Origin of the sequence: Sphingobium fuliginis (assembly GCF_015074805.1) — a bacterium.
Taxonomy (GTDB): domain Bacteria; phylum Pseudomonadota; class Alphaproteobacteria; order Sphingomonadales; family Sphingomonadaceae; genus Sphingobium; species Sphingobium fuliginis.
In genome coordinates, this window is record NZ_CP060037.1 from 283895 (window position 1) to 339856 (window position 55962).

The window sequence follows — 55962 nt, forward strand, 5'->3', positions numbered from 1 at the left end:
CGTTTCGATGGCTCCTTCCAATGCCGCCGACATCGGTCGGGCGGCCGCGGATATTGTTTATCTCGGCCAGGATCTCGATGCGGTTCCGCGCGCTGTGCAGATCGCGCGCGCGGCCCGGCAACGTGTCCGCCAGAACCTGGCGCTTTCCGTCGGTTATAACCTTTTGGTGATTCCTGTGGCCATGGCGGGCTATGTCACCCCACTGCTTGCTGCCGTCGCCATGTCGCTTTCGTCGATTTCGGTCGTTGCGAACTCTCTGCGAATTCCCGCAGCACGCGGATCACGGCTTAGCAGGCGAGCGCCGGCACCGACCCTCGTTCCCCTGGCCGCTACCCGATGAGCGGGATCCTGTGGCTGGTGCCGGTCGCGCTGCTGATGGGCCTTGCTGGGCTGGGCGCCTTTCTTTGGTCGATGCGCACCGGGCAGTATGATGATCTGGATGGAGCGGCCGAGCGAGTCGTGACCGACGCCAAGTCAGACCAGCCTCTTGTCGAACCTGATGATTGGCGACCCGAAACCGAGGGCGAGGCAAATCGTTTGCGATAAGGATGGTGGTGTGGACACCATTGGGCAAAGGACGAAGTGATGATGCAGGCACCGAGTTGGAATTGGGTGGGCGTCCTTGCCTTCATCTGCGGGGCGGCGGTCATCATTCCCAGCCTTGTCGCGCTTGCACTCAGTCTTGCCGCTGTTGCCCGAAACCTCCTGTGAGGCTGGCATCGGTCTGACGGAGGGATAGTGGTCTACCTTGGAAAAACTGGTCCAATTCTGAAGAGAGCCCATTTGGGCATGAGAATTGGAGAAATGTATGGGACGTCAGAGGTTTACGCCGGAGCAGATCATAGCGAAGCTGCGTGAAGTAGAGGTGATTGTGGGGCGAGGCGGCACAGCGGTGGAGGCTTGCCGCCAGATCGGGATCGCGGAGCAGACGCTATATCGGTGGCGCAAGGAATATGGCGGGCTGAAGGTCGACCAGGCGCGGCGAATGAAGGATCTGGAGCGCCAGAATGCGCGGCTGAAGAAGCTGGTGGCCGACCTCGCGCTCGACAAGGCGATCCTGCAAGAGGCGTCGAAGCTGACTTTTTGAGTCCCTCCCGTCGCCGTGAGGCGATCGAGCAGATCCGTCGCGCGTTGCCGGTATCGGAGCGACGGACCTGCCGTGTTCTGGGCCAGCATCGTTCGACACAGCGCCATCCACCGAAGGATGATGCCGACGAGCGTAAGCTTCCGGTGAGGGCCGCGGCTCAGGCTGCTTCGCGTTGATCTTCGGCGGCGCGCCAATTCCATGGCAGCAGTTCATGGAGACGGTTCTGGGGAATGTCGGCGATGCGCGCGAGAACGTCGGCAAGCCAGGCCTGCGGATCGATGTCATTGAGCTTCGCCGTACCGATGAGGCTGAGCATGAAGGCCGTGCGTTGGCCACCGCGGTCTGAACCGGCGAAAAGCCACGATTTTCTGCCCAATGCTATACCCCTGAGCGCGCGTTCCGCCGCGTTGTTCGAGAGGCATATGCGGCCGTCGTCGAGAAACGCGGCGAAGGCAGGCCATGCCTTGAGCATGTAATCCATGGCCTCGGCCACATCGCTGTTCTTCGATAGCTTCGACCGGCTGTCGCGCATCCATTCTTCCAGATCGGCGACCAGCGGTGCGCTGAGTTCCTGCCGATGGGCGAGACGCTCCTGGGCCGGTCTGCCGTTGATGGCGCGCTCGATGTCGAAGATCGCGTCGATGCGGCGGACGGCCTCCACCGCCAGCGGCGAGATGACAGCCTTTTTGCGGCGCTTCTTGAGCTGCGCGGCGACATCGGCCAGCTCGAAGAAATAGCGGCGCGCATGGCTCCAGCACAGGGCGCGGGTCAGCGGCGCCGGCAGGCGGTCGGCATGGAACAGCGCGTTGTAGCCGGCATAGGCATCGGCCTGAAGAATGCCTCTCCAACTGCGCAGATGGCCCACAGGATGCTCGCCCCGCCGGTCGCGGGAGTAATGGAAGATCGCTGCCGGCGGCGCGGGCCCGCCAAAAGGTCGATCATCCCGGACATAGGTCCAGATCCGGCCCGTATCGGTCTTGGTCTTTGCCAGCACCGGCACCGTCGTATCATCGCCATGCAGCCGCTCCGCGGCCAGGACATGGGCTTCAATCAGCAGATAGAGCGGCATGAGCGCGGCGGTGCAGGCGCCGACCTGATCGGCCAGGGTGGAAAGGCTCAGCTCCACGCCCTCGCGGGCATAGCGGTCACGCTGGCGGTTGAGCGGCTGATGCGCCCCGAACTTCTCGAACAGCAGCATCGCCAGGAAGCTGGGGCCAAAGAGCCCGCGGGGCGTGACGTGGAAAGGCGCCGGTGGTTGGGTGATCTTCTCACAATCCCGGCAGGAGAACTTCTCCCGCACGGTCTGGACCACCTTCCACTGGCGCGGCACGACCTCAAGCGTCTCGGTAATATCCTCGCCCAGCTTGCACAGCCGTTCCGAGCCGCAGCAGGGGCAGGCCTCTGGCGCGGCGATGACAACGCGCTCGCGCGGCAGGTGCTCGGGCAAGGGCTTGCGGGCGGGCCGCTTGCGCTCGAACGGAGCAACGTTGGTCTTCGCCGCTGCCAGGGCAGCAAGGAGCTCATCTTCGCTGGCAGCGGTCTCGCACTCCTCGAAGGTCAGTTCCATCTGGTCGAGCAGATGGCGCGTACGTTCGGATCGCTGGCCAAAAAGGGTGCGGCGCATCTTCTCGTTCTGCAGTTCGAGAAGGGCGTTGCGGGCTTCCAGGTCGGCGTTGATCGCCTTGATGCGGGCGACTTCAGCGGCGACAGCCTCGGCAGCCGCGAGCCGCTCGCGAAGGCTGTCGATCTGTGCTTGCGCCTCGTCCCCCATGCCGGCGCGTATAGCAGAAAGGCGCCGGAATCCCTAGCTTTTTAGGCAATATCGACCTTTTATCCGGCCAATGTCGGGCGCCATGTGGCCTGCGGATTACGCCAATCGATCGCCTCCAACATGCAGGCCATCTGCGAGGGGGAAATAGCAATCACGCCGTCCACGGCCGAGGGCCAGATGTACTTCCCGCGCTCCAAGCGCTTGGCATAAAGAGACATGCCCACGCCATCATGCCAGATCACCTTGCATAGGTCGCCGCGGCGTCCCCTGAAAATGTAGAGATCGCCCGCGAACGGATCGCGGCCGAAACTCTGTTGCACCTGCAGGGCCAGGCTGCGCATGCCGCGCCGCATGTCCGTATGCCCCGTTGCGATCCATATCCGAACGCCGGAGGGAACTGGGATCACGACTTGACCGACCGCAGCACTGCCGACACCAGCCCGGGCGAGGCGCCAGCAGGAATGCGCACAATCGCCCGCTCGAACTCCACGATGATCGCTGTCCCAACGGCCGGTGCCGGATCAAGGTGCACCTGCACCTCTGCAAAGCCCTGGGCGGCCTGCTCCATCTGCCGCCGCCATCTGTAGATCTGGTTCGGCCGCAGATCAGCACGGCGGGCAATCTCCGCCACGTTCGCGCCGGGCGCCGAAACAGCCGCGACCAACTCCCGCTTCTGTTGATCAGTCCATACCCGCCGCCGCTCCGGCCCCGAAATTACCGTGATCTGACTCATCGCACCGTCCTTAGTACCGGTGCAAACACCAGTGCTTGCACCGGTGCCATCTCGAAATATCAGCCAATCACCGCAAGGTGGCCCTCACCGGAGCGATACCGACGAGCGGCGGCTAACAGCCGACATCATCGCGCTGGCCAAGGACTATGGCCGGTATGGCTATCGCCGCATCCATGTCTTGCTGGGCCAGGCGGGCTGGCAGGTCAGCCTGTCAGTGGTTGAGCGTATCTGGCGGCGGGAGGGTCTTAAAGTGCCGAAGCGGCAACCGAAACGGCGGCGGCTCTGGCTCGGCGACGGATCGTGCATCCGGCTGCGCCCGGAGCATCGCGGCATGTGTGGTCCTACGACTTCGTCGAGGATCAGACGCACAACGGTCGCAAGTTCCGAATGCTCAACATTATCGACGAGTTCAGCCGGGAATGCCTGGCGATGGTGCCGCTGCGGCGCTTCCGGTCGAACGACGTGATTGACGTGCTGACCGATCTGTTCATCGAGCATGGGCCGCCCGAGCATATCAGATCCGATAACGGCCCCGAGTTCGTCGCTAATGCGGTGCGCGAGTGACTCGGCAGGCTTGGCGTCATTACCCTCTATATCGAGCCCGGCAGCCCATGGGAGAACGGCTATATCGAAAGCTTCAATGCCCGTCTGCGAGATGAACTGCTCAACGGCGAAATCTTCTACAGCCTTGAGGAGGTGCGGATCGTCACCGGCTGGTGGCGCGATCATTACAACCGAGCACGGCCCCACAGCAGTCTCGGATATCGACCACCGGCCCCGGAGACGATCAAGATGCCAGCCTGGCCGCTCGGCTCCGCTACGCTCCGCCTCCCGCCCAGGCTGGTATCAGAGGCGCAGATCAACTAACTACACAACCGGACCAGTCATTGCGGGCAGTCCATGTCCTGAGCTCGGCCCATCGCGATGTTGCGACATGGCTCTGCCGTTGCCTGGCGCCGAGGGAAAGCGCCCTCCGCCTGACTGATCCCCTAAGCCCGGACGGTTGCCGTGGGGCAACCCCCGCGGTGCCGGACCGGGTTGTCGCTCGCGCGCCTGCCCGCACCACTCCGGCCCTTGTGGGTCGGGTCGCCGCTTGCGCGTCGATGCCCTCGTCTCCCGCCGGTCTTGGCCGGGTCTCGTCGGAGGGACGGTCCCTCGGACGGAAGCAACGGAGATTTGATCATGCAGAACATCGTCATTCTTGCCGGCAATATCGGCATGGATCCGGAGAGCCGCACCACCCAGGGCGGGACCCGCATCACCCACTTCACCCTGGCGACCTCGCGTCCCCGCTATTCGGAAGGCAAGGTCGTTCGCGATGAGAAAGGCTACCGCGTCCAGGACACCGAATGGCATCGGATCACCGCGTTCAATGGCCTCGGCAAGACCGTGCAGGAGCATTGCACCAAGGGCATGAAGCTGCTGGTGCGCGGCCGCATCCATTACAGCGAATGGACCGATGGCGACGGCGTCGAGCGCTACGGCACCGAGATCATCGCCGAGACGATCGACTTCCTCAGCCGGGCGAAATCGAAGTCCGACGAGGCCGGCGACCCTGATCCTGAGCTCGACGACGACGTGCCCTTCTGACCCCCGGATCCCCGCGCGCTTGTGGCGCGCGGGGGCATCCAGCGGCGAGCCGGATTTGCCATAGCTCGCGAGGGATTTTGCAGGCGGGGGCGTCTGCACTATCCGCTTTCCGTCGCATGGGATCGAAGATCGCATGCCACACCGACCTCAACGAGGCCACGCTCAAAAATACGCCGCGCGGTCCGATATGGGTCCTCAAGGCGCGGGGCGGAAGCGAAAGCTGGTGGAACGCCTACACTGGCGAAAATGTCGATGAGATCAGTCTGGCAGACGCTCGGCGCTATGCTCTGATGTCCTACAAAGGATCCGGCAGGCTGCAGGCGGTCGACTATCAGGAAACGGCGCCCGAGGAAGCGCAGGTCGGCGGGCCGCTGTGGCGCGCCAGCTTCGCCGACAAGGAGCATAGTCGCCTCTATCTGGATCCGTTCACCGGAGAGGTGCTCAGTCGCCGTTCGGACCTGTGGGACTTCTATGATTTCTTTTACAAAATCCATATCATGAACCTTGGCGCCTCGCGCAGTTACAACCATCCACTGATCGTTGTCGCTGCATCGGCGACGTTGCTCATCGTGGTCACCGGGATCGTCATTCTGTTTTATCGCCTTGCGAAGGATCTCAAACGACTGCTGACGAAACGTCGCGCATCAAGGCCTGCGACCTGAGGTCATCGCGCTGCGACGGGCTCACTTGCCGATCCACTCCGGTTCGGCTGTGGCCGCGCAATTCTGATCGTCGCTCGGCCCGCCGTGCCCACGGGCAGCGCGAGCAGATGAGCCGCCGTATCTTAGCGGTCGGGTAATGTCGCGGGGTGCGATGGAGCTTGCTGTGTCCTGATCGGCGCGCGGGCGGGCAACGCGCGCCTCGCACGATCACACGCGCAGCAGTCGCCCCACCGCCCGCATGATCGTCGCCCTGCGCGCCGCATGCTCGGTAGCGTCGCGTGCGGCTCCGGTCATGCACCAGAGCTGGGTGAGGGCGGCGACAAGCCGGACGACGTCCATGGGCGTGAAGTCGGCGACGATCCGCCCCTCGGCCTGCGCCGCTGCGATCCCGTCCAGCTTCTCCCCGAGAAGGACCTCGCCGGCCGGGAGCATCAGAACATCCTGGCCACGCTCCAAATGATGCCAGGTCAGCAGCCTCCACAAGCGCGGGCGCTCGACCAGCAAGTCATAGGTGCGCCCCGCATAACCCTCAAGATCATTGGGATCGAAGCGATCGGCCTGCGCCGCGTCCATCACTTCCTGCGTCAGCGCGGCATCGAAGAGCGCCTCCTTGTCCCCGAAATAGGTGTAGAGCATCGGCTTGCTGATACCCGCCGCCTGCGCAATGCGATCGATCCGCGCGCCCGCCAGCCCATGGGACGCGAACTCCTCGGTCGCTGCAGCCAGGAGCGTCTCGCGGCTCTGTGCGGCATTCCGCCTGGTTCGTTCCTTCATCACACCTCCCGGCATTGACGCATTCCACATATGAAGTTACCTACCAGTTGGTAATATATGGAGCAGCATATGTCCAATCACTGGTTTCTCACGGGCGCGTCCAGCGGCATTGGCCGCCATCTGGCCGAACTGATCCTGGCCGCGGGCGACGACCTTACCGCGACGGCTCGCAGGCCCGAAAGCCTCGACGACCTTGCGGCGAAATATCCGAGCCAGCTGCGCGTCGAAGCGCTCGACGTCACGGTCAAGGACGATATTGCTGCGGTCGTGGCCCGGGCGCAGGCGCGTCGACCCGTCGATATTCTGGTCAACAACGCCGGCGGCGGCGTGATCGGCGCCACCGAAGAGATGTCGGACGCCGAGGTCGAAGGCCAGATCGCGCTCAATCTCATGGCGCCCATCCACATCACCCGCGCCTTTGTCCCCGCGATGCGCCTGCGCGGGAGCGGCCGGATCATCCAGATCTCCAGCGCCAGCGGTCAGGGCTCGCTTCCGACGAGCAGTCTCTATCATGCGGCCAAATGGGGCCTGGAGGGCTTCAGCGAATGCCTCCGCCAGGAGCTTGAACCCTTCAACCTGTTCGTGACGCTGATCGAGCCGGGTGGCGCGCGCACCAGCTTCAGCCACAACCTGCAATTCGCCAGCGAGATCGCCGCCTATCGCGATACGCCCGCCGGCGATATCCGCAAGATGTTCGAGACCGCCGGAAACGAGCTCTACACGCTCGACCCGCAAAAGATCGCGCAAGCGATCGTCGATGTCGCAACCAGCGACCATCCGCCGCTGCGCGTGACTCTGGGGGGTGACGCTTTCGGCGTTGTCCAGGCGGCGCTGCAATCGCGGCTCGCCTTTCTGCAGTCCCAGGAAGCGCTCGCGCGCTCGGTCGCTTTCGACAGTTGAGCTTTCCCGTCTTCCAGCTTTCGTCTCCGCGCGGTGCGATGCGCCTCACCGGGGCCCGGCAACCCCTGTCGTCAGCGCCGCTATCCGATACTTAGGTATAGCCATCCGACACGATTGCCGAAGCGCCAAACGGGCAATCGCTTGGTACCATCGCAAGAGAGGAAAACCTTCGCGGTCGCCAATCAAGGGTGCGCGGACCTTCGCAGTCTGCGTGCCCTTGATGTGGCAGCGCGCCGCCCAGCCACGCGCGTCATGAACGGGAGCGGCCTTCTGCGAAACCCAACGCTCCGCCGCATCTTCTATAAGCTCTCGCTCGAATTGCTGCGCGCCGCCTTCGTCTTCCTGCGACTGGGGTTAAAGGGCGAGGCGCGCCTGCTTGTGCACGCGTCTCAATGGGCGAGGCACACGGCTTCCGGTCGCCGCCGCAGGTGGCGGCACCGGAAAGTGCCATGAGCGTCGTCGCCGCCTTTCTTTATCACGAGGGCAAACGGCTGCGGCCGGTGACCCTGATCGATCCGGCGTGCGAGCATATCGCCAAGGATGACTTTGTGTGGATCGGCCTCTCCCAGCCCAGCGAAACAGAACTTGCCGACATCGCCGGAAATTACGGCCTTCACCCGCTTGCCGTGGAAGATGCCGGCAACGGCCACCAGATTTCCAAGCTCGACGTCTACGGTGACCAGTTGTTCATCGTCGCCAGGACGGCACATCTTGAAGGCGATCATATCGCCTACGGCTCCACCGCGATTTTCCTGGGCAAGAATTTCCTCATCACCGTTCGGCAGGGTTCGGCACGCTCGCACAGCGAGCTTCGCGCGCATCTCGAAATCACGCCGGACCTGCTGCGCGAGGGCCCGGACTATGTGCTCCATGCCATTCTGGACTTCATCGTCGATGGCTATTTCCCGATCGTCGAGGCGATCGAGGAGGACGTCCTCAAGATGGAGCAGCGCATGCTTGCAGCCTTTCTCACCCGCGAGGAGGTGACCCGGATTTTCACGCTGCGGCGTGAGCTCGTCCGCTTCCAACGCGTGCTCGGACCCATGCTCGAGGTCGGTCGCAAGCTGGTGAACCTGCAGCTTCCGCGGCTTGATGAGGCCTCCAAACCCTATTTCCGTGATTTGCTCGATCACATGCTCCGGGTTGAGAGCGCCATCACCGGCATCCGCGACATCCTGATCTCGGTGTTCGAGGCGAGTCACCTGCTCGAACAGCAGCGCCAGGGTGCGATCACGCGTCAGCTCGCCGCCTGGGCCGCGATCCTCGCGGTGCCTACCGCGATTGCCGGGATCTACGGGATGAACTTCGAGAATATGCCCGAACTGAAGACGCAGTGGGGATATTTCGTCATCCTCGGCGTCATCGCTGCGGTCTGCATCGGACTCTACATCCGGTTCAAACGCAACCACTGGCTTTGACGTCGCTGACCGCTGTCCACATCGCGCAGGGCTGAGGCCGCCGGGGGCAGGTTGCCACAGTTCAATGCTTTCGAAGCGTCTCGGCGCGGTGCCGGTCCAACGCATCGAGCAAAGCCCTGCCGATCAACGGCTTTGCGAGAACGTGATCGAAGCCCGCCTCGGCGGCCCGCGAGGCCAGCAGCGTGTCGTGAAAGCCTGAGATCATGATGGCCCGTCCCGACCATCCGATCTCGCGAAGGTGACGCAGCATCGCGAATCCGTCGATGTCGGGCATGCGATAGTCGAGGATGACGCAGTCCGCCTCCTTCGCGCGGGGGTCGGCCAACAGCGCGCGGCCGGTCGTATATCCCCACACGGCATAGCCGCGCGATCTCAGCAGCAGCTGGAGGCCACGCCGCACGCCGGGATCGTCGTCGGAGACGAGGATGGTGTATCTGCCATCATGCTGGGTGGAACGGACCGATGGCATTGCGAGAAGCGGACACCCGTGTGACGATTGCACCATCGATCGCATATCGCGCCTCGTCCCGTCGCTACGTAGAGGTCGCAGTCACTTCGGCTTGCGGCCCATGCCCGCGGCAAAGGCGATCCGCAGGGCTTCGGACAGATTGCGGACCTCGAGCTTGGCCATCAGGCTCGCGCGATGGACCTCGACCGTTCGCGATGAACAGCCCAGGTCATAGGCGATCGTCTTGTTGGGCAGGCCGTTGGCCAGCCTTTCGAGCACTTCCCGCTCCCGGGGCGTCAGTGCAGCGACCCGCACCCCTGCTTCGGACGTTTCCAGGGTACGAAGGTCGACATCGTCGAGACGCGCGAACGCGCGGCTGACGGCGCCGAGCAGGGCGGCTTTCTCGAAGGGTTTCTCGAGAAAGTCGACCGCGCCGCCTTTCATGGCCTGCACCGCAACCGACACGTCGCCATGGCCGGTCAGGACGATGACCGGCATGTTGACCCCGCGTGCTGCCATGGCGGCCTGAACCTCGAGACCGTCCATCTCGGGCATGCGCACGTCGAGGATGACGCAGCCGACGGCCGCCGACTTCGCCTCCTTGAGAAACTCCACGCCCGAGGCATAGGTCACGACGTCGTAGCCCGCGGTCTTGAGCGCAAAGCTCGCCGCCTTGCGGATGCTCTCCTCGTCGTCGACCAGATGGATGACGCGTCTATCCCCCATGTTCCTCCTCCGCCCGCGCATGGATCAAGGTAAAATGAAAGCGCGCGCCGCCGCGGTCGGGGCGCTCCATCCAGATACGGCCCCCATGCGCTTCGATGATGGTCCGGCAGATCGAAAGGCCGAGGCCCATGCCGTCGGCCTTTGTCGACTTGAACGCCGTGAAGAGCTGCTCCCGGACCTCGTCGGCGATGCCGGGGCCGGTATCCGCCACGGTCACCTCGATCAGCCCGTCAGGGCGCAACCTGGTCGCCACCTTGAGGTCGCGAACCGGACACTCCGCCATCGCCTCGATGGCATTGCGCATCAGGTTGACCAGCACCTGCTGGATCTGCACCCTGTCGACGAGGACCGGCGTCGCGGCGTGCTCGACCGCAAAGAAGCTGCGGATGCCGCGCTCGCGTGCGCCGACCAGCGCGAGCTGGCTCGCCTCGGCGATGACCTGCGGCAGCTCGTGGAGGCTCTTGTCGACCTCGCCGCGGGCGACGAAATCGCGAAGGCGCCGGACGATATGGCCGGCCCGCAGCGTTTCCTGGGCGGCATCATCCATCACCGACCGCAGCGACACGAAGGGTTCGTCGTCCCGCTCGTCGAGCATGTCGCGGATCGTCTCGAGATAGAGCGCGACCGCGGCAAGCGGCTGGTTGAGTTCGTGGGCAAGAGTCGAAGCCATCGTGCCCATCGCGCTCAGCCGGGAGACATGGACCAGCTCTGCCTGCAGTTCCTTGAGCCTGAGCTCATCCTGCTCCTTGGCGGTGAGATCCCGGATGAAGCCCGTGAACAACCGCTGCCCGTCTTCACCGGCCTCGCCGACCGACAGCTGCATCGGGAAGGTCGAGCCGTCGCGGCGCTGGCCGACCACGACGCGGCCGAGGCCGATGATCCGGCGCTCGCCGGTCTGGAGATAATGCGCGAGATATTCGTCATGCCGGTCGCGATCGGGCTGGGGCATAAGGCAGGAGACGTTGCGGCCGACGAGCTCGGCTTCGCTGTAGCCGAAAAGGCGTTGTGCCGCTGCGCTGAAGGATGTGATGGCGCCGGTCTCGTCGATGATGATCATCGCATCCGGCACCGTCGCCAGGATCGACTGGAGATGCTGCTCGCGGGTCTCGATCGACGCCCGGACCGCCGCCTCGTCGGTGACATCGCGACTGATGCAGGCAAAGCCTCGATGTGCGTCGCCTTCGAACAGGGCGCTGATCGTCAGGCGCGCGAGATACTCCGCTCCATTCTCGCAGACCCGCCACGCTTCGCGCTCCAGCGTGCCCTCGTGAAGGGCGGCCGCCAGGTCTGCGCACGGCCGGCCGGCCGTAATCTCGTCGGGCGGGTAGAACAGGTCGTGGGGCTGTCCCAGGACGCGGTCGAGCGGCCAGCATTCGGCACGCTCGCCTTCTTCATTATAGCTCAGCACGATCCCGGCAGGATCGAGCAGCGTCAGGACATGGCCGCCAGCCTGTCGCAGGAACAACGGCGCAAGCCGCACCACCTCCCTGGCAATCTCGTCCGGCCCGCGCCTCGTGTCGACCATCGTCCCGGCTCACATGCCTGGCCGGGCGCACGTATCCGGGCGTAGCCCGACCGTGCCACTCAGCGCCGCGCGAGTATGGCCTTCATCTCGTCGATTTCCTGCCGCTGCGAGCGCTTGATCGCTTCGCAAAGCCGGATGACTTCCGGATCGCTGAGCTTTGCTTCCTGGCACATCAGGATCGCCCCGGAATGATGCGGGATCATCGAGCGCAGAAAGGCCGTGTCGCCGATCGTGGTCTGGGTGCGGATGAGTGCAAAGCTGCCGAAGAAGGCGACCAGCGACGCGGCGATCAGCGCGATGTTGGCGGCCTTCGACACGAACATGTGTCGCATGGCGAGGATCATCAGCACCACCATCGGTGCGACCATCATCAGCGTCATGTAGAGCATGTTGAGGTTGTTGTAGAAGCTGTCGAGCCCGTCGATCATGACGAACATCACCAGATACATGATGACGCCGCTGATGACGGTCTGAACGGCAAGGCTCCAATAGGCACCCATCTTCCGGGTGTTCATGTGGGACGAATGGTCCATGGCGTATCTCCTTCGCTCGGCGCCGGCCGACCTGGGTATGAGTGTAACGCCCCGCTCTCTTGTTCGCCCCCGCCATCAGCTGTCCCGATCCTAGAACCAGAAGCGGATGCCGGCGACGAAGCTGGTGGCATGGACGTCCTCGCCCGCAAGCCTCGACAGCCGCGCCGTGTCTCCGGCTTTGCGCAGATAGGAAACGCCGATGTAAGGTGCGAACTGGCGGCTGAATTCGTAGCGCAGGCGCGCGCCGAGCTCTATGTTGACCAGCCCCGAACCGATGTCGTTCTCCGGAATATCCTGCGCGGCGAAATTGACCTCGGCGCGCGGCTGCAAGATCAGGCGCTGGGTGATGCGCTGGTCGTAATAGCCCTCGACCCGGCCCAGAAGGTCGCCCTTGGTCGAGAGGAACAGCGCGCCTTCGACCTCGAACATGCCGGGAGCCAGACCCTCGACGCCAACGGTCGCATAGGTGCGGTTGGGCCCGCGGCCGAAGTCCTGGCGGACGCCGGCCTGAAGGTTGAAATAGGGGTCGATGGCGCGGCTATAGAGGGCCTGGACGTCTGCGCTGTCGATCCCGCGGCCAAACTCGCCTTCCCCCTCGCTCTTGAGCCAGAGGCGGTTGATGTCGCCGCCGTAAAAGCCTTCGCCATCCCAGCGATAGCCATCGCGGCCGCTATGCGCCTGATACTCGAACAGGTTGAGCAGCACCTGCCCGAAATTGTTGCCGCCGCTGTCCTTCATCATGATGTCGCGCGAGCGCGCCATCTCGCCGCCGGGAAAATCCCGATCGGCGAAGTGGTCGCTGGGGGGGGGCGGCGGGGGCGCATTGCCGGCCGGAAGCGCCGTGCCGGTCATTTGCATGCCGGGCATGGCGGAGGTTCCGGGCATGGCGGTCTGGCCATGCTGCGAATGGTCCATCCCGGGCATGTCCGGCATCGCGCCGTCCTGATGCCGGGAGTGGTCCATGCCCGGCATCTCCGCCATCGCGGGAGCAGCGGGTTGCGGTTGACCGGCGGCATCTGCCTGTGGCGCAGGACTGGCCTGGTCCTGCGAATGGTCCATTGCCGGCATGGTGCCCGGCGCTGGTTTCTGAGCGCGCGGCCTGATAGCGGGCTTGGGGCGCGGCGCGGCGGCCTTGTCCTTCTTTTTCTCCTGCGCCGGCCGCGCCCCGCCCGGCGGCGCCATGCCGGGCATGTCGTGCATCGAATGATCCTGGGCAAAGGCGGGCGCGGCGGAGAGAAGGGCGATCGCGCTCACCAGCGGCGTGAGGATGCGGGTCATTGCGCGTCTCCCTTCGGACGGACGCTCACGACCCGCATCATCCCTGCATGCATGTGGTAGAGGAGATGACAGTGGAAGGCCCAGTCGCCGACCGCGTCGGCGGTGAAGTCCCAGGTCACCTTGCCGCCGGGCTGGACGATCACCGTATGCTTGCGCGGCGCATGATCGCCATGCCCCGTCACCAGCTCGAAAAAATGCCCGTGAATATGGATCGGATGCCCCATCATCGTGTCGTTGATGAGATTGACGCGCACCCGCTCGCCTTCGATGAAGGGGATCGGCTCGTGATGGTCCGACATTTTTTCGCCGTCGAACGACCACATGAACCGCTCCATGTTGCCGGTGAGGTGAATGTCGATGCTGCGGCTCGGCGCGCGCACGTCCGGATTGCGATCGAGCGCCATCAGGTCCCTGTAGACAAGCACCTTGTGGCCGACGTCGGCGAGGCCCTGGCCGGGCTCGCCGGTGCGGTCTACGGGCATCGGCGAGATGGTCTGGACGCTCGGGTCGCGCTTCACCTGCGGCGCGTTCGAGAAGTCGCGCATCTTCATCGAGCCCATCGCGTGCCCGCCATGATCCATGCCCGCCATCTGGCCATCGGCGCCCATCGCGCCGTGGTCCATGCCGGCCATCGATCCATGATCCATCCCCGAATGATCCATGCCTGCCATGGCGCTATTGTCCATGGTCGCCATCGCTGCCGCCGCGCCGGTCGCGAGGCGCGCGGACGCGTTCTTCTCGGCCGTCGGATCGACGCCCCGCATAGCGCCGCCCGACATGTCCATGCCTTCCATGCCCGGCATCGAGGACATGTCCATGCCCATGTCCTTCATGTCGGCGAGCGGCCGTTTGCGTAAGGGGGGAACCTCGCCGGCCATGCCGGCCCTCGGCGCGAGCGTGGCACGCGCCATGCCCGAGCGGTCGATCGCCTCGCCGACAAGGGTGTAGGCCTTGTCATCGCCTGGGCTGACAACGACGTCGTAGGTCTCGGCAACACCAATCTGGAACTCGTCGACGGTGACCGGCACCACATTCTGCCCGTCGGCCTGGACGATGGTCAGCGGCAGGCCGGGGATGCGGACGTTGAAGGTGGTCATCGCCGACGCATTGATGACCCGCAGCCGCACCCGTTCGCCCGGGGTGAAGAGCGCGGTCCAGTTGTCCATCGGACCATGGCCGTTGACGAGATAGGTGTAGGTGGATCCGGTCACATCGGAGATGTCGGCCGGGTCCATCCGCATCTGGCCCCAGTCGAGCCGGTCCTTGAGCGGCTGATCCTTGCCCGACAGGAGCCCGGCCAGGGTCTGGCGCTGGAAATTGAAATGGCCGGGGTTGACCTTGAGGCGCCGGAAGATCGCCTGCGGCGAGAGCGCGCTGTGATCGGCGAGCACGATGACATGCTCGCGGTCATAGGCGACCGGATCGGCACCGGCGGGATCGATGATGATCGGGCCGTAATGGCCTTCCTGTTCCTGCAGGCCTGAATGGCTGTGGTACCAGTAGGTGCCGCTTTGCACGACGGAGAACTGGTAGAGGTAGTTCGAGCCCGGCTTGATGCCCGGAAAAGACACGCCCGGCACACCGTCCATATTGGCCGGCAGGATCAGCCCGTGCCAGTGGATCGAGCTGTCCTCCTCCAGCTGATTGATGACGTTGAGCCGCACGCGCTGGCCCTCGCGCAGCCGGATCAGCGGGGCGGGGACCGTGCCGTTGAGGCCGATTGCCCGGAACTTGCGCCCGTCGATGGTCATCGACTGCCGGGCGATGGTGAGCGTGATGTCTTCGCCCGACACGGTCGGCAGCGTCGGTCGCATCCCCGGCGAGATCGTCTGCGCCCAGGCCGGCAGCCAGGCTGACAAGGCGGCGCCGCCGCCGGCGAGGGCCGCGCCGCGGAGGAACTGGCGGCGGTCGAGAGCAGAAATCATTCGGTTGTCTCAGCTTTAAGAAAGAGGGCGGACCTATTGGAAATACGCAGCGTGGCCTCATCCCCCTCAAACTTTCTTCAACATTTCCGCGAGGCGTGCGCGGGCGCGGTAGAGGCGGGTCTCGACTGCCTTCTGGCTGATGCCGAGAATCTCGGCGGTTTCGGCTTCCGATTTCTCGTCGATCGTCCGCAGGATGAGCGTGTCTTTGAGAGAGGCGGGCAGGGCGGCGATCGCTTTCATCGCCTCTGCCAGTTGCTGCTCGGCGCCGATTGCCTGGTCGGGTAGCGGCGCCTCATCGGCGACGTCATCCGCCTCGCCCAGCGGCAGGGCCATGGAGAAGAAGTTCCGGACCGCGCGCCGGCGCCGCCAGTCATGGCATTTGTTGATGACGATCCGGGACATCCAGACCTGGAAGGGTCGCGCAGCGTCATAGCGGTTGAGTGCGGCGAAGGCGGCGACGAAGCTCGCCTGGGTCACGTCGAGCGCTTCGTCGCGGTTCCCGACATGGCTGCGCACGAGGCGGTGCACCCAGCCCTGATGCCGGCGGACCAGCTCGCCATAGGCCGCTTGCCGGCCTCCAAGCGCCAGAGCCGCGAGCTCCCCGTCCGAGCAGTCGGGGAGGCACGCGGTCATTTGGACTTGGCCGTCAGCGCTTTCACCACGGCGTCGTCGAACTTGTCCGTCTGATCCGGGCGCAGCACGGCCCGCATCGCGAAGATATGCTCGAGTGTTTCCTTCTGCAGCGCGCCCATCGCCTGGTGCGAGCGATCCACCGCCCCTGCAACCCGAGGACCATAGCCATGCTCCGCCTCGATCGCCTCGGCGAGCCGCGCGTTATCGGCGCGCAGTTCGGCCTCCAGTGCCTGACGCCGGATCGCATAGTTCTTCTCGATCGTCTCGAGACGGCTATGTTGCGCGGTGTCCAGCTTCAGATCGCGATGGAGCAGGTCGTGCAACTCATTTTCGACCGGGCGCACCGGAACCACATAGACGCGGCCGATGACCACACCGGCGATCGCCGCGGCAAAGGTCAGCAGGACGAGGAGCAGGAGCCGGCGGTCGCGCATCATTGTGAACTCAGCAGCGTCGAAGGAGCGAGCGCGAGCCGCGCGTCAAAGGGCGATATCGGCCCGGCTTCGGTCGACCGCACAGGCACGGCCGAGCCGGCAATTCCCAGGAACAAGGCTGCTGCCGCGGCGATACCGAATGTCGTGGCGCTCAGGCGGGGCATGGCCTGGAGCCGGGCGATCTCGGCCATGACGCGGCTGTCCAGCCCGGCAAGCCGGGGATCGAGCGGCGCTTCCCGCAACCGGCTGAGCATGTCGTCGAGGTGGTCCATGATGTTTCTCCGTCTTCACTTCTCAATACGCAGGATGGTCCGGCAACCCTTGTCCGGGAACAAAAAGAAAATTGCGAGGGGTGCAGGTCGCGGCTGCGTATTCTCTCATGTCACTGACAGGAGAATGTCCAAATGCGCTTCTTTTCGCCGCTCGCAGCCATCGCCGCCGTCGGCCTGAGTGTTTCGGCTCCGGCCTACGCCCATCCCAAGCTCGTGTCCTCGACGCCCGCCGCCAACGCCAGCGTCCCGGCGCCGTCGCGTATAACGCTCACCTTCAGTGAAGGTCTGATGCCGAAGCTGTCGGGCGCCGAGATCGTGATGACCGGCATGCCCGGCATGCCCAACCACCGCATGGCGGTAACCGGCTTCAAGACGTCCGTCGAAGGCGACAAGACGCTCGTGCTGACGCTCGCCAAGCCGCTCATGGCGGGCAGCTATCAGGTCGCCTGGCACGTCGTCTCGACCGACACGCACCGCATCCAGGGCAATCTCGCCTTTACCGTCAAGTGACGCCATGAACGACGTGGCACTCGTCGCCGTCCGCTGGGCGCTCTACGTCGATCTCGGCCTGTTGTTCGGCCTGCCGCTGTTCGCGCTCTATGCGCCCGGCGGCGGCCGGATGGTACAGCGGCATCTGCCGATGGTAGCAATGGTGGCCGGTCTCGCCTGTCTCGCCCTCCTGCTGTCGGCGCTGGGGTTCGCGTTGCAGGCAGCGGCCATGACCGGGCTGCCGCTCACCCAGCCTGATCTTTCCATGGTCGCAGAGCTGTTCAACGGCACGTCCATGGGAACGGCGCTGAAGGCGCGCCTCGTCGCGCTCCTCGTTCTTCTGCTCTCCATCCCCTTCTATCGCCGGCAATCCCGTCCTGCCTTCATCGCCTCCACTCTGGCAGGCGCGGTCGCACTCGCGACCCTCGCCTGGAGTGGGCATGGCGCGGCTGGCGAAGGCGAGGCGGGCTGGCTGCAACTGGGGGCCGATCTCATCCATCTGCTCGCCGCCGGCGCCTGGGTCGGCGCGCTTGCCGCATTCCTCGCGCTGGTACTTCCCAGGCTCGCAACCGACGATCTCGCCGCTCAAGACATGGACCGGGTCACGCTCGCCGAGGAAGCGTTGCGGGGCTTCTCCCTCGTCGGCACGATCATCGTCGCCCTGCTGATCCTGACCGGGACGGTGAACGGCTGGTTCCTCGTCGGTCCGGGCAACATCGCCTCGCTCGGGCAGTCGACCTACGGCCTGCTGCTCATCGCCAAGCTGCTGCTGTTCGCCGGCATGCTGGGCCTGGCCGCGCTCAACCGTTATCGCCTGACCCCGGCACTTGCGCAGGCGATCGAGGAAGAGGACGCGCCACGGGCGCAGGCGCTGCTGCGCGCGAGCCTCGTCGTCGAAGGCGGTCTTGCGATCGTCATTCTCGGGCTCGTCGCCTGGCTGGGGACACTATCGCCGCCCATGTCGATGTAGCTTATCGTTTCGGACGCCTCGCGTTGGGAGAAGCCAATGCAATCCTACACCCCGCCGCTCGGGACCGGATCGACGAAAGACTATGATCGCGCGATCCGCCTGTGGACGCGGGAGAAGCGGTGGCGTGCCGCCATGCTCGCCGCCCTGGCGCCCAAAGCCGGTGAGACGGTCGTCGACGTCGGCTGTGGCACCGGCAGCTTCGCGCTGATGCTCAAGCAAGCCGAGCCCAGGACGCAGGTGATCGGTCTCGATCCCGATGCCGAGGCGCTCGACATCGCGCGGCACAAGGCCGCTGTGCGGCGGGCCGATATCGACTGGCGTCAGGGATTTGCCAGGGACGTGGCCCCGGGTACCGCCGACGCTGTCGTGTCGAGTCTCGTGCTGCATCAGATGCCGGTCAGGGAGAAGGCGGCAACCCTGCGCGCCATGTTCGCCATGCTGCGCCCGGGTGGGCGCCTGGTGATCGCCGATTATGGCCGCCAGCAGGGTTTCATGCGGCTTGCCTTCCGCCTGACCGTGCAGCGGCTCGATGGCATCGATGATACCCGGCCCAATGCCGACGGCGTGCTCCCCGGCCTGATCGCGGCGGCCGGCTTCAGGCATGTGGCCGAGACGTTTCGGCTTTTGACCATCACCGGCGCGATCGACTTGTTTACGGCGCATCGACCGGCGCAGGACCACGGCCTTACGGTTGCCAATGACCTTGGCTGATGGCGGCCAGGCGAACGGGCCCGCCGATTTGTCCGCTTAGGCGATTACGTATTGACCCTGACACGGTGTCAGACCCTAGATCGTCAGGCGTCGAAAGGAGCAAGGCGATGAACGAGACACATGGAGCGGCGCATGGCGGCGGTTGCTGCGGCAGCCACGGCGCTGCGAAACCAGCGGCTGGCGTCAAGGACCCGGTCTGCGGCATGACCGTCGATCCTGCGATCACTGCGCACCATGCCGAGCATGGCGGTGAAAGCTATCATTTCTGCAGCGCGGGCTGCCGGGCAAAATTCATCGCCGATCCCGAGCGCTATCTCGGCCCGCCGGCACCGCCAGTCGCGGTGCCAGAAGGCACGATCTGGACCTGCCCTATGCATCCCGAGATTCGGCAGGACCATCCCGGGTCCTGTCCGATCTGCGGCATGGCGCTCGAGCCCGCGACCGTGACTGCCGACAGCGGCCCCAGCCATGAGCTGGTCGATTTCACACGGCGCTTCCGGGTCGGCCTGATGCTGGCCCTCCCGGTGCTGATCCTCGAGATGGGCGCGCATCTCTTTCCCGCGATCCATCGCCTCGTGCCGATGTCGATCTCGGTATGGATCCAGTTCGTGCTGGCGACACCCGTCGTGCTCTGGGCGGGCTGGCCCTTCTTCGAGCGTGGCTGGGCCTCGCTCAAGACCCGCAACCTCAACATGTTCACCCTGATCGCGATGGGGACCGGGGTCGCCTGGATCTACAGCGTCGTCGCGACGCTCGCGCCCCAGCTGTTCCCGCCCGCCTTCCGCGGAGAGGACGGCATGGTTGCCGTCTATTTCGAGGCGGCCGCGGTGATCACTGTCCTCGTGCTGCTCGGCCAGATGCTCGAACTGCGCGCGCGCGAGCGGACCTCGGGCGCGATCAAGGCGCTGCTTAACCTTGCGCCAAAGACCGCGCGCCGGATCGGTTCCGATGGCAGTGAAGAGGAAATCAGCCTCGATCTCGTTGCGGTCGGCGACCGCCTGCGTGTGCGTCCCGGCGAGAAGGTGCCGGTCGATGGCGTGGTCGAGGACGGCCGTTCCTCGCTCGACGAGTCGATGGTCACCGGTGAGTCCATGCCCGTCACCAAGGCCAAGGCCGACACGGTGATCGGCGGCACGCTCAACCAGACCGGCGCGCTCGTTATCGTCGCCGACAAGGTTGGCCGGGACACCATGCTGGCGCGCATCGTCCAGATGGTCGCCGAGGCGCAGCGCTCGCGCGCGCCGATCCAGCGCATGGCCGATCAGGTGTCGGGCTGGTTCGTGCCCGTGGTCATCGCGGTCGCGGTGGTCGCGTTCATCGCCTGGGGCATCTGGGGCCCCGAGCCGCGCTTCGCCTACGGGCTGGTTGCGGCGGTCGCCGTGCTGATCATCGCCTGTCCCTGCGCACTGGGTCTCGCCACGCCGATGTCGATCATGGTCGGGGTTGGCCGCGGCGCCGGGCTCGGCGTCCTCATCAAGAATGCCGAAGCGCTCGAGCATATGGAAAAAGTCGACACGCTCGTCGTCGACAAGACCGGCACGCTGACCGAAGGCCGGCCTGCCGTCACCCAGATCGTGCCGGCGCCCGGCTTCGACGAAGCCGAACTGCTGCGGCTTGCCGCCTCGGTCGAGCGGGCCTCCGAGCATCCGCTCGCGCTGGCGATCGTCGAGGCCGCCAAGGATCGCGGCATCCCCACGAGCGACGTCACCGACTTCGATTCCCCCACCGGACGCGGCGCGCTCGGCACCGTCGACGGCCGCCGGATCGTGCTCGGTAATGCGCGGTTCCTCTCGGAAGAGGGCATAGCAACCGACGCGCTGGCGGAGCAGGCCGACGCCCTGCGCCGGGATGGCGCCACCGCGATCTTCATCGGCGTCGACGGCACCGTCGGCGGCGCCTTTGCAATCGCCGATCCCGTGAAGCAGACGACGCCGGAGGCCCTGGCCGCACTCAAGGCCGAAGGCATTCGCGTGGTGATGTTGACCGGCGACAACCGCACCACAGCAGAGGCGGTGGCAAGGCGGCTCGGCATTGACGATGTCGAAGCCGAGGTACTGCCCGACCAGAAGAGTGCCGTCGTCGCGCGGTTGAAAAGCGAGGGGCGCGTGGTGGCGATGGCCGGCGACGGGGTCAACGACGCCCCCGCACTGGCTGCCGCCGATGTCGGTATTGCCATGGGCTCGGGCACCGACGTCGCGATCGAGAGCGCGGGCGTGACGCTGCTCAAGGGCGATCTCATGGGCATCGTGCGGGCACGGCGGCTGAGCCAGGCGACCATGTCCAACATTCGCCAGAACCTGGTCTTCGCCTTCATCTACAATGTCGCCGGGGTGCCGGTGGCGGCGGGCGCGCTCTATCCGCTGTTCGGCATCCTGCTCTCGCCGATCATCGCGGCCGCCGCCATGGCGCTCTCCTCGGTCAGCGTGGTCACCAACGCGCTGCGCCTCAACCGGAAAGCGCTGTGAACATCGGGGAGGCGTCGAAGCAAAGCGGGGTCTCGGAGCGGATGATCCGCCATTATGAGAAGATCGGCCTCATCCCGGCGCCGCCGCGCCGGGGAGCGGGTTATCGCGACTATGGCGAGAGTGACCTCCATCGCCTGCGGTTCATCGCCAATGCCCGCGATCTCGGTTTTCCGATCGAGGAGATCCGGACCCTGCTCGGCCTGTGGGCCGACACGGGCCGCAGCAGCGCCGATGTAAAGCGGGTCGCGTTGGCGCGGGCGGAGGAATTGCAGCGCAAGGCCGAAGCGCTGACGACCCTGCGCGAGACCCTCGTCGATCTCGCCGAGCGCTGTCATGGCGACGAGCGGCCAGATTGTCCCATCATCGCCGAACTGAGTCTCGACAGAAAATGTTAGCGCCGGCCGCCTCTCGGACCAGACCCGCTCTGGCGGCCGGGGTGCTGATCGCACTTGGCATTCTCACGACGGGCCTCGCGATATATTTCCTCGCAGTCCGCCCGCCACTGCTGGCGGAGGATCTTCGCCATATCGGCGGCAACCCGCAGACCCTTTCGCCGGTATTGCGGGACTGGTTCGGCGGGATAGCTGGCTCGCCCGTGCGACCGCACTGAGCCTCCTGATCGTATTTGGCCGCTTTTCATACAGCAATGTCGTGCTGAGCTCTGACTTCTGGGGCTGGCATATGCGAGGCAATCCCTCCGTAGGACTACGGAGTGCGCAGAGGCTTCCTGCGCTTCAGGGCTTGTTGCACCGCAGCAGGAGCGAAAATGTGCAGAGTCGAAGCAATATCCCTGACCCGTTGGACGGTCTGGCCACGACGCTGGATCGGTCGAGCTTCGCCGCCATCGCGCAGCTGACTTCAGGCCAGTCGCCCGCCACTTTGGCGCAGTCTTTTTCCGACTGGTGGACGCACATTCTCTGCTCGCCAGGCAGGCAGCTGCAGCTCGCCGCCAAGGGCGGGCGCAAGCTGATGCGGCTCGCCGACTATGCCATGCGCAGCGCATCCGGCAGCGATCCCGAGCCGGCGATCGATCCGCTGCCCCAGGATCGGCGCTTCGCCGACGCAGCCTGGAAGCGCCATCCGTTCGACCTGATCGAGCAGGCCTTCCTGCTCCAGCAGCAATGGTGGCATGCCGCGACGACCGGCGTGAGCGGCGTCACCGGGCACCACGAAGCGATCGTCGAGTTCGCGACCCGCCAGATGCTCGACATGGTGTCCCCGACCAATTTCATCCCGACCAACCCCGTGCTCCAGCAGCGCATCCTCGAAACCGGAGGACAATGCCTTGTCGAGGGTGCGCGATTTTTTTGCGACGACCTGGAACGCCTGGTACGCGGGGAGCCCGCAGCGGGCACGGAGGCCTATCGGGTCGGCGAGAAGGTCGCAGCCACGGCTGGCAAGGTCGTGTTTCGCAACAGGGTCATGGAACTGATCCAATATGCGCCCGCAACCGAGACGGTGCGTCCGGAGCCGATATTGATCGTGCCGGCATGGATCATGAAATATTACATCCTCGACCTGTCGCCGGAAAATTCGCTCATCCGCTGGCTGGTAGGGCAGGGCTACACCGTGTTCTGCATCTCCTGGCACAATCCCGACAGCGCCGACCGCGATCTCGACATGGAGGATTATCGCCTGCTTGGGCCGATGGCCGCCGTTGATGTCATCCAGGCGATTACCGGCACCGAGAAGATCCACGCGGCCGGCTATTGTATCGGCGGCACGCTGCTCGCCATCACCGCGGCCGCGATGGCGCGCGATGAAGATGAGCGTCTGGCGAGCGTCACGCTGTTCGCCGCCCAGACCGAGTTCAGCGAGCCGGGCGAACTTGGTCTGTTCATCGACGAGGCGGAGATCAACCTGATCGATGCGATGATGTGGGCGCGCGGCTTTCTCGACAGCAGCCATATGGGCGGCGCCTTCCAGATGCTGCGGTCCAACGATCTGCTCTGGTCGCGCATCCTCTCGACCTATCTCATGGGCGAGCGCGAGCCGATGACCGACCTCATGGCATGGAACGCCGACGGCACCCGCATGCCCTATGCCATGCACGCGCAATATCTTCGGCGCCTGTTCCTCGACAATGACCTGTCCGAAGGGCGCTACGAGGCCGGCGGCCACCCGGTCTCGCTCTCGGGGCTGCGCATGCCGATCTTCATGGTGGGCACGGAAACCGACCATGTCGCGCCGTGGCGCTCGACCCACAAGCTCCACATGCTGACGGGCGCGGAGATCCGCTTCGTGCTGACGAGCGGTGGCCACAATGCCGGGATCGTCTCCGAGCCCGGGCATCCTCATCGCCATTATCGCATCGCGACACGGATGCAGGATGGCCCGGCGCCAGGTCCCGATGCCTGGCTGGAGCGGGCCGAGGTGCGCGAAGGGTCGTGGTGGCCGGAATGGAGTTCATGGCTTGGATCGCACTCGGGCGAGGCGGCGGCCCCACCGGCGATGGGCGCGCCCGAACGGAACTATCCGCCGCTCGGTGATGCCCCCGGGCGCTACGTGCTGGAGCGCTGAGCCATGGCCGCCGCCAACCTCATCGAGAACCGCACGTTCGACGAGATCGCCGTCGGCGATACGGCCAGCCTCACCCGCACGCTGACCGCCGACGACATCCAGCTCTTCGCGGCGGTGTCAGGCGACGTGAATCCGGCGCATCTCGACCCTGTCTATGCCGAAACGGACATGTTCCACAGGGTCATCGCTCATGGCATGTGGGGCGCGGGGCTCATCTCGGCGATCCTGGGAACCGAGCTGCCAGGGCCCGGTGCGATCTATCTCGGCCAATCGCTTCGCTTCACCCGCCCGGTGGGCGTCGGCGACACCATCACGGCCTGCGTCACCGTCGCGCAGAAGCGCGCCGAGCATCATGTCATCGTTCTCGACTGCACCTGTGTGAACCAGAAGGGCGAGACCGTCATCAGCGGCCAGGCCGAGGTCAAGGCGCCCACCGAGAAAGTCAGCCGGCCCCGCATGCCGCTTCCCGACGTGCGGATCGCCAGCCACGACCGCTTCCGCCAGTTGATGGCGCGCGCCAAGGACGGATCTGCGTGCGTCACGGCCGTGGTCCATCCGTGCAGCGCCGACGCCATGCGCGCAGTGGCTGAGGCCGCCGACGCCGGCATCGTCGTTCCGATTCTCATCGGCCCTGCGGCGCGTATGACGAATGCGGCGAAGGACGCCGGTGTCGATATTGCGGCCTTCCGGGTGATCGACGTCCCGCACAGCCACGCCGCCGCCGCCGAAGCCGTCGCGCGCGTGCGGGCCGGCGAAGCCGCGCTGCTGATGAAGGGCTCGCTTCATACTGACGAGCTCATGGGCGCGGTCGTATCGTCCGACACGGGCCTTCGGACCGAACGCAGGATCAGCCACGCCTATGTGATGGACGTGCCCGGCTATCCGCGCCCGCTCATCATCACCGACGCCGCGATCAACATCGAGCCGACGCTTGAGGACAAGGCCGACATCGCGCGCAACGCGATCGACCTTGCCCATGTGATCGGGATCGAACAGCCCAGGGTCGCGATCCTCGCCGCCGTCGAAACGGTCAATCCGAAAATGCGCACCACATTGGATGCCGCGGCGCTCTGCAAGATGGCGGACCGGGGCCAGATCGAAGGCGCGCTGCTCGATGGCCCGCTCGCCCTCGATAATGCGATCAGCGAGGCGGCCGTGCGCGAGAAAAGTATCGTCTCGCCGGTCGCCGGCCAGGCGGACATCCTGCTGGTGCCCGATCTGGAGGCCGGCAACATGCTCGCAAAGCAGCTGACCTTCCTGGGCGGCGCCGATGCCGCAGGCGTGGTGCTCGGCGCGCGCGCTCCGATCATCCTCACCAGCCGGGCAGACAGCGTGCGCACGCGCCTCGCCTCCTGCGCGCTCGCGGTGCTGCTGGCGCGGGCTGCGACCAAGGCGGCTCCCGGCGTTGCGGGACAGCGCCGCGATGGCTGAAATCCTGTGCCTCAACGCCGGTTCGTCGAGCCTTAAGTTCGCGCTCTACGCCGAGCCGGGCACTGATGAGCCCTCTTTGCTGGCGAGCGGCAAGATCGAGAATATCGGCCTTGAGCCGCACCTGATCGCGCGCGATGCGAAGGGGGATGTCCTTGCCGAGCGGCGCTGGACGAAAGACGGCACGATCACGCACGAGACGCTGCTCGAGGATTTGCTGCGGGAGATCGAAGCCTCGGTCGGCGACGATCTGATCGCGGTCGGCCATCGGATCGTTCATGGCGGCACCGACTATTCAGCGCCGGCGCGGGTCGACGCGCCACTCCTCGCCGCGCTCGAGGCGCTTTGCCCACTGGCGCCATTGCATCAGCCCCATAATCTCGCCGCGGTCCGCGCCGTCTCCAGGCTGCGCCCCGCTGTGCTGCAAGTCGCCTGCTTCGACACCGGCTTCCATCATGGCCAGCCCCCGATCGCGACGCGCCTCGCGCTGCCGCGCGCGCTTGGCGAAGAGGGCATGCGGCGCTACGGTTTTCACGGCATCTCCTACGAATATATCGCGCGGCAGCTGCGTTCGATCGATCCCGATACAGGCGGTGGCCGCACGATCGCCGCGCATCTCGGCAACGGGGCCAGCCTTTGCGCGATGGCCGGGGGGCGCAGCATCGACACGACGATGGGGTTCACCGCGCTCGACGGGCTGGTGATGGGTACGCGCTGCGGCGCGCTCGACCCGGGCGCGGTGCTCTATCTTTTCCAGCAGAGGGGCATGACGGCGCGTGAAGTCGAGCATCTCCTCTACAGTGAGTCCGGCCTTTTGGGCGTGTCCGGCGTCTCCAGCGACATGCGCGCGCTTCTCGGCAGCGAAACGCCCGCCGCTGGGGAAGCGATCGAGCTCTTCGTCTGGCAGATCGCGCGCCAGGCCGGCGCTCTCGCGTCCTCGCTCGGGGGTCTCGACACATTCGTGTTCACTGCCGGGATCGGCGAGAATTCGCCTGAAATTCGCGCCCGCGTCGCCGGTCGGCTCGGCTGGCTCGGCGTGGACCTCGACGCGGACGCGAACCTCCGAGGAGATGCAGTCATCAGCGCGCCGTCCAGCCGTGTCGCCGTCCGCGTCATCCCGACCGATGAGGAAAGGATGATCGCCATCCACACCGCCGATCTGCTGCGTGAGGAGCCGAAAGCATGAAACCTCTCGTCGATCTTACTGGCAAGCGCGGCCTGGTGATCGGTATCGCCAACGCGCATAGCATCGCGGCGGGTTGCGCCCAGGCCTTTCACGACTGTGGCGCGAGACTGGCGGCGACCTATCTCAACGGAAAGGCCGAGCCGTTCGTGGCGCCCGTCGCGGAGACCCTGGGAGTCGAATGGCTCGCCGCGTGCGATGTCCGGGTGCCGGGCGAACTGGAGGCCCTGTTCGAGCGGGTGAAGTCCGAATGGGGCGGCCTCGATTTCCTGCTTCACTCGATCGCTTTCGCGCCGAAGGAGGATTTGCACGGCCGCGTCGTCGACAGCTCGGCCGAAGGCCTCGCGCTGGCGATGGACGTCTCGTGCCACAGCTTCCTGCGCATGGCGCGTCTCGCCGAGCCGCTGATGTCGGATGGCGGCTGCCTGCTGTGCGTCACCTTCTACGGGTCGGAGCGGGTGGTCGAGCACTACAACCTGATGGGGCCGGTCAAAGCGGCCCTCGAAAGCGCGACCCGCTATGTCGCGGCTGAGCTTGGCCCCAAGGGCATTCGCGCCCATGCGATCTCGCCAGGCCCGATCGCGACCCGCGCTGCCAGCGGCATCGACCGCTTCGACGAGCTGCTCGAACGGGCCGCGGCGACGGTCCCGCAGCACCAGCTCGTGACCATCGAGGATGTCGGAGGGCTCGCCGCCTTTCTGGTGAGCGATGCCGGCCGCCATATCACCGGCACGATCATTCCGGTCGATGGCGGTCAGCACCTGCTCGGCTAGGGCGGCTCGCCGCGATCGGGGGCTATCCTATTTGTCGCTGGTGGCCTGCTTCTCGCCGTCGCCCGGGCTTTTCTGCCCGAACCATGGTCCGACAATGGCAGCAAAGGCATCCAGCGCCCCGGGAGCCGTCGGAGCGCTCGCGACGGCCTGCCAGGCCTGCTGCCATTCCTCGAACGCCGATCTTGTGCCGGCAATCATATGCTCGCGGACCGTGGCCATGTCCTCGAACAGTGCCCGCGGTCCGGCCGGGCTGACCGCGCCGGCGTCCGACGTCTTGTCCGTCGCGCCCGCAATCGAGGCACGCGCCTCTTCGGCGAAGCGGCCGGCGGCGCGGTTGCCGACCTCGAGCGACTCTTCGCCACCTTTCCGGGCGACTTCGGCGAGCTTCAGCATCAGGCCGACATTCGCTTTGGCGAGCGCGGCGAGTTGATCAACGGGATAGGGCATGAAACGGTGAACCTTTCTCTTCGCGTTTGAGCTCTGGCATATCGGGCATAGCGCCCTGGCCTGAGGCCCATCGCGTCGCGCCGCCGTTATTCGGCGAGGCTGAATCAGAGAGAATCGGTAACTCTACGTATGCCGAATCTGCGGCTTGCCTGCGACGCTCAGCCAATGCACTTTTGGCTTGTCGTCCATGTCGTGCCCGCGGGCAGCGACTTCTACCCGTCCCGTCATGATCGCGGCACGGTCGGGCATGATTATGGTCTGACCCGGCAACCGGCATGGGCGTGATACCGTCCATAGCCAGGCTCGGCCGGATTGCGGCGCTGCGCGGTCCCGTCCTCGACGTCGAGTTCGACGAAGGGCCGCTGCCCGCGGTCAATGAAGCGCTGCGCGTCGATGCGTCGTCAGGCCCGCTGGTCGCGGAAGTGCAGAGCCATATCGATGACCGCACCGTCCGCGCCGTCGCGCTTCAGCCGACCTCCGGTCTCGCTCGGAATGTCGGCGTGATGGCCTTGGGCGCCCCCATCGCGGTCCCGGTCGGAGACAAGGTTCTGGGGCGGCTCCTTACGCCGACCGGGCAGGTGGGTGACGGCGGCGCGCCGCTTGGGCCGGATGTCCCATTGAGGCCCATTCACCGCGCCCCCCCGCCGCTCGACGAGCAGAGCGCGGCGACGGCGATGTTCGAGACTGGCATCAAGGTCATCGATCTGCTCGCGCCGCTCGCCCAGGGTGGCAAGGCGGCAATGTTCGGGGGCGCGGGGGTGGGGAAGACCGTGCTGGTGATGGAACTCATCAACGCGATGGTCGCGCGCTATGAAGGTGTTTCCGTCTTTGCCGGCATCGGCGAGCGATCGCGCGAGGGCCATGAGCTGCTCACGGACATGCGCGGCTCGGGCGTGATCGACAAGACCGTGCTCGTTTTCGGGCAGATGAACGAGCCGCCGGGCGCGCGCTGGCGGGTAGGGCTGACCGCGCTCACCATCGCCGAACATTTCCGCGACGAGCAGAAGCGCAATGTCCTGCTGCTCATGGATAATGTGTTCCGCTTCGTCCAGGCCGGCAGCGAAGTCTCCGGCCTGCTCGGACGCATGCCTTCGCGCGTCGGCTACCAGCCGACGCTGGCCAGCGAAGTGGCCGCGCTGCAGGAGCGCATCGCCTCGGTGCATGGGGCGGCGGTGACCGCGATCGAGGCGGTCTATGTGCCCGCCGACGATTTCACCGACCCTGCGGTCACCGCCATCTCCGCCCATCTCGACAGTTCCATTCTGCTCTCGCGCGCCATGGCGGCCGAAGGCATCTATCCCGCGGTCGATCCGCTGGGATCGTCGTCGATCCTGCTCGATCCGCAGGTCGTGGGCGATCATCATTACGCGCTCGCCCAGCAGGTCCGGGAGACGATCGCGCATTATCGCGAGCTTCAGGACATCATCTCGCTGCTCGGTATCGAGGAACTGGGCCGCGAGGATCGGCTGATCGTCGGCAGGGCGCGGCGGCTGCAGCGCTTCCTGACCCAGCCCTTCATGGTGACCCAGGCCTTCACCGGGCAAGCCGGCCGTTCTGTGGCGCTGGCCGATACGCTGCAGGGCGTCGCGGCCATCCTGGCCGGCGAGACCGACGACTGGCCCGAGAGCGCCTTCTACATGGTGGGCGATATTGAAGAGGCACGCTCTCGCGTGGGGGAGGGCGCATGAAGCTGCGGATCACCGATCCGACCGCGATCCTCGTCGACACGGACGTCAGGTCGGTTCGCGCCGAGGATGCCAGCGGCAGTTTCGGCATCCTGTCGGGCCACGCCGATTTCCTGACCGCGCTTGGCGTCTCGATCGTCTCCTGGCGGGGCCTCGATGGCGCTCCCGGCTATTGCGCGGTGCGCAACGGCATTCTGACCGTGAGCCACGGCACGGAGGTCGCGGTCGCGACGCGCGAAGGCCATGTCGGCGATGACCTCGGAACGCTCGAGCATGACGTGCTCGCGCGCTACCGCGAGCGCGACGAGGGCGAACGATCCGAACGGACCGCGTCGGCGAAACTCAGGATGCAGGCGATCCGCCATATGGTCGAGGCCCTGCAGGGTGGTGGCCGGGAGCTTGGTCTGTGACCGCGGACAAGCCCGAGCAGCCGATCGTCGAAGCCATCCGGACCCGCGCGGAACGGCGGCGGCTTGCGCAGCGGCTTCCTTCCGTCGCCCGCAATCTCGGCCAGATCGGCGTGCTCGGCTGGCAGATCGTCCTGCCCGCGCTGGTCGGTCTCGCGATCGGCCGCTGGCTCGACCACCGGCTGGATAGCGGCATCTTCTGGACCGCGCCGCTCCTGCTCGTCGGGCTCGCCCTCGGCTGCTGGTCGGGCTGGCGCTGGATGCACCGGCAATGAGCCAGCTCTCCCCCATCCTGTTCCTGGCCCTCGGATTTGCGGTCGGCCTCGCCCATTTCGCGGCCATCGCCAGAGAAGCCGACCTCGTCACCCATGGCGGCCCGGCATCGCGCGCGATCCTGCTCAGGCTCGGGCGTCTCGCCGTCACTATTCTGGTTCTCGTCATCGCCAGCCGGCAAGGGTGGCCGGCGCTTCTTGCCGCTACAACCGGCTTCATGGGCGGGCGCCAGATCATGCTCCACCGGCTCGGAGGCGCCCGATGAAATTCGCGTCACCACTTGAAAGCCATGTGCTGTTCCCGATCGGTCCGGTGCCGATCAGCCAGCCGGTCGCCACGACCTGGGGCATCATGGCCTTCCTTACAATCGGAAGCTGGCTGCTGACCCGCCGCCTTGCGTTACGCCCAACCCGAGCCCAAGCGGCGCTCGAGCTGGTCGTCGAGACCGTCGCCGGCCAGATCCGCGAGACGATGGAGGCGGAACCGCAGCGTTATCTGCCGCTGATCGGCACGCTGTTCCTGTTCCTGCTGGTCGCCAACTGGTCGTCGCTGATCCCCGGCGTCGAGCCGCCGACCGCGACCCTCGAAACCGACGCGGCGCTGGCGCTGATCGTCTTCGGCGCGACGCTCTGGTTCGGCGTCCGCGCGCTCGGGCCCAGGGCCTATCTCGCGACCTTCGCGCGCCCCTCGATCCTGCTCGCCCCGCTCAATATCGTCGAGCTCTTCACCCGCAGCTTCTCGCTGATGGTGCGCCTGTTCGGCAACGTCATGAGCGGCGTCTTCATGATCGGCGTCGTGCTGAGCCTCGCCGGGCTGCTCGTCCCGATCCCGCTCATGGCGCTCGAAATGCTGACCGGCGCGGTCCAGGCCTACATTTTCGGCGCGCTCGCCATGGTCTTTATCGGGAGCGCTATCAGCGAGAACGGCGCCCGCCCGCCATCCAAACAGGAGTCCCCCGCATGAACTGGATCCATCTCGCCAGCATCCTCGGAGCCGCTTTCGCGATCTCGATCGGCGCAATCGCCCCGGCGCTCGGGCAGGGCAGGGCCGTCGCCGCCGCGATGGACGCGATCGCGCGCCAGCCCGAAGCCGCCAACACCGTCTCGCGCACGCTGTTCGTGGGCCTCGCGATGATCGAGACGATGGCGATCTACTGCCTCGTGATCGCGCTGCTGCTGCTCTTCGCCAACCCGTTCGCCTGACATGCGGATCGACTGGTGGACGCTCGCGCTGCAGGCGGTCAATGTCCTCATCCTCGTGTGGCTGCTCGGACGCTTCCTGTTCCGTCCGGTGATGGATGCCATCGCTGCCCGCCAGGCATCGGCCCAGGCGCTGCTCGACGAAGCGCGGGAGGCAAAGGACCGGGCACAGGCCGAAGCGCAGGCGCTCAAAACGCAGAATGACGGCTTCGTCGCGGATGCGGCGGCTCGCCGCGCCGAGATCCGGACCGAGGCCGAAGCGGAGCGCCAGCGCCTCCTCGCGCAGGCCAGGCTCGAGGCGGACGCCGTCGTCGAGCAAGGCCATGCGGCGATCGATGCCGAACGCGGGCGGGTGGCGGCGCAGTGGCGGGAAAAGGCAGCGAACCTCGCCGCCTCGATGGCAGGCACGTTGCTCGCTCGTCTCCCGCCCGAGCAGACGGTGCAGGCCATGGTCGACGCGCTCAAGGCGCGGCTCGGAGACCTTTCCGAGGCGGATCGCCGCAGCCTGGCGGCCGCCGGGCCCGTCACCGTCGCGACGCCCGCGCCGCTGACGGCCGATCTGCAGACGCAGGTAGCGCGCGCGCTTGGCGAAATCCTGCCGGATACCGCGACCCCGATCTTCGCAGTCGATCCAGATCTCATCGCCGGCGCGGAGCTTCGCACGCCCCACGCCGTCGTGCGCAACAGCTGGCGCGCCGATCTCGACGCCATGGTTGAGAGCCTCAATGAAGACGATCATGCCCGGATCGCCTGAAGACTGGCTGACGCAGGCCCAGAGCTGCATCACGCGCGCCAATCTCGGGCCGCGTGTCGATGCAATTGGCCGGGTGGAATCGATCGGCGACGGCGTTGCCATGGTCTCGGGCCTTCCGGACGCGCGCCTCGACGAATTGCTCTATTTCGCCCGGGGCCAGACCGGATTCGTCCACACGCTCGACCGGGACCGGATCGGCTGCGTGCTGCTCGACGATGCCGCCCAGGTGGAGGCAGGAGACACCGTAACCGGCTCGGGCGAGGTGGTGCGCGTGCCGGTTGGCGAGGCATTGCTTGGCCGAGTCGTCGATCCGCTCGGCCGTCCGCTCGATGGGGGCGCGCCGATCCGGGCCAGGCGCTTCGATCCTGTCGAACGGCCGGCGCCGGCGATCATCGAACGCGACCTCGTCGTCCAGCCGGTGCAGACCGGCACGCTCGCAATCGATGCGATGTTCGCCATCGGCCGGGGGCAGCGCGAACTCATTCTCGGCGACCGCGCCACAGGCAAGACGGCGCTCGCGGTCGACACGATCATCAACCAGCGCACCAGCGACATGATCTGCGTCTATGTCGCGATCGGCCAGAAAAGCTCGGCGGTCGCGCGCGTGGTCGACCAGGTGCGGCGGCATGGCGCGCCGGACCGCACCATCTTCGTCGTGGCGAGCCCCGCCGCGGCGCCGGGGCTGCAATGGATCGCGCCGTTCGCGGGCTTCACGATGGCCGAGTATTTTCGGGATGGTGGCGGCCATGCGGTGGTGGTGCTCGACGATCTCACCAAGCATGCCGCGACCCATCGCGAGATCGCCCTGCTGACCGGACAGCCGCCCGGGCGCGAGGCCTATCCCGGCGACGTCTTTTTCCTCCATTCCCGCCTGCTCGAACGTGCGGCGCGTCTCTCGACGGAGAAGGGGGGCGGTTCGCTCACGGCTCTGCCGATCGCGGAGACCGATGCCGGCAACGTCAGCGCCTATATCCCGACCAATCTGATCTCGATCACCGACGGTCAGATTATTCTCGACGCGAAGCTGTTCGCGCAGGGGCACAAGCCCGCCATCGATGTGGGCACGAGCGTGAGCCGGGTCGGCGGCAAGACGCAGCTTCGCGTCCTGCGCGACGCGAGCGGGACCATGCGCCTCGACTATGCGCAGTTCCTCGAGCTCGAGATGTTCACCCGCTTCGGCGAGCAGCCCGAGCCGCGTGTCCGCGCCCAGATCGAACGCGGCAAGCGCTTGCGCGCCTTGCTCGTGCAACCGCTGTCGAGTCCACTACGGGTCGTCGACCAGGTGGCGCTGGTCGTGGCGCTCGGCGAAGGGTTGCTCGATGGCATGGCGGTCTCGGAGATATCGTCGCTCCGCACGCGGCTGCCCGCCTGGATCGACGATCACGTCCCCGATCTATGCGCGCAGATCGAGCGGACTGGACAGATCGACACCGCGCAGCGGTCCGCTCTGATGACGACGGTGAAAGCGCTGATCGAAAGCCAGCCGGCCGGTTCTGCATCATGAGCGATCGCCTCGCCGAGATCGGCCAGCGGATCGAGACCGTCCGCCAGCTCGGTGCGGTGGTCAACGCCATGCAGGGCATCGCCGCGCAGCGGGCGCATCAGGCGCGCGCGCTGCTGCCTGCGGTGCGACGCTATGCGGAGACCGCCCGCACCGCCATTGGCCAGGCGCGCCGCCTTGACGAGCCACTGGCGCGTTTTCCGGCGCGGGCGGTCGGTGGTGCGAGAGGCGGCCTTATCCTGTTCGGTGCGGAGCAAGGCTTTGCCGGGGCCTTTCCGGAGCAGCTGCTCGACGGCGCCGCGGCCGACATGCAGGACAGGCATATTCTTCTGATTGGCGCGCGCACGGCCACGCTTGCGGCCGAGCGCGGTCTGCGCATCGCATGGAGCGCGAGCATGCCGAGCAAGGCCGATGCGCTGCCCGCACTCGCGACAAGCATCATCGACGCGCTGTACGACTATCTGGACGAGGTCGGCGCGGTGCCCATCACCATGGCTTATCCGGTCTGGAGCAGCGGCAAGGGCGTCTCGATCGTGCGCGCGAGCCTCCTGCCGCTCGACCTCGACACTTTCCCCGCGTCCACGGCGGATTTGCCGCCGCTCGTCAATATCAACGCGGCGGACCTTATCGGCGACCTGACCGCGGAATATGTCTTCGCCCACATCTGCGCGGCTGCGGTCGAGACGTTCGTCGCCGAGAATGAGGCACGGCTGCGCACCATGGCGACCGCCCGCAGCCACATCGATCGCAAGGGCGAGGCCCTGCGCCTCGAGGAGCGCCTCACGCGTCAGGATCAGATCACCAGTGAAGTCGTCGAACTGAGCGGCGGGCGACATCGGCGAGAATGAATGCAGGGCAGGCATTTCTGCTGTTCAGCAAGAAACCGCAGAACCGCCATTGTCGTCGGGATCAAGGATGGAGTTGAGCATGCACTATAGTAGCGGGAACTACGAAGCTTTCGTGCGGCCCCGCAAACCTGAGGGCGCTGACAGGAAGACGGCCTGGTTCGTCGGCTCGGGTCTTGCGGGACTGGCAGGCGCGGCGTTCCTGATCCGCGACGGCGGCGTCGCCGGCGAGCATATTACCATCCTTGAGGAGTTGCATATTCCCGGCGGCGCGCTCGACGGCCTCGACGTCCCCGAAAAGGGGTTCGTCATCCGCGGAGGGCGCGAGATGGAGGAGCATTTCGAATGCCTCTGGGATCTCTATCGCTCGATCCCGTCGCTGGAGATCGAGGATGCGAGTGTGCTCGACGAATTCTACCGGCTCAACAAGGACGATCCGAATTTCTCGCTGCAGCGCGTCACGCAGAACCAGGGCCAGGATGTGCCCGACAAGGCTTTGCTGACACTCGGCGATCGCGCGCGAAGAGATCTGATCTCCGTCTTCCTCGCGACGCGGGAGGAGATGGAGAACAAGCGGATCAACGAAGTCTTCGGCGATGATTTCCTCAGGAGCAACTTCTGGCTCTACTGGCGCACCATGTTCGCCTTCGAGGAATGGCATTCCGCGCTCGAGATGAAGCTCTATCTGCATCGCTTCATCCACCATATCGGCAGTCTGGCGGATTTTTCCTCGCTCAAGTTCAACCGCTACAACCAATATGAATCGATGGTCCTGCCGTTGGTCAAATGGTTGCAGGATCGCGGTGTGAGATTTCGCTACGGCGTCGAGGTCACCGACGTCGATTTCGACATCCAGCCCGGCCGCAAGCAGGCGACCCGGATTGCCTGGATCGAAAACGGCGTCGAAGGCGGCGTCGATCTCGGCGCCGATGATCTCGTCTTCATCACTATCGGATCGCTGACCGAAAATTCCGACAATGGCGATCATCATACACCGGCCAGGCTGAATGAGGGGCCGGCGCCGGCCTGGGACCTGTGGCGCCGGATCGCGGCCAAGGACCCGGCCTTTGGTCGTCCCGACGTGTTTGGATCCCATATCCCGGAAACCAAATGGGCGTCGGCGACCATCACCACGCTCGACGCGCGCATTCCGGCGTACATTCGCAAGATTGCCAAGCGCGATCCGTTCAGCGGCACGGTGGTGACCGGCGGCATCATCACGGTCAAGGACTCGAGCTGGCTGCTGAGCTGGACGGTGAGCCGGCAACCCCACTTCAGGAAACAGCCGAAGGACCAGATCGTCGCCTGGTTCTATGCCTTGTTCGTCGACCGACCCGGCGACTATGTGAAGAAGCCGATGCAGGACTGTACGGGCGAGGAGATCACGCAGGAATGGCTTTATCATCTCGGCGTGCCGGTCGAGGACATCCCCGGCCTCGCCGCGACGGGGGCGAAGACCGTGCCGGTGATGATGCCCTACATCACCGCCTTCTTCATGCCGCGCCAGGCCGGCGACCGGCCGGACGTGGTGCCCGAGGGCGCGGTCAACTTCGCCTTTGTCGGCCAGTTTGCCGAGTCGAAGCAGCGTGATTGTATCTTCACGACGGAATATTCGGTGCGCACGCCGATGGAGGCCGTCTACACGCTGATGAAGGTCGAACGCGGCGTGCCCGAAGTGTTCAACTCAACCTATGATATCCGCACGCTTCTGGCCGCAATCGGGCCGCTCAGGGATGGCAAAGGGATCGACATTCCCGGCCCGTCCTTCCTGCGCAAGCTGTTGATGACGAAGCTTGAAGGCACAGAGATCGCCCAGCTGTTGGAAGAGTTTCATCTCCTTTCGCGATAGCAATCAAGCGCGACCCTTCGCCTGGGCTCACGAAAATTCCGCCAAAAGCTGATGAACACCGTCGATGCATCCCAGCAGGCACTATGTCCGCGCCATCAGGTGACACGCAGAGATTCAACCGCAGCAGCCCTGGCCGCCTTTACCTACAGCGGCCTTCCCATTCCAGCCGCAAAGGCGATCCGCAAGGTTTCGGCAAGGGTACGGACTCCAAGCTTGGACATGATGCTCGCGCGATGGACTTCGACCGTCCGTGAAGAAATGCCCAGATCATAGGCGATGGTCTTGTTCGGAAGGCCTTGCGCAAGGCCTTCGAGAACATCCCGTTCGCGCGGTGTCAGTAGATCGACCTGTCGGCATGCCTCGGCTTCTTCGAGAGCGCGCCCCTCGGCCGTGTCGATGCGCGCGAACGCTCGGTCTATCGCATCGAGCAGCAGCGGCCGTTCGATAGGTTTGGCCAGGAAATCGACAGCACCCGCCTTCATCGCTTGGACAGCAAGCGCAATGTCTCCGTTGCCGGTCAGCATCACGACTGGCATGCTTATATCCATCTGCGTCAGCGCTGCCTGAACCTGTAGACCGTTCATGTCCGGCATGTGCATGTCGAGAACGATGCTACCTCTTTCAGCTTCATCTGCAATTTTCAGAAAGTCGACTCCCGAGCCATAGGTCTCGACGGCAAATCCCGCTGTCCTTAATGTGAATCCTACAGCTTTCCTGATTGTTTCTTCGTCATCAATGACATGAACGACGCGCTTGCTCTCCATGGCCCCCCGGACGTGTTGGCATTGCTGCGCACCCCAGCGGGCACAGCTTCAAAGGGGAGACCTTCTACGGGTAGGACCATGGTCCAAGGTCAAGGCCGAAATACCGCCGCATCACAACAGGCAAGGCAGGTGCTCGGCGAGAGGGGGGTAAGCGACCCGGCATCATGTGCCGAACTTTGCGAGATGACCGCTCTTGCGAACGGGGCGGCGCTCCCTCTGGTCTCCCGGCGGCAAGGCGCCGCAAGACGCTGCCGCCGGGAGTGGGCACGCCTCTTGGGGGATGAGCGCGCTGGTTGCTCCTAAGCTCGACGCGTCATGTTGTCATGGCAAGAAGCTGATAATCGCTATTCTGTGTCAGCAGCGCGCCGTAACGCCGATGTCCGGGGCGGATCGCAGCTCCGCTCGCGCGCCGCTACGGCACGGCGAATCCGATTCAGCACGAACCGGTGATCATAGGGTTTTGAGATCGAAGGCTGATCATCGCAGAGATCGCCCGCCTTCCGTGTCGCAGTTTCGATATTCCCGGCGAGGATGGCACCGATACCGGGTTGTTCCTGACGAACCAAGGATGCCAGGCCCGCGCCGCGCTCAGCGCGATCGAGCCAGCGCAGCGCTGCCATCACATCGTCGACCGGCACCGGGATGCTGGCGGGCGACGGAGGGCCGGTTGGCCCTCGACGGCGGAGCGATCGGACGCCCAGGATGCAAGGATGGCGGGCTTCACTTCGGGCTCAAGCTGCGGGTCCGAGCAACGATGAAGGGATCAAGGAAAGAGCGTGTGTGCGACATGACATATCCTCCTTTCCTGCCGCGACTTTCTCCGAAAGCGAAGTTCCCGGAAGATTGGTTCGGGCTCGTGTAGGGTCAATGGATGGGAATGCGCCCGGCGTTTGCCGGGCGTTCGTTTTCATCGTGCATTGAGCATTGAGTACTGAAGAACTGACGCGCAGCGCACCGTTCAAATTCCGTGACGAACGGCCTCCGCAATCGCCGGCATCACGTCGATATCATTAGAGGTATGCGCAACAGCGTTCGTGCTGACGATCCTCTCGACGAGCCCACCCAGGACTTGCGCTGCATCGCCGGCGAAAAGCGGATGCACGACCACGCAATCCGGTCGCGCGAACCCCATGCCGACCAGCTGGCGCGCCGCCTCGGCGAGGGTCCGGCCGGATGAGGCGATATCGTCGACCAGCACCGGCTGGCGATCGAGAAACGCTGGGGCATTCGGAATCGAGATGGTGACGTCACGGTCGCCGGACCGGATTTTCTCGCACACGAGAAACGGAGCATCGGCATCGGCCGCCACCTGCGAGACCCACTGTTCGCTTTCCAGGTCCGGACCGATGATCAGCGGACGAGCGACATTGCGCTTGATCCACGAGGCCAGAAGTGGCGCGGCATGAACAACCTGGGTCGGGATGCGGTAGATTTCCGACAACGCATGATAGCGATGGAGATGCGGATCGACCGTCACCAGCCAGTCGAGATGGCGGGACAGAATCGCGGCAAAGGTTCGCGACGTCACCGCCTCGCCGGCATGGAAGCGTATGTCCTGGCGCATGTAAGCGAGGTAGGGGGCGACGAGCCCGATCCTGCGAGCGCCCAGATCGCGCGCGGTGTCGGCTGCGAACAGCAGCGGCAACAGCTTGGCGTCCGGATGATCGAGACTCGACAGCAGGATGACCTCGCGGTCGCTGACGTCGCTTACGACCCTGAGATAGGTTTCCCCGTCAGGAAACTGACGATGCTCGATCGTGCCGACCTCTGCATCGAGCGCGGCGGATAGCGGCTGTGCCAGGGCCTCGCTGCCAGGCAGCGCGAACAGCACGGGACGGTTCATAGCGCTTCAATCCCGAAGATCGGCCCGTCGCTCACCGCATAGGCCGCCGCATAATCGAGCTCGCCCGGGCTCTCGGCATGAATGGTGCACAAGGGAGCCCCGGCATCCACCATCTGGTTCAGCCGACACTGCAGCGCGACGCCGGCGGCCTTGGCCATCGGCGCGCCGGCAAGCTTCGCGACCGTCGCGAGCTTGCGATTGTCGATACTCACCAGGCGGCCGCTATAGGGAGCGATCATATCCTGTTGGAACCGGGCGACCGGTGGAGCCCGCATGCCGCCCTGCGCTTCGCAGATACGTTGGAACTTGGCCCAGGCCCGGCCGCTTTCGAGGCACGCCCGCGCACGCGCATAGCCTTCGCCGGCCGGGGCTGCGTCCGCGAGCTCAAGCAGTCCTCCCGCCAGCTCGCAGGCCCGGTGGGCGAGATCCTCGGCGCCCGGCTGCCCCTGGAGCACGGCAAGGATATCCTGCGCCTCGAGCGCCGGACCGATGCCCCGTCCGATCGGCTCGGCGCCGGGGCCGCGCATCACGCGCGTGCGAAGCCCGAAGGCTTGGGCGACAGAGCTCAGCGCCCGCTCGAGCGTGTCGGCGGCATCGGCTCCGCGTACCTTGGCGGTCGGCCCGACCGGGATGTCGATGACCAGATGGGTCGCACCGGCCGCGATTTTCTTGGACAGCACCGAGGCGACCATCTGCCCGACGGCATCGATATCGAGCACCCGTTCCACGCCGATGATCACATCGTCGGCAGGGCTGAGGTTGACGGCGCCGCCCCAGGCGATGCAGCCGCCTTCGCGCTCGACCACCTTGCGGATTGCGGAAACGTCGAGGTCGACAGGTGCCAGCACCTCCATCGTGTCCGCCGTGCCGGCCGGCGAGGTGATCGCCCGCGACGATGTCTTGGGCATGATCAGGCCCTCCGCGGCCATGATCGAGACGATGATCGGCGTGGTGCGATTGCCCGGCAATCCACCGACGCTATGCTTGTCGACGATGACCGTTCCGGGCCACTGCAATCGCTCGCCGACATCGACCATCGCCCTGGTCAGGCTGATCGTTTCGTCCGTATCGAGCGGGACCGCTGAGCAGGCCGTGACGAATGCCGAGAGATGGACATCGCTATAGCGTCGCTCGGCGATGTCGGTGATGATCGCTGAAAAAGCCCCGTCACTGAGACGATTGCCATAGATACGCCGACGCACTTCGGCGAGCGAGGCGAGAGGCTGGGCGTGCGCGATCTCGACCGGATCGCCCTCGCTGACGCCGAGCCGCTGCCATGCGGATTCCGAGAGGCCGATCTCGCCGGGCGCTGGAGTCTCCGCGGAACTGTGCAGCAGCGAGACGACGATTTCCCGCCCGCCGGCGCGCAGCGCGACCTGCGCGCGGGACGCAAGACCTTCCGAGCGGCAGACGGGACAGTCGTGGCGCATGACCGCGATCAGATCGCTACCGGCACCCGACAGGCCGATGCGGCGTGCCCGCAGCGTCGTCGCGACAGACTCTGCTTCGGCGTTCTCGATGATCCCGGGCTTCACGCGAGCATGCCCCAGCTACCCAGCGCCGGTACGCTGCATGCCCAGCCCAGTTCCTCCGAGACACGCTTCGCCAGGACGTGGGCGCCGGTCGGCTCGCCATGGGTGACATAGACGTGGCGCGGGGCCTCGTGCAGCGAGCCGAGCCAGCGCATGAGCTCGTCGCTGTCGGCATGCGCCGAGAGCATCGTCAGGTTGGCGACCTCGGCTTCGACCGGGATATACTCGCCGTGGATCTTGATCGTCCGGGCGCCGCCGATCATGGCGGCGCCGCGGGTGCCCGCCGCCTGGAAGCCCGAGAAGAGGATGAGGTTCTTCCCATCCGGCGCGAAGCGCTTGAGATGGTGGAGCACGCGGCCGCCCGTTGCCATTCCGCTGGCCGAGATGATGACCTTTGGGGCGGGGTTGGCGGTGAGTTCCTTGGATTCCTCCACTTCGCGCACATAGTGCGCGACGCTGCACGCCGCTTCGCACTCGGCGCGGGCCAGGCGATGCTCGTCCATGAAATCGCACATCAGCCCGCTCGCGTTGATCGCCATCGGGCTGTCGAGGAAGATCGGGATGTCGCGGAGGCGTCCCTGCGCGCGCAGACGCGAGAAATGATAGAGAAGCGACTGGACCCGTCCCACGGCGAAGGCCGGGATCACCACCGTCCCTCCTCTCTCGACGCATCGTTCGACATGATCTCCAAGCGTCTTTGTCGGATCGACCTGCTCGTGGCGCCGATCGCCATAGGTCGATTCCACCAGGACATAGTCGGCGCGCGCGGGCGGCTCGGGATCTTTCATCACCGAATCGCCGTAACGGCCGATGTCGCCTGAGAAGAGGATTGTCCGCCCCTTCCAGTCGATCTCGATCGACGCCGCGCCGAGGATGTGGCCGGCGCGATGATAGCGCACCCTGATGCCGTCCGTGACTGCATGCCACGCTCCGAACTCGATCGGCCGGAAGAGCTGCAATGCCAGACGCGCGTCAGCCTGGGTGTAGAGCGGCAGCGCCGGCTGGTGCCTGGAGAAGCCGTGCCGGTTGGCGAACTCCGCATCCTTTTCCTGCAGATGACCGCTGTCGGGAAGAAGGAGCTCGCACAGGGCCGCGGTCGCCCGGGTGGCAAGGACGGTACCGTCCCAGCCCAGGCGCGCCATGCGCGGTAGCGCGCCCGAGTGATCGAGATGAGCGTGGGTCAGCAGGACTTGGCCGACATCGGCGACTTCGGGTGGAATTGGCGCCCAATTAAGGCGGCGCAGATCCCTGGGTCCTTGAAACAGGCCGGAATCGACAACGATCTGAGTTTCACCATCGTCCACCAGATAACGCGACCCTGTGACCGTTCCCGATGCGCCGAGAAAGGCGACGCCGAGACCATCGGCCGGGCGCTTAGCCAGATCGATCCTTGCTTCGCGCTCGAGGACGGTCACGCCGGACTGGTTGCGGGAATGGTGCCGTTTCTTTCTCTTGTGCATGGACGCGGGCCTGCCTCTCACGATTATGTTCGTGAGCGCAGCTTTGATTCGCGGACGCCGCACGCCTATACGCAAAAGCCGCAGCACGACTGCTGCTCCCGACAGTTGCGTCGCGCGAACACCGGTGGCCGATCCGATCGATCACCTTACCCATGCTTGCGCGATGCCCTTCGGACTTCGGTCTCTACTTATACCTTGCTCCTTGGACTCGAGCCTATGCAGGCTGGACGTTGACTAGAAGAGAACGGCATATGGGCGAACATGACCATCGCATGCGCAAGCGCGGCAAGATCGTTCTGATCGGCTTCCTGCTCGTCGCCAGCTTCTTCCTCATTACCGAGCATACCGCGCACTTCCTGGGTGTGCTGCCCTATCTCATCCTGCTCGCCTGCCCGCTCATGCACCTGTTCATGCACCACGGCCAAGGTGGGCATCAGCATGGCCATGAGCCCGGCCAGGCACCCGCCGGCTTGCCGGCCAATCCCAACGGCCGCATCGAAGGAGAGTCGCGATGACGCACGCCGACTATGGCTATGGTCTGTGGGGGCTCGCGCTGGTCAATGCCGCCGTTTTCATCCTCTTTGCGTTCAGCTTCTTCAAGCCGGCAACGCGGCGCGACTGGCGCAGCTTCGGCGCGTTCAGTGCGTTCATCGTCGCGCTCTTCGCCGAAATGTATGGCTTCCCGCTCACCATCTTCCTGCTGTCGGGGTGGCTCCAGTCGCATTTCCCCGGCGTCGACTGGTGGAGCCACGATGCTGGCCACATCCTGGAAATGATGTTCGGCTGGCGCATCAATCCGCATTTCGGCCCGTTCCACATCGCCAGCTTTGTGCTGATTGGTGTAGGCTTTTGGCTAATCTCGATCGCGTGGACGGCGCTTCACACGAGTCAGCGCAAACACGAATTGGCAATGACGGGGGTCTACGCCCGGGTGCGGCACCCTCAATACGTAGGGTTCATCCTCGTCATGCTCGGTTTCTTGCTACAATGGCCGACGCTTCTGACGCTTGCCATGTTTCCAGTGCTGGTGGTGATGTACATTCGTTTGGCTAAGCATGAGGAGAGATACGCGCTCGCGACCTACGGCGATAGCTACCGCCAGTACATGGCCCATGTTCCCGCCTTCTTCCCCAGCTTGCGTTGGAAGCGGGAGATTGCAGGACTGGCCTTCACAGGAAATGCTCGAATGGCAGGCCATCAGACGGACGGGCCGGTTAGCGAGGGTTCTCGAGAACACGACAACATGCTGCCAGGAGGTTAGACGTTGTCCTCCTCCGCAAGATCATCACGAACATGACGAAATCGAGGGGGCGTATGTGACCATGCAGGTGACGATCCTTGCGATTGTAGTAAACGGCGTTCCCGTCCTGAGCCTCCATCAGACCCGATCCGCGGCCTGGAAGCGGCTCATGAGATTCATAGACGCGAAATGGCCGGAGCGCCTGGGAGCGATGCTTCCCCCTGCCGAAGACGAAGCGAAGGCGCGCATGTTCTTTCGCGAGGAAGATAAAGACCTGTACGCGATCATCGACGCCGACATATCAGAGCTGCACGATGCCTTGGGGTGGGTCAAAGATCCCGTCGTTGGTTAGCCCGTCACGCGATCGCCCTCGAAAAGCTGGGCCGCCCACCGATCGAGATCGCAGCCACGTCCTGAACGTCACCGAAGTTCAGGACGTGACCGAGCCCGGGCAGTGCGATCGGGCGCTATCTGTAAGCCGGACAAGCAACTGACCTGTTCGACCGCCGTGCCAGCGGGCTGATTGCCAAGGGCGCGGCCGGATTTTGCGTCGGCGCAACGGGTGTCAGTCGGTGTCGGCCTCTACGGAGAGATGTGCAGCGGCTGTCATCTATCGCCCCGGCGCGGAGGAATCGGAGGTGAGCCAAGGCCCTTAACGGCAAGCCCCGAACTGGCGAGGGGTGGCGCAACGCCTCACGCCCGCTCAGCAGCCCTGGATTATCAAGCATGGTGTAAGCTGACGGCCGAGCCGGCGGGGGGCAAGACGCACCGGATCCCCTGTCTGGGACACGGTGGCGTTCGTGCGCTAACTCTCGGGGATGACGGCTGAGCCGTACAAGCGCTGGTCGCGGGCGCACCTGTCGGCCACGCGGGATGATGAAGAATCTGGCAGGCACGAAATGAGACACGCAAGGATGGAGATTCGACCCTGAGAAGCACCAAACTTCGGCTGCACCTTCTCGCGAGCCGCACTCACAAGTGGCTCGCGATCATTGTCGGCGCGCAGCTTCTTTTGTGGTTCGCGAGCGGCGCGTTCGCGCCTCCGAGCTGGTGGTGATCGACGTCACGGACATCACGGAGGCGCTTGACCCGGAGGCGCGGCTACTGACTATTGCGCGCAGCAAGGGAGATCCGGAAGGAGAGGGGGCGACCGCTTATCTGTCGCGGCGATCCGTGCGCGCCATTGCGGCCTGGCGTGCTGCCTCGGGCATTGAGGCCGGCCCCTTGTTCCGCCGGGTGCAGGTACGGCGCTACAAGGCCCGCAAGGCGGTCCCGGGGCGGCGCATCGATAGCATCTCGAGTCGCGAGACCTGGGACTTGCGCAAGACGCTACCGAAGCCAGCTGTGGCGGCGCGTGTGGAATATGATATCGGCACGGCGGCGCTGCATCCCGGCTCGATCGGGCCGATCTGGCGCGCCATCATCAATCAAGCTTTCGAGCGCGGCGCACTACCGGATTTGACCAAGGACGATCTGGAACGGCTGCTCAAGGGGATCAGCGCGCATTCGACTCGAGTGGGCCTCAATCAGGACTTGTTCGTCGTCGGGGAGGATCTCGCCGGGATCATGGACGCCCTGCGCTGGAAGAGCCCGCGCATGCCTCTCGCTTACAACCGGAATCTCGCGGCCGAGCAGGGCGCGGCTGGCCGACTAATGGCGAAGATTGGGTGACGGGGCTAGGTCTGTCGCGGCGAAACGGCATGATACAATCACATTAGAAATCAGGCTGAGCCCCCTGAATTGCAGAAGGTCCGCCGATCTTCTCCAAACCCCACTCTTCAGGCGGTTCAAAGATCCGGACGTCAGTCTCGACGGACCGCGCCCGTGCCAGCAGGCCCGGCTTGTTATAGGTCCAGGCCCGGCTCTCGTAGCGTTTCTCACTCAGCGAGGCGATGAGCATCGCGGCCCTGGGGACCCGCTTGCCGATGCGGCGCAGGGTCATATGGTCCTCATTGCTCATCACTGCCGGGGTATCCGGATGCGTGTGCCAGTCTCCAAGATAATCCAAATCGCCAGCGCTGGCCGAAAATGCCTGACCTATTTGCTCCAGTTGCCAAACATGATCCGGTATGAAGGCGTGCCGCCCGTGCATTGCGCGTGGTCCGGGACCGATGACCCGGGCCACGATCCGATCGTCGCCATCGTGCCAACCGAGCATCACGCCGCCTGTTTCCAGCGGATGGAATGCGGTGCCCAGTTGAAGAATTCGACGATTTGCGGCGGCGCTGAGCCAGAGAGTCACGCAACCTCCCGGCCACAGCAGACGGGGTGCGCGCGGGCATGCCCGACCTCCCAGGTCGGTAGGATCCGCCTCCCGTCCTTGAAGTGCGAGAGGACGGCAACGTCCCAATCCCCCGCGTCGAAAACATCCGGAATGGTGACGGCAAGCACACCGCGAACAACTTGTAGCGACACTTCCTGCAGATCGAACGAGCCCCCCGTGAATGTCGGCGCATTGCATCCGACAGGAAGTACGGTGCCGCCGGTGTCTTCCGCGGGCTGCGGTAACGTGCCGTCAAGCCATTGAGATTGGACGCATAGGAAGCATGCTGGATGATCGGTCGCGAACTTCGCGACCACGCCGCCTGCGGCGCCCAGGGTTGCATAGCCGATCACAAGAGGGGTTCCGATATCTTTGCAATGAAACGCCAGCGCCTGCTGGCATTCGGTTGACGCCGACGTGTCGATCACGACGTCAACTGAGCCGATCAGCGATCGCAATTGCTGCAACGGGTTCCCTTTGAGTTGTCCAAGGTCTTGCGAGTCAGAAAGCGCCGCGCCGACTTTGGTTTGGCCGCTGGACGCCTGCGTCCACGGGTAGTTTTGCTGGATGAACGCTGCGAGCACTTCGGACTTGGAAACACCCCATACCGCGCGACCGAGCGGCCAGCGAACATAATTGCCGGGCTCGACCAGGTCGGGATCGAACAGGCTGATTTCCTTGAAACCGGCTCGCGCCAGCTCAATAGCGGCGAAGCTTCCGATCGCACCACATCCTATGAGCAGGGCCTTCTTACCGCGCAGTGCGCTGGCGACCGGCAATCGACTGAACATGTCGTCGGAAATGCCGTAGCCCCGGATGAAGCTGACATGGCGACGCTTGCCGACCCAACGATTAGCCAGGAAAATCCATCCGTCACCAAGACCATTCGGCCCATAAGCGACCTCCTCCTCGATGAGAATCGCCGTGATGCTCAAGGGGGCTTTCCCGATCTTCGTCCAGCCGCTTGCTTCCCCTTGGAACAGGTTCGCCTCAGCTGCGACCAGTGCTTCCGCTTCGGCTAGGAGGGCTGCCGCGTCCCGTCCAAGGGTCGGTTTCATGCGCACCCATCGGGCTGGCAGTGGCGACCACTTTCCTGTTCGCTGCGGCAGTTCAAATGGCTCTGCGAGCCAAACCCCTTTAGCAGGTCTCGTCTGCGTCATGATCGCTTCGAAAGCTGCGCCGTCCTTCTTAGGGCCGGCTATCGGGCGTTCCTGGCTGACGGCGGTCGCTGGGCCGAATTTGCCGGTTGGAGCGGTGCGCCCCTGTCCAAAGTACACGGCAGAGTTGGTTTCACCCTGGCCGTTAAAATAGGTCGAGAGCGGATCTGGATAAGGCTCCTCCGCCTTGGCCGCTTCTTCCCAAGAACCAGCATTGCGGTGGCCGATGGCATCGAACAGCTGCTGCAACTGGCGGTCGATCATGTCAGCCACAAGTTCGTTCGGGTCCCACTGGTCATTGCCTTGGATCAAAAGGCAAAGGGCCTTGCTGTGCGGATTTTGATGGCGATCGAGTTCAAGATCGGGTGCCGTCACTTCGGGGCGGCAATAGGGGTGTAACGAGGAGAACCCGACAAGTAGCCGAATATCTCCTCGCTCCTTGGCCGGCCAGATAGCTTCCAACAGGAGGAAGCCATCTGACTTGTGCTTAACCAAAACCGCAGCGCCGTGGCGTTCAAACGCGGCCAATTCGGCCCGGTACAGGCCGTCCCACGAGTCCCACCAGCCCTCGGTTGCGGTCATCTGTTCAACCAACCGGGCGGTGGGGTGGCGGGTTGGACGGCACCGGCGGACCATCCGGACGGCCGGGTGTATGGCTCGGCGGGCCTTTGGGCACATCGGGGTGCTGCGGATGATCCGGGTGGCCCGGCGGATTTCCATTGTTGCTGTTCATCATGATCTCCTGAGAGGACTCTTGACGCCGTGTCATCATGGACTAGAATCGCGTTCGAGTCCTGATTTGAACTGTATGTATTAGGACTGATTTGCAAATCAAGTCCAGAAATGGACCGGGGAGCTTTTTATGGGCAATTCGCAAGCCGATGCTCGCGCGGGCATGGGAACGACCCGGATTCCGGTGGAGCTAGAGGCCTTTTTCCAGATCGCGGAACGCTGGGAGTTGACCACTGACGATCAGATCAGGCTCTTGGGCTCACCGGGCAGGTCGACATTCTTCAAATGGAAGAAAGAGGGCGGAACGCTTCCGAATGATACGACAGAACGCCTCTCTCACATCTTGGCCATCTGGAAGGCCCTGCGTATCCTGTTCACGGTCGACGAACGCGGCGACGCGTGGATGCAAAAGCCCAACGAATTTTTTGATGGTCAGTCTGCCCTGGCTATCATGTTGCGAGGGGGAGTCGCAGACATATATCGAGTTCGGCAATATTTGGATGCTCAGCGCGGGGGTTGATCGCAATGGAGTTGGTCGACATCGAATGTGAGCTTTACAGGCTTATTCCCTCGCGTTTCCCGCCCGTTTCAGTTTTCGACGGCCTCGTGGCAAACGACAGGCTCGATCAACTCGCGGAGATCGAGGCGCGCACCAATCCGCGTTTACAGTCAGATGAGCGGCTACGAGCCTTATATGGTGATAGCGGGTCGCCGCAGCTTCAAAACTGGAATCTCGCTCCGTTCAAATACCTCAACCCTGAGGGGAGCCGCTTCTTCCCGTCTACCTGGCCAGCGTTGGAACTTTCCGACGATCAACAGACGGCGCTTGCTGTAGCGGTCGCTCGGCGCGAAGGATTCCTGCGGCGAACGAGTGAGGCCGCCCTTGGCTTGGACATGCGGATGCTCAAGACCCCGGTGGCGGGAAAGTTTGCGGACCTCTCGGAAGTTTCGCCCAACCTGGAGCGGGAAAAACGCTGGGAGATAGCAAGAGATTTGCCAGAAGCGGCGGATGGCATCATCTACTGCCCCCCTGAGCGACCGTCGCACCGCTGCTACGCGGTTTTGCGAGGCGACAGGCTGGGGCGAACCATCCAGACGGTTCACTATCGTTTTGCATGGGACGGATCGCGTATTTCGGCCGTCTACGCCTTTGATGAAGTGGGCCGAAAATTAAGTCCTGAGGACTTCTCTTTGGCGGATGACGCACTCGCGGCTTAGTCTTTTGGGCAGTACATCGTTACTACAGGTTGCGGGACCGCCGTCGGCTACCGTGAGCATCGCTGCGCGAACTTTCCAGGAAGTCCGTTTCCAAGATGAGCTGACAGAACCCTATTTGCCTGCTCTCAAAATGACCTTCGTCAGGTTGGGTGGGCGTCCAATACACGCGATCGCAAGCCGACCGCCCGTCAGAAGCTCGCCGTCAAGTTGAACGAACCATAGCGCGTCCATTCTCCCGGCGGCGCATTGGGTGCGTCGCGGAGGAAGCGCCCCTTGGCGAGCAGCAGGCCGTCGAGTTCGAAGCGCAGCCGCGTGGGCACGAGCCAGTAGCGAATGCGTGCCTCGATCTGGTGACCGGCAAAATCACCGGAGCGCCCCGAGGCGTCGCGCACGCTGGTGGAGGAGAAGCTGTCCTGATCCGCTGCCAGCCACATCGGCCGATAAGAGGCGAACCAGTCGAGCCGCTTGCTCGGTGTCGCTTCGATGCGAATGCCGGGCGTCATGATATTGGTCCGGGCGATGGCATTGTAGAGCCCGGCCGGCGCGAGATCGGCGCGGCGCATGCCGAACAGTGTGTCGAAGCGGCCGAACCTGCCGCCGGGTTTGTCGCCGCTGGCCCGGTCGAACTCGACCGATAGGCGCGGCTTCCAAGGGCCGGCGAAGCTGTAGCCGACGTCGGCATGGATGAAGCTCGCGCCGACGCTTTGCCGCGCCGCAGTGGGCGCCGGTGACGCGCTGACATGGCCGGTCTGGTAGAAGGCCTCGATCTCGTAGTCGAACTTGCTGGCCCGCGGCTCGGCAATGATCCGCCCACCGAACGTGTCGAGCGAGCGGTCCCGTGTGGGCCGCCCGGGTGCATCGCGCTCGCCGAGATGGAAATAGCTTAGCTCCGCCATTGCTGCCCCGATCGCCTTGGCCTTGCTGACCTGCCCGCCCCACAGCACGAGATCGAAGCTTTCCCTGTCGAGTCGCACTTTGGCATCGCGAATGCCTTGGGTGTCGTCGGGCAGACGGACTTGCGGCAGAGTGTAGATCAGCGTCGTCTTCCAGCCCTGCGGCGCGGCGATGTCGGCGCGCAGGCCGGTGTAGCCATTGGTCGTGTTGCGATAGTCGTCAGCCGCGACCAGCCGGCGCGATCCCAGGTTGAGCGTCATGCGCCCAGCGGTGAGCGTGAGTTTCGTACCCTTGCCGCGTGTGAGGTTGTTGTCGATCCCCCAGGCGAGGCAGGCGCCGGCGATGGCGACCGCGCCCAGTCCGAATCCGCTGCCGGTGCCCTGCCAGGCCAGCAGCGCCGCGCCCGCCAGGATCGCTAACGCCCCGAGCAGCAGTCGGCGATCAACATTCTCGCGGAACACCGCCCAGGCAATGCCCATCGTCGCGAGGCCCTCGAGGTTGAGAAGTAGTGCGGCCGAGGAGGCTGGCGTGGTCGTCAGGCCAAGCATCAGCAGCAGCGGGCCGGCAACGCCCCCGGCAAGCACCACGAGTGCCATCCAGCCCCAGTCGCCACGAACGAGCGGCGCTTCGTTGCTCACCCGTCTTCGCAGCACCCAGACGAACGCCAGCCCTAACCCCGATCCCAGATAGAGCAGGCTCGCCAGCAGCCAGGGGTTCACGCCTTCGCCCAGGAGCGCCTTGGCGAGCGGCGTGCTCGCCCCGAACAATGCCGCCGAGGCAATGCCGAACGGCGCGCCCGGCCAGGCGACCCAGGATCTGAGGCTCATGCTGTCGCCTCCGTCACCAAAGGCCGATCCGCTTCGCCTTCCTTGCGGCGGACGAGCCGATAGAGCGTGGGCAGCACCAACAGGGTGAGCAGCGTCGACGAGATGACACCGCCGATGACCACCGTCGCCAGCGGCCGTTGCACCTCGGCCCCCGCGCCGACGTTGAACGCCATCGGCACGAAGCCGAGGCTCGCAACCAGCGCGGTCATCAGCACCGGCCGCAGGCGCGTCAGCGCGCCCTCGCGGATCGCGTCCTCAAGGCTGCGGCCTTCGGCCAGCAGCGACCGGATGAAGCTCAGCATCACCACTCCGTTCAGCACCGCCACGCCCGAGAGCGCGATGAACCCGATGCCTGCCGAGATGGAGAGCGGCAGCCCCCGGATCAACAGCGCCGCAACGCCGCCGGTGAGTGCCAGCGGCACCCCGGAGAAGACGATCGCGGCGTCCCGACCCGAGCGGAACAGCGCATAGAGCAGGCCGAAGATCAACAGCATCGCCGCCGGCACCACCAGCTGCAGCCGCTTGGCAGCGGAGATCAGCTGTTCGAAGGTGCCGCCGTAGCTCACCCAGTAGCCGGCGGGCATCTCGACCTGCGCCCCGACCTTGCTGCGGAGCTCCTCGACGAACGAACCGAGGTCGCGGCCGCGGACATTGGCGGTGACGACGACGCGGCGCTTGCCGTCTTCGCGGCTGACCTGGTTGGGGCCGATGACCACCTCGACCTTGGCGACGTCCTCGAGCGGCACGAAGCCGCGTGGTTCGCCGCCGCCGGCTCCCAGCGGGATGCGCAGCCGGCCGATCTCGTCGACCCGCGTGCGAAGATCTTCGGGCAGGCGAACGATAATCGCGAAGCGGCGGTCGCCCTCGAAAATCTGTCCGGCGGGCGCGCCGCCGATCGACACCGCGACCACGTCCTGCACGTCGCCGACATTGAGACCGAGCCGGGCGAGCGCGGCTCGGTCGGGCGTGATCTGCAGCACTGGAAGGCCTGTGACCTGCTCGACGCTCACGTCCTGCGCGCCATCGATGCCCGCCACGACCTTCTCGATCGCCTGGCCGATTTCGTGCAGCCGGTCGAGATCGTCGCCGAACACCTTGACCGCGACATCGGCGCGCACCCCCGACAGGAGCTCGTTGAACCGCATCTGGATGGGCTGGGTGAACTCGTAGTTGTTGCCGGGGATGGTCCGGGCCGCCGCGTGCATCTCGGTGACGAGCTGGGTCCGGGGCTTGCGCGGGTCGGGCCATTCGTCGCGAGGCTTTAGCATCACGAAGGTATCGGCGACCGAAGGCGGCATCGGGTCGGTCGCGACCTCGGCGGTGCCGATCTTGGCGACGATCCGCTCGACCTCGGGGAAGCGCTTGAGCCGCGCCTCCAGCGCTCTCTGCATCTCGATTGCCTGGCTGAGGCTGGTGCCGGGAATACGCAGCGCATGGAGCGCGATGTCGCCTTCATCGAGATTGGGCACGAACTCCGATCCCATGCGGCTGGCGGCGAGGCCGGCGAGCGCGACCAGCGCCACCGCGCCGACCACGACCGCGACGCGCAGCCGGAGCGCCATGTCGAGCGCGGGGGCATAGGCCTTGCGCGCGAGAACCATGAGCCGGCTTTCCTTCTCCTCGACCCTGCCCGTGACGAACAGCGCGACCGCCGCCGGCACGAAGGACAGCGACAGGATCAAGGCGGCGCTGAGCGCCATGACCACGGTGATTGCCATGGGATGGAACATCTTTCCCTCGACGCCGGTCAGCGCGAAGATCGGCACATAGACGAGCGCGATGATCAGCACGCCGAACAAAGACGGGCGGATCACCTCGGATGTGGCGGATGCCGCGAGATCGAACCGCTCCGTGCGCGTCAGCAGCCGGCCATGCCCATGCTGCGCCTCGCCGAATCGGCGCAGGCAATTCTCGACGATGATGACCGCGCCATCGACGATCAGGCCGAAGTCCAGCGCACCGAGGCTCATCAGGTTCCCCGACACGCCCGCCTGGAGCATCCCGGTGATCGTCATCAGCATCGTGATCGGGATGACCGCGGCGGTGATCAGCGCCGCGCGGATATTGCCGAGCAGCAGGAACAGTACGACGATGACGAGCAGCGCGCCCTCGGCGAGGTTCTTCTCGACCGTGCCGATCGCGCGCTCGACGAGCTCGGTGCGGTCGTAGATCGCCTCGGCTTTGACGCCGGCCGGCAGCGCTTTGGCCGCCTCGGCAAGCCGTTCGGCTGCTGCGCGGGCAACGATCCGGCTGTTCTCGCCCGCGAGCATGAACACGGTGCCGAGCACAACCTCGCGGCCGTTCTCGGTGGCGGCGCCCGTGCGCAGCTCCTCTCCCAGGCCCACGTCGGCGACATCGGCGATGCGGATCGGCACGCCGCCGCGATTGGTGACGATGATCGACTTCAAATCGTCGATACCCGACGCCTGGCCGGGCACGCGGATGAGATACTGCTCGCCATAGCGCTCGACATAACCAGCACCGACATTGGCGTTGTTGCGTCCAAGCGCCTGCACGACATCGTTCAGGGTGAGGCCGTAGGCGGAGAGCCGCTCGGGCAGCGGCGTCACATGATATTGCCGCTCGTAGCCTCCAATGCTGTTGACCTCGGTGACGCCGGGCGTGTTCCTGAGCTGCGGGCGGATCACCCAGTCCTGGAGCGTGCGTAGATCCTCGGGACTGTAGGCGCTGCCGTCGGGTTTGCGCGCACCCGGCTGCGCCTCCAGCGTGTACATGAAAATCTCGCCCAGGCCCGTCGCGATCGGCCCCATCTCGGGCACCACCCCTTCGGGCAACTGGTCGCGCGCGTTCTGCAGCCGTTCGTTGACGAGTTGCCGCGCGAAATAGATGTCGGTGCCATCGGCGAAGACCGCAGTCACCTGGGAGAGCCCGTAACGCGAGACCGAGCGGGTATATTGCAGCCCCGGCAGACCCGCAATTGCGGTCTCGACCGGGAAGGTCACGCGCTGCTCGGCCTCGAGCGGCGAGAAGCCCGCCGCTTCGCTGTTGATCTGGACCTGGACGTTGGTGATGTCCGGAGTCGCGTCGATGGGCAGGCGCTGGAACGCCCAGATGCCGATGGCGCAGAGCAGCGCGACGGCGGCCAGTACCGCCCAGCGGAACCGGATCGCGCCGGCGACGAGCCTTTCCAGAATCGGTGGGCGTTCGAACAGCGGCGGACGGGCGGGAGCCTCAATGGTCATGGCTCGCCCCCGACTTCTCGACATCCGCGCGGATCAGGAAGGCGCCGTCGGTCACATATTCGGTGCCGGGTTCGAGCCCGCCGAGGATCTCGGTCCACTCGGGCGTGCGCCGCCCGATCTCGAGCATCCGCACCTCATAGGTGTTGCCGACTTTGGCATAGACCACCTCGAAGTCGCGGAAGCGCTGGATCGCCTTGGTCCTGACCGCGAGCGGGACATTCGCCGACGCGACTGCGAACTGTCCCTCGACGCCCATGCCGGGACGGAACATGCGCGCCGCCGATTCCGGTAGGTGGACATGGGCCATCAGCGTCTGGCTGGCGAGATCGGCGGTCGGCAGGACCGCCTCGACCGCGGCCTCGATCCGCGCCTCTCCGGAAAGACTGCGCACGCGCACCGTCTGCCCGACACGGACGCGCTCGGCATCGCGCGGATACACGAAGAACTCGGCGTGGAGCTTCGCCGGGTCGGCGATCACGAACAGCGCGCGATCGCCGGTTACGTCGCCGACATTGGCGTTCTTTTCGATGATCGTGCCGCTGATCGGCGCCGGCACCGCGTAGGTCTGGAGCGAGTGGCTGGATTCGACGCGGAGCAGGGCCTGACCCTTGCGGACCTGCTGGCCGAGCTGCCCGCTCATCCAGACGATCTGCCCCGGCAGCCGCGCCCGGACATCGGCCTTGCCTTCGGGCGTGATCTCGATCCGTCCGGCCATGTCGATGAGCTCGGCGATGGCGACGGGTCCTGCCCGTTCGGACTTCACACCGCCGGCGCGCGCCGCCTCGGCGGAAATCGTCGTGCGGCCCTCGTAGGAGGCATAGGACCAGCTATGTGTGCGCCCGCCCTCGACCGCGCGCACCTTGACGTCGAACGAATGCGGCTCATGCACGACGCCGCCTCCCAGCAGATAGTCCTCGCGCGGCGTGAAGGCGAAGCGGTCGATCCGGCCGCCGAGCCGCGTGAGTTCGACGCCGAGTTGCACTTCGCCCGGCGTCACGGGCTTGCCGCCGCGATAGGCGTAGACGTGGAACTCGGGTTCGACGCCATCCTCGAAGATGGTCATCTCGACCGCGAAATCGCCATCGCGCAGCATTCGTCCGCGATGCGGGCCGCGCTCATAGTCGGCGGCCTTGGCGGCGGGTTCTTCCCCGGTTTCGTTGGCGGCGGGGCTGCCGCTGCAGGCGGCCAGCAAGGCGCAAGCGGCGAGGATGCCGCCGCGTACAAGGAAGGAGGTCTTCATCAGCGGTTCTCCGCGCTGGCGATGAGGGGAAGATGGCGGCCGGTTAGCCGGTCGAGCCGGGCGCCGATGAGATGGAAGCGGCGCAGCAGGTCGATGCGGCGCGAGCGCAGCTCGATCACCGCCTGGCTCGCCTGGCTCACCTCGAGAAAGGTGAAGGCGGTGCCGCCGCGCCGGAAGCCGTCGCGCACCATGACCACCGCACGTTCGGCGCCCGGCAGCACTTCGCGGTCGAGCCGAACGATTTCGGTCGCGAGCGCGGCGCGTTCGGCCGTGAGCCGGTCGATCTCGCGTCGCCGTTCGACCCGTGCCACCGCGATCTCGGCTTCGGCCGCTTGGGCATCGGCACGTGCGCGCTCGACATTGCCGCGATTGGCGGAACGGTTGCCGAGCGGGATAGAGCCGCCGACCACCAGCGCGACGTCGTTGCCCTGGCCGAAATGCCGCACGCCGACCCGCGCGGTCGGATCCCCCGCATTGCCGGTCTCGGCAAGGCGAACGCGCGCATCAGCTGCGGCGCGCTCGGCGTCGAGCAAGGCGAGATCGGGAAGATCGCCCTCGGCGGCGGGAGCGGCGGCGAGATTGGTGAACGGCGCGGTGTCGAGCCGATAGTCCGCCGTGCCGCCCCACCAGGCGGCGAGATAGGCGCGGGCGATGCGGGCGGCCGCCTGGGCCTGGTCGAGCGCGATCCGCGCCTGCGCCACCGACGTTTTCGCGCGCTCGGCCGCGAACAGCGGATCGAGCGCAGCGGCGACCCGGCGACGGACTTCGGTTTCAACCCGCTCGGCCTCGGCGAGCCGCTGTCCGGCGACCGCCACCGCCGCCTCGGCGGAAAGCGCCTCGACCCATGCCGCCTGCACCTGGGCGAGAAGGTCGAGCATCCGTAGCCGCGTACGCGCCGACGTCACGCCTACCGACGAGCGGGCGGCGCCGATGCGGGCTTCGCGCTTGCCGCCGCGTTCCCAGGTGCGCTCGTACCAGGCCGTGGTCTGCGAACGGTCGATCGGCGAATAGGGGCCTGTGCCGGCGAAATCCTCGACGTCGACGCCGATCACGTCGCGGGGACGGACATCGGCCTGGGCAATAGCGGCGTTCGCCGCCTGGAGTTGGGCCGCAGTGGCCGCGACGACGGGATCGCCGCTCGCCACCCGGGCCAGCGCATCGGAAAGCGTCAGGTTTTGGGCCGAAGCCGCCTGCGCGTAGAGGAAAAGTGGAAGCACGGCGCAGAGCACCGGCATCTTGGCAAGGCGCGCGTGGGCACGCGCGCGATCGAATGAAAACATGAAAGGCCTCGCAAGACGGCACGACACATCCGCGCCGAACCTGCGACGCGGGGCTCAGGCGTTTGGGCCGAGATCCTTGGGAGGTCGTTCGGGGCCGCGCG

Annotated in this window: 55 protein-coding genes and 4 pseudogenes (2 of these 59 only partly in view); 33 read left to right on the forward strand and 26 right to left on the reverse strand. The window is 65.3% G+C overall.

The genetic code is table 11. The features are described from left to right. The 3 genes and pseudogenes from H5V43_RS22805 to H5V43_RS22815 form a co-directional block, all read left to right on the forward strand. Positions 1-340, forward strand: partial view of a heavy metal translocating P-type ATPase gene (locus tag H5V43_RS22805; RefSeq protein ID WP_004212717.1) — the 3' portion only. It extends 1922 nt beyond the left edge of the window; 340 of the gene's 2262 nt are visible here — the last part of the coding sequence; its start codon lies beyond the left edge, outside the window; its stop codon occupies positions 338-340. Then, positions 337-546 (forward strand): cbb3-type cytochrome oxidase assembly protein CcoS, encoded by a 210-nt coding sequence (gene ccoS, locus H5V43_RS22810; protein WP_004212718.1) that lies wholly within the window; start codon positions 337-339, stop codon positions 544-546. Before H5V43_RS22805 ends, ccoS begins: the two co-directional genes overlap by 4 nt. A gap of 262 nt (positions 547-808) precedes the next feature. Further along, positions 809-1227, forward strand: a pseudogene (locus H5V43_RS22815) (transposase); the annotation flags it as partial. Between the two features lie 17 nt (positions 1228-1244). Here H5V43_RS22815 and tnpC read toward each other — a convergent pair. Genes tnpC through H5V43_RS22830 form a run of 3 tightly spaced genes read right to left on the reverse strand, consistent with a single transcriptional unit; the run spans position 1245 to position 3591 of the window. After that, positions 1245-2858: an IS66 family transposase gene (tnpC, locus tag H5V43_RS22820; RefSeq protein ID WP_044660291.1), complete on the reverse strand. Its 1614-nt coding sequence runs from the start codon at positions 2856-2858 to the stop codon at positions 1245-1247. A 59-nt stretch (positions 2859-2917) separates the two neighbouring features. Beyond that, a complete protein-coding gene (tnpB, locus tag H5V43_RS22825; protein WP_037487503.1) occupies positions 2918-3265 on the reverse strand; it encodes an IS66 family insertion sequence element accessory protein TnpB in 348 nt (115 codons plus the stop codon). Next, positions 3262-3591 carry a transposase gene (locus tag H5V43_RS22830; RefSeq protein WP_025550095.1) on the reverse strand — a complete coding sequence of 110 codons (330 nt, stop codon included), beginning with the start codon at positions 3589-3591 and terminating at the stop codon, positions 3262-3264. Before H5V43_RS22830 ends, tnpB begins: the two co-directional genes overlap by 4 nt. 79 nt (positions 3592-3670) lie before the next feature. On the opposite strand from H5V43_RS22830, the pseudogene H5V43_RS22835 reads away from it, so the two are divergent. From H5V43_RS22835 to H5V43_RS22845, 3 genes and pseudogenes are all read left to right on the forward strand, one after another. Beyond that, positions 3671-4458 (forward strand): annotated as a pseudogene (locus H5V43_RS22835) (IS3 family transposase); the annotation flags it as partial. A gap of 315 nt (positions 4459-4773) precedes the next feature. Continuing rightward, complete coding sequence (locus H5V43_RS22840) at positions 4774-5181, forward strand: single-stranded DNA-binding protein (protein WP_004212722.1); 408 nt, start codon at positions 4774-4776, stop codon at positions 5179-5181. A gap of 116 nt (positions 5182-5297) precedes the next feature. Continuing rightward, positions 5298-5843: a PepSY-associated TM helix domain-containing protein gene (locus H5V43_RS22845; RefSeq protein WP_004212723.1), complete on the forward strand. Its 546-nt coding sequence runs from the start codon at positions 5298-5300 to the stop codon at positions 5841-5843. 207 nt (positions 5844-6050) lie between these two features. Here the strand turns inward: H5V43_RS22845 and H5V43_RS22850 are convergent, their stop codons facing one another. After that, entirely contained in the window at positions 6051-6617 is a 567-nt protein-coding gene (locus H5V43_RS22850) for a TetR/AcrR family transcriptional regulator (RefSeq protein WP_004212724.1), read from the reverse strand. Between the two features lie 69 nt (positions 6618-6686). On the opposite strand from H5V43_RS22850, the gene H5V43_RS22855 reads away from it, so the two are divergent. Together H5V43_RS22855 and corA are read left to right on the forward strand one after the other, a co-directional pair. Continuing rightward, positions 6687-7517 carry an SDR family oxidoreductase gene (locus H5V43_RS22855; protein WP_021245217.1) on the forward strand — a complete coding sequence of 277 codons (831 nt, stop codon included), beginning with the start codon at positions 6687-6689 and terminating at the stop codon, positions 7515-7517. A gap of 449 nt (positions 7518-7966) precedes the next feature. Continuing rightward, positions 7967-8935: a magnesium/cobalt transporter CorA gene (corA, locus tag H5V43_RS22860; RefSeq protein ID WP_004212726.1), complete on the forward strand. Its 969-nt coding sequence runs from the start codon at positions 7967-7969 to the stop codon at positions 8933-8935. 61 nt (positions 8936-8996) lie between these two features. Here the strand turns inward: corA and H5V43_RS22865 are convergent, their stop codons facing one another. The 9 genes from H5V43_RS22865 to H5V43_RS22905 form a co-directional block, all read right to left on the reverse strand. Further along, complete coding sequence (locus H5V43_RS22865; protein WP_021245219.1) at positions 8997-9404, reverse strand: response regulator; 408 nt, start codon at positions 9402-9404, stop codon at positions 8997-8999. 81 nt (positions 9405-9485) lie between these two features. Further along, on the reverse strand, positions 9486-10109 hold the full coding sequence (locus H5V43_RS22870; RefSeq protein ID WP_013039093.1) for a response regulator transcription factor: 624 nt from the start codon (positions 10107-10109) through the stop codon (positions 9486-9488). Then, positions 10099-11634 carry a PAS domain-containing sensor histidine kinase gene (locus tag H5V43_RS22875; RefSeq protein ID WP_025550097.1) on the reverse strand — a complete coding sequence of 512 codons (1536 nt, stop codon included), beginning with the start codon at positions 11632-11634 and terminating at the stop codon, positions 10099-10101. The genes H5V43_RS22870 and H5V43_RS22875 overlap by 11 nt, the downstream gene beginning before the upstream one ends. Before the next feature lie 59 nt (positions 11635-11693). Next, positions 11694-12167 carry a DUF305 domain-containing protein gene (locus H5V43_RS22880; protein WP_015449253.1) on the reverse strand — a complete coding sequence of 158 codons (474 nt, stop codon included), beginning with the start codon at positions 12165-12167 and terminating at the stop codon, positions 11694-11696. A 90-nt stretch (positions 12168-12257) separates the two neighbouring features. After that, entirely contained in the window at positions 12258-13445 is a 1188-nt protein-coding gene (locus tag H5V43_RS22885; protein WP_046765849.1) for a copper resistance protein B, read from the reverse strand. Next, the gene (locus H5V43_RS22890; RefSeq protein WP_037462748.1) at positions 13442-15370 is read right to left on the reverse strand and encodes a copper resistance system multicopper oxidase; all 1929 of its coding nucleotides are present in this window, start codon (positions 15368-15370) and stop codon (positions 13442-13444) included. The genes H5V43_RS22885 and H5V43_RS22890 overlap by 4 nt, the downstream gene beginning before the upstream one ends. Positions 15371-15436: 66 nt before the next feature. Further along, on the reverse strand, positions 15437-16003 hold the full coding sequence (locus tag H5V43_RS22895) for an RNA polymerase sigma factor (RefSeq protein ID WP_025550098.1): 567 nt from the start codon (positions 16001-16003) through the stop codon (positions 15437-15439). Continuing rightward, a complete protein-coding gene (locus tag H5V43_RS22900) occupies positions 16000-16437 on the reverse strand; it encodes a periplasmic heavy metal sensor (RefSeq protein ID WP_025550099.1) in 438 nt (145 codons plus the stop codon). Before H5V43_RS22900 ends, H5V43_RS22895 begins: the two co-directional genes overlap by 4 nt. Beyond that, complete coding sequence (locus H5V43_RS22905; RefSeq protein WP_007406394.1) at positions 16437-16709, reverse strand: hypothetical protein; 273 nt, start codon at positions 16707-16709, stop codon at positions 16437-16439. Before H5V43_RS22905 ends, H5V43_RS22900 begins: the two co-directional genes overlap by 1 nt. A gap of 132 nt (positions 16710-16841) precedes the next feature. On the opposite strand from H5V43_RS22905, the gene copC reads away from it, so the two are divergent. The 9 genes from copC (at position 16842) to fabI (ending at position 27248) form a co-directional block, all read left to right on the forward strand. Beyond that, a complete protein-coding gene (gene copC / locus H5V43_RS22910) occupies positions 16842-17219 on the forward strand; it encodes a copper homeostasis periplasmic binding protein CopC (protein ID WP_007406420.1) in 378 nt (125 codons plus the stop codon). 4 nt (positions 17220-17223) lie between these two features. Beyond that, positions 17224-18168 (forward strand): copper homeostasis membrane protein CopD, encoded by a 945-nt coding sequence (gene copD, locus H5V43_RS22915; RefSeq protein ID WP_007406374.1) that lies wholly within the window; start codon positions 17224-17226, stop codon positions 18166-18168. A gap of 36 nt (positions 18169-18204) precedes the next feature. Further along, positions 18205-18879: a class I SAM-dependent methyltransferase gene (locus tag H5V43_RS22920; RefSeq protein WP_017501308.1), complete on the forward strand. Its 675-nt coding sequence runs from the start codon at positions 18205-18207 to the stop codon at positions 18877-18879. A gap of 107 nt (positions 18880-18986) precedes the next feature. After that, a complete protein-coding gene (locus H5V43_RS22925; RefSeq protein WP_021245221.1) occupies positions 18987-21344 on the forward strand; it encodes a heavy metal translocating P-type ATPase in 2358 nt (785 codons plus the stop codon). Beyond that, a complete protein-coding gene (gene cueR, locus H5V43_RS22930) occupies positions 21341-21739 on the forward strand; it encodes a Cu(I)-responsive transcriptional regulator (RefSeq protein ID WP_007406402.1) in 399 nt (132 codons plus the stop codon). Before H5V43_RS22925 ends, cueR begins: the two co-directional genes overlap by 4 nt. A gap of 403 nt (positions 21740-22142) precedes the next feature. Further along, positions 22143-23864 (forward strand): PHA/PHB synthase family protein, encoded by a 1722-nt coding sequence (locus tag H5V43_RS22935; RefSeq protein WP_021245223.1) that lies wholly within the window; start codon positions 22143-22145, stop codon positions 23862-23864. A gap of 3 nt (positions 23865-23867) precedes the next feature. Further along, positions 23868-25295 (forward strand): bifunctional enoyl-CoA hydratase/phosphate acetyltransferase, encoded by a 1428-nt coding sequence (locus tag H5V43_RS22940; RefSeq protein ID WP_021245224.1) that lies wholly within the window; start codon positions 23868-23870, stop codon positions 25293-25295. Beyond that, positions 25288-26478, forward strand: coding sequence for an acetate/propionate family kinase (locus H5V43_RS22945; RefSeq protein ID WP_031291181.1), 1191 nt, complete (start codon positions 25288-25290; stop codon positions 26476-26478). The genes H5V43_RS22940 and H5V43_RS22945 overlap by 8 nt, the downstream gene beginning before the upstream one ends. Further along, positions 26475-27248, forward strand: coding sequence for an enoyl-ACP reductase FabI (gene fabI, locus H5V43_RS22950; protein WP_021245226.1), 774 nt, complete (start codon positions 26475-26477; stop codon positions 27246-27248). Before H5V43_RS22945 ends, fabI begins: the two co-directional genes overlap by 4 nt. A gap of 27 nt (positions 27249-27275) precedes the next feature. Here the strand turns inward: fabI and H5V43_RS22955 are convergent, their stop codons facing one another. Further along, entirely contained in the window at positions 27276-27695 is a 420-nt protein-coding gene (locus tag H5V43_RS22955; RefSeq protein ID WP_017501314.1) for a hypothetical protein, read from the reverse strand. Between the two features lie 275 nt (positions 27696-27970). Here H5V43_RS22955 and atpD point away from each other — a divergent pair, with 275 nt between their 5' ends. The 10 genes from atpD to H5V43_RS23005 all read left to right on the forward strand — a co-directional run bounded on the left by atpD (position 27971) and on the right by H5V43_RS23005 (position 36208). Next, positions 27971-29383 (forward strand): F0F1 ATP synthase subunit beta, encoded by a 1413-nt coding sequence (gene atpD, locus H5V43_RS22960; protein ID WP_021245228.1) that lies wholly within the window; start codon positions 27971-27973, stop codon positions 29381-29383. Next, entirely contained in the window at positions 29380-29790 is a 411-nt protein-coding gene (locus H5V43_RS22965; RefSeq protein ID WP_017501317.1) for a F0F1 ATP synthase subunit epsilon, read from the forward strand. Before atpD ends, H5V43_RS22965 begins: the two co-directional genes overlap by 4 nt. Beyond that, positions 29787-30062, forward strand: a complete 276-nt coding sequence (locus tag H5V43_RS22970) for an AtpZ/AtpI family protein (RefSeq protein ID WP_021245229.1) — start codon at positions 29787-29789, stop codon at positions 30060-30062. Before H5V43_RS22965 ends, H5V43_RS22970 begins: the two co-directional genes overlap by 4 nt. Continuing rightward, on the forward strand, positions 30059-30325 hold the full coding sequence (locus H5V43_RS22975; RefSeq protein WP_017501319.1) for an ATP synthase subunit I: 267 nt from the start codon (positions 30059-30061) through the stop codon (positions 30323-30325). Before H5V43_RS22970 ends, H5V43_RS22975 begins: the two co-directional genes overlap by 4 nt. Next, positions 30322-31023, forward strand: a complete 702-nt coding sequence (locus H5V43_RS22980) for a F0F1 ATP synthase subunit A (RefSeq protein ID WP_025546733.1) — start codon at positions 30322-30324, stop codon at positions 31021-31023. The genes H5V43_RS22975 and H5V43_RS22980 overlap by 4 nt, the downstream gene beginning before the upstream one ends. Next, positions 31020-31262: a F0F1 ATP synthase subunit C gene (locus H5V43_RS22985; protein WP_017501321.1), complete on the forward strand. Its 243-nt coding sequence runs from the start codon at positions 31020-31022 to the stop codon at positions 31260-31262. Before H5V43_RS22980 ends, H5V43_RS22985 begins: the two co-directional genes overlap by 4 nt. Position 31263: 1 nt before the next feature. Next, on the forward strand, positions 31264-32013 hold the full coding sequence (locus H5V43_RS22990; protein ID WP_021245231.1) for a F0F1 ATP synthase subunit B family protein: 750 nt from the start codon (positions 31264-31266) through the stop codon (positions 32011-32013). Then, positions 31997-33517, forward strand: a complete 1521-nt coding sequence (locus H5V43_RS22995; RefSeq protein ID WP_021245232.1) for a F0F1 ATP synthase subunit alpha — start codon at positions 31997-31999, stop codon at positions 33515-33517. Before H5V43_RS22990 ends, H5V43_RS22995 begins: the two co-directional genes overlap by 17 nt. Next, complete coding sequence (locus tag H5V43_RS23000; RefSeq protein ID WP_021245233.1) at positions 33514-34362, forward strand: F0F1 ATP synthase subunit gamma; 849 nt, start codon at positions 33514-33516, stop codon at positions 34360-34362. Before H5V43_RS22995 ends, H5V43_RS23000 begins: the two co-directional genes overlap by 4 nt. A gap of 79 nt (positions 34363-34441) precedes the next feature. Continuing rightward, positions 34442-36208 (forward strand): oleate hydratase, encoded by a 1767-nt coding sequence (locus H5V43_RS23005; protein ID WP_021245234.1) that lies wholly within the window; start codon positions 34442-34444, stop codon positions 36206-36208. A gap of 143 nt (positions 36209-36351) precedes the next feature. Here H5V43_RS23005 and H5V43_RS23010 read toward each other — a convergent pair whose 3' ends face one another. The 5 genes and pseudogenes from H5V43_RS23010 to H5V43_RS23025 form a co-directional block, all read right to left on the reverse strand. Then, entirely contained in the window at positions 36352-36972 is a 621-nt protein-coding gene (locus H5V43_RS23010; protein WP_021245235.1) for a response regulator transcription factor, read from the reverse strand. 593 nt (positions 36973-37565) lie between these two features. Continuing rightward, a pseudogene (locus tag H5V43_RS23960) lies at positions 37566-37761 on the reverse strand (hypothetical protein); the annotation flags it as partial. Positions 37762-37930: 169 nt separating this feature from the next. Further along, on the reverse strand, positions 37931-38815 hold the full coding sequence (locus tag H5V43_RS23015) for a ribose-phosphate pyrophosphokinase (RefSeq protein ID WP_021245237.1): 885 nt from the start codon (positions 38813-38815) through the stop codon (positions 37931-37933). After that, positions 38812-40350, reverse strand: coding sequence for a thymidine phosphorylase family protein (locus H5V43_RS23020; RefSeq protein WP_021245238.1), 1539 nt, complete (start codon positions 40348-40350; stop codon positions 38812-38814). Before H5V43_RS23020 ends, H5V43_RS23015 begins: the two co-directional genes overlap by 4 nt. After that, a complete protein-coding gene (locus tag H5V43_RS23025; RefSeq protein ID WP_021245239.1) occupies positions 40347-41807 on the reverse strand; it encodes an MBL fold metallo-hydrolase RNA specificity domain-containing protein in 1461 nt (486 codons plus the stop codon). Before H5V43_RS23025 ends, H5V43_RS23020 begins: the two co-directional genes overlap by 4 nt. 251 nt (positions 41808-42058) lie before the next feature. Between H5V43_RS23025 and H5V43_RS23030 the strand changes: the two genes are divergently transcribed. The 4 genes and pseudogenes from H5V43_RS23030 to H5V43_RS23045 form a co-directional block, all read left to right on the forward strand. Beyond that, on the forward strand, positions 42059-42322 hold the full coding sequence (locus H5V43_RS23030) for a DUF2933 domain-containing protein (protein ID WP_013039078.1): 264 nt from the start codon (positions 42059-42061) through the stop codon (positions 42320-42322). Then, positions 42319-43068: a methyltransferase family protein gene (locus H5V43_RS23035; protein ID WP_021245240.1), complete on the forward strand. Its 750-nt coding sequence runs from the start codon at positions 42319-42321 to the stop codon at positions 43066-43068. The genes H5V43_RS23030 and H5V43_RS23035 overlap by 4 nt, the downstream gene beginning before the upstream one ends. A 55-nt stretch (positions 43069-43123) precedes the next feature. Beyond that, positions 43124-43399, forward strand: coding sequence for a hypothetical protein (locus H5V43_RS23040; RefSeq protein ID WP_030541607.1), 276 nt, complete (start codon positions 43124-43126; stop codon positions 43397-43399). Positions 43400-44079: 680 nt separating this feature from the next. Continuing rightward, positions 44080-44718 (forward strand): annotated as a pseudogene (locus H5V43_RS23045) (site-specific integrase); the annotation flags it as partial. A 43-nt stretch (positions 44719-44761) separates the two neighbouring features. On the opposite strand, the gene H5V43_RS23050 reads toward H5V43_RS23045, so the two are convergent. Then, a complete protein-coding gene (locus H5V43_RS23050; protein ID WP_021245243.1) occupies positions 44762-45289 on the reverse strand; it encodes a M67 family metallopeptidase in 528 nt (175 codons plus the stop codon). Continuing rightward, positions 45286-47187: a ThiF family adenylyltransferase gene (locus H5V43_RS23055; RefSeq protein WP_052757561.1), complete on the reverse strand. Its 1902-nt coding sequence runs from the start codon at positions 47185-47187 to the stop codon at positions 45286-45288. Before H5V43_RS23055 ends, H5V43_RS23050 begins: the two co-directional genes overlap by 4 nt. A gap of 142 nt (positions 47188-47329) precedes the next feature. Here H5V43_RS23055 and H5V43_RS23060 point away from each other — a divergent pair, with 142 nt between their 5' ends. Both H5V43_RS23060 and H5V43_RS23065 read left to right on the forward strand, forming a co-directional pair. After that, complete coding sequence (locus H5V43_RS23060; RefSeq protein WP_020818070.1) at positions 47330-47719, forward strand: MbcA/ParS/Xre antitoxin family protein; 390 nt, start codon at positions 47330-47332, stop codon at positions 47717-47719. A gap of 5 nt (positions 47720-47724) precedes the next feature. After that, positions 47725-48417, forward strand: a complete 693-nt coding sequence (locus H5V43_RS23065) for an RES family NAD+ phosphorylase (RefSeq protein WP_021245246.1) — start codon at positions 47725-47727, stop codon at positions 48415-48417. A gap of 188 nt (positions 48418-48605) precedes the next feature. Here H5V43_RS23065 and H5V43_RS23070 read toward each other — a convergent pair whose 3' ends face one another. The 5 genes from H5V43_RS23070 to H5V43_RS23090 all read right to left on the reverse strand — a co-directional run. After that, complete coding sequence (locus tag H5V43_RS23070; RefSeq protein ID WP_021245247.1) at positions 48606-50138, reverse strand: alginate export family protein; 1533 nt, start codon at positions 50136-50138, stop codon at positions 48606-48608. Then, positions 50135-53293 (reverse strand): efflux RND transporter permease subunit, encoded by a 3159-nt coding sequence (locus tag H5V43_RS23075; RefSeq protein ID WP_153017806.1) that lies wholly within the window; start codon positions 53291-53293, stop codon positions 50135-50137. Before H5V43_RS23075 ends, H5V43_RS23070 begins: the two co-directional genes overlap by 4 nt. 37 nt (positions 53294-53330) lie before the next feature. Further along, complete coding sequence (locus tag H5V43_RS23080; protein ID WP_021245249.1) at positions 53331-54581, reverse strand: efflux RND transporter periplasmic adaptor subunit; 1251 nt, start codon at positions 54579-54581, stop codon at positions 53331-53333. After that, complete coding sequence (locus tag H5V43_RS23085; RefSeq protein ID WP_235600801.1) at positions 54581-55798, reverse strand: TolC family protein; 1218 nt, start codon at positions 55796-55798, stop codon at positions 54581-54583. Before H5V43_RS23085 ends, H5V43_RS23080 begins: the two co-directional genes overlap by 1 nt. Positions 55799-55915: 117 nt before the next feature. Further along, on the reverse strand, positions 55916-55962 hold the 3' portion of the coding sequence (locus H5V43_RS23090; protein ID WP_146001642.1) for a hypothetical protein. 340 nt of this gene lie beyond the right edge of the window; only the last 47 of its 387 coding nucleotides appear in the window; its start codon lies beyond the right edge, outside the window; the stop codon is at positions 55916-55918.

What these genes read in the sequence shown, in the direction of transcription:
- ccoS (WP_004212718.1), top strand. Translation starts at nt 337, where the DNA reads ATGAGCGGGATCCTGTGGCTGGTGCCGGTCGCGCTGCTGATGGGCCTT.
- tnpC (WP_044660291.1), bottom strand. Translation starts at nt 2,858, where the DNA reads ATGGGGGACGAGGCGCAAGCACAGATCGACAGCCTTCGCGAGCGGCTC.
- H5V43_RS22830 (WP_025550095.1), bottom strand. Translation starts at nt 3,591, where the DNA reads ATGAGTCAGATCACGGTAATTTCGGGGCCGGAGCGGCGGCGGGTATGG.
- H5V43_RS22840 (WP_004212722.1), top strand. Translation starts at nt 4,774, where the DNA reads ATGCAGAACATCGTCATTCTTGCCGGCAATATCGGCATGGATCCGGAG.
- H5V43_RS22845 (WP_004212723.1), top strand. Translation starts at nt 5,298, where the DNA reads ATGGGATCGAAGATCGCATGCCACACCGACCTCAACGAGGCCACGCTC.
- H5V43_RS22850 (WP_004212724.1), bottom strand. Translation starts at nt 6,617, where the DNA reads ATGAAGGAACGAACCAGGCGGAATGCCGCACAGAGCCGCGAGACGCTC.
- H5V43_RS22855 (WP_021245217.1), top strand. Translation starts at nt 6,687, where the DNA reads ATGTCCAATCACTGGTTTCTCACGGGCGCGTCCAGCGGCATTGGCCGC.
- corA (WP_004212726.1), top strand. Translation starts at nt 7,967, where the DNA reads ATGAGCGTCGTCGCCGCCTTTCTTTATCACGAGGGCAAACGGCTGCGG.
- H5V43_RS22865 (WP_021245219.1), bottom strand. Translation starts at nt 9,404, where the DNA reads ATGCCATCGGTCCGTTCCACCCAGCATGATGGCAGATACACCATCCTC.
- H5V43_RS22870 (WP_013039093.1), bottom strand. Translation starts at nt 10,109, where the DNA reads ATGGGGGATAGACGCGTCATCCATCTGGTCGACGACGAGGAGAGCATC.
- H5V43_RS22875 (WP_025550097.1), bottom strand. Translation starts at nt 11,634, where the DNA reads ATGGTCGACACGAGGCGCGGGCCGGACGAGATTGCCAGGGAGGTGGTG.
- H5V43_RS22880 (WP_015449253.1), bottom strand. Translation starts at nt 12,167, where the DNA reads ATGGACCATTCGTCCCACATGAACACCCGGAAGATGGGTGCCTATTGG.
- H5V43_RS22885 (WP_046765849.1), bottom strand. Translation starts at nt 13,445, where the DNA reads ATGACCCGCATCCTCACGCCGCTGGTGAGCGCGATCGCCCTTCTCTCC.
- H5V43_RS22890 (WP_037462748.1), bottom strand. Translation starts at nt 15,370, where the DNA reads ATGATTTCTGCTCTCGACCGCCGCCAGTTCCTCCGCGGCGCGGCCCTC.
- H5V43_RS22895 (WP_025550098.1), bottom strand. Translation starts at nt 16,003, where the DNA reads ATGACCGCGTGCCTCCCCGACTGCTCGGACGGGGAGCTCGCGGCTCTG.
- H5V43_RS22900 (WP_025550099.1), bottom strand. Translation starts at nt 16,437, where the DNA reads ATGCGCGACCGCCGGCTCCTGCTCCTCGTCCTGCTGACCTTTGCCGCG.
- H5V43_RS22905 (WP_007406394.1), bottom strand. Translation starts at nt 16,709, where the DNA reads ATGGACCACCTCGACGACATGCTCAGCCGGTTGCGGGAAGCGCCGCTC.
- copC (WP_007406420.1), top strand. Translation starts at nt 16,842, where the DNA reads ATGCGCTTCTTTTCGCCGCTCGCAGCCATCGCCGCCGTCGGCCTGAGT.
- copD (WP_007406374.1), top strand. Translation starts at nt 17,224, where the DNA reads ATGAACGACGTGGCACTCGTCGCCGTCCGCTGGGCGCTCTACGTCGAT.
- H5V43_RS22920 (WP_017501308.1), top strand. Translation starts at nt 18,205, where the DNA reads ATGCAATCCTACACCCCGCCGCTCGGGACCGGATCGACGAAAGACTAT.
- H5V43_RS22925 (WP_021245221.1), top strand. Translation starts at nt 18,987, where the DNA reads ATGAACGAGACACATGGAGCGGCGCATGGCGGCGGTTGCTGCGGCAGC.
- H5V43_RS22940 (WP_021245224.1), top strand. Translation starts at nt 23,868, where the DNA reads ATGGCCGCCGCCAACCTCATCGAGAACCGCACGTTCGACGAGATCGCC.
- H5V43_RS22945 (WP_031291181.1), top strand. Translation starts at nt 25,288, where the DNA reads ATGGCTGAAATCCTGTGCCTCAACGCCGGTTCGTCGAGCCTTAAGTTC.
- fabI (WP_021245226.1), top strand. Translation starts at nt 26,475, where the DNA reads ATGAAACCTCTCGTCGATCTTACTGGCAAGCGCGGCCTGGTGATCGGT.
- H5V43_RS22955 (WP_017501314.1), bottom strand. Translation starts at nt 27,695, where the DNA reads ATGCCCTATCCCGTTGATCAACTCGCCGCGCTCGCCAAAGCGAATGTC.
- atpD (WP_021245228.1), top strand. Translation starts at nt 27,971, where the DNA reads ATGGGCGTGATACCGTCCATAGCCAGGCTCGGCCGGATTGCGGCGCTG.
- H5V43_RS22965 (WP_017501317.1), top strand. Translation starts at nt 29,380, where the DNA reads ATGAAGCTGCGGATCACCGATCCGACCGCGATCCTCGTCGACACGGAC.
- H5V43_RS22975 (WP_017501319.1), top strand. Translation starts at nt 30,059, where the DNA reads ATGAGCCAGCTCTCCCCCATCCTGTTCCTGGCCCTCGGATTTGCGGTC.
- H5V43_RS22980 (WP_025546733.1), top strand. Translation starts at nt 30,322, where the DNA reads ATGAAATTCGCGTCACCACTTGAAAGCCATGTGCTGTTCCCGATCGGT.
- H5V43_RS22985 (WP_017501321.1), top strand. Translation starts at nt 31,020, where the DNA reads ATGAACTGGATCCATCTCGCCAGCATCCTCGGAGCCGCTTTCGCGATC.
- H5V43_RS22990 (WP_021245231.1), top strand. Translation starts at nt 31,264, where the DNA reads ATGCGGATCGACTGGTGGACGCTCGCGCTGCAGGCGGTCAATGTCCTC.
- H5V43_RS22995 (WP_021245232.1), top strand. Translation starts at nt 31,997, where the DNA reads ATGCCCGGATCGCCTGAAGACTGGCTGACGCAGGCCCAGAGCTGCATC.
- H5V43_RS23000 (WP_021245233.1), top strand. Translation starts at nt 33,514, where the DNA reads ATGAGCGATCGCCTCGCCGAGATCGGCCAGCGGATCGAGACCGTCCGC.
- H5V43_RS23005 (WP_021245234.1), top strand. Translation starts at nt 34,442, where the DNA reads ATGCACTATAGTAGCGGGAACTACGAAGCTTTCGTGCGGCCCCGCAAA.
- H5V43_RS23010 (WP_021245235.1), bottom strand. Translation starts at nt 36,972, where the DNA reads ATGGAGAGCAAGCGCGTCGTTCATGTCATTGATGACGAAGAAACAATC.
- H5V43_RS23015 (WP_021245237.1), bottom strand. Translation starts at nt 38,815, where the DNA reads ATGAACCGTCCCGTGCTGTTCGCGCTGCCTGGCAGCGAGGCCCTGGCA.
- H5V43_RS23025 (WP_021245239.1), bottom strand. Translation starts at nt 41,807, where the DNA reads ATGCACAAGAGAAAGAAACGGCACCATTCCCGCAACCAGTCCGGCGTG.
- H5V43_RS23030 (WP_013039078.1), top strand. Translation starts at nt 42,059, where the DNA reads ATGGGCGAACATGACCATCGCATGCGCAAGCGCGGCAAGATCGTTCTG.
- H5V43_RS23035 (WP_021245240.1), top strand. Translation starts at nt 42,319, where the DNA reads ATGACGCACGCCGACTATGGCTATGGTCTGTGGGGGCTCGCGCTGGTC.
- H5V43_RS23055 (WP_052757561.1), bottom strand. Translation starts at nt 47,187, where the DNA reads ATGGAAATCCGCCGGGCCACCCGGATCATCCGCAGCACCCCGATGTGC.
- H5V43_RS23060 (WP_020818070.1), top strand. Translation starts at nt 47,330, where the DNA reads ATGGGCAATTCGCAAGCCGATGCTCGCGCGGGCATGGGAACGACCCGG.
- H5V43_RS23065 (WP_021245246.1), top strand. Translation starts at nt 47,725, where the DNA reads ATGGAGTTGGTCGACATCGAATGTGAGCTTTACAGGCTTATTCCCTCG.
- H5V43_RS23070 (WP_021245247.1), bottom strand. Translation starts at nt 50,138, where the DNA reads ATGAGCCTCAGATCCTGGGTCGCCTGGCCGGGCGCGCCGTTCGGCATT.
- H5V43_RS23080 (WP_021245249.1), bottom strand. Translation starts at nt 54,581, where the DNA reads ATGAAGACCTCCTTCCTTGTACGCGGCGGCATCCTCGCCGCTTGCGCC.